60 protein-coding genes, 14 tRNA genes and 2 rRNA genes (2 of these 76 only partly in view) are annotated in these 57,502 nt (G+C 43.1%); 65 read left to right on the forward strand and 11 right to left on the reverse strand.

Translation table 11 applies throughout. From position 1 onward, the window contains the following. From ON01_RS02270 to ON01_RS02285, 4 genes are all read left to right on the forward strand, one after another. Positions 1-75 carry the end of a YegS/Rv2252/BmrU family lipid kinase gene (locus ON01_RS02270; protein WP_010529395.1) on the forward strand. Its footprint begins 813 nt before the window's first position, so only the last 75 of its 888 coding nucleotides appear in the window; its start codon lies beyond the left edge, outside the window; its stop codon occupies positions 73-75. A gap of 266 nt (positions 76-341) precedes the next feature. Then, positions 342-614: a glutaredoxin family protein gene (locus tag ON01_RS02275; RefSeq protein ID WP_010529396.1), complete on the forward strand. Its 273-nt coding sequence runs from the start codon at positions 342-344 to the stop codon at positions 612-614. A gap of 81 nt (positions 615-695) precedes the next feature. Continuing rightward, complete coding sequence (locus tag ON01_RS02280) at positions 696-1,046, forward strand: YppG family protein (protein ID WP_010529397.1); 351 nt, start codon at positions 696-698, stop codon at positions 1,044-1,046. A gap of 100 nt (positions 1,047-1,146) precedes the next feature. Then, on the forward strand, positions 1,147-1,860 hold the full coding sequence (locus tag ON01_RS02285; protein ID WP_010529398.1) for an alpha/beta hydrolase: 714 nt from the start codon (positions 1,147-1,149) through the stop codon (positions 1,858-1,860). 40 nt (positions 1,861-1,900) lie between these two features. On the opposite strand, the gene ON01_RS02290 is transcribed toward ON01_RS02285, so the two are convergent. Both ON01_RS02290 and ON01_RS02295 read right to left on the reverse strand, forming a co-directional pair. Then, positions 1,901-2,755, reverse strand: a complete 855-nt coding sequence (locus tag ON01_RS02290) for a DegV family protein (RefSeq protein ID WP_029328953.1) — start codon at positions 2,753-2,755, stop codon at positions 1,901-1,903. A 117-nt stretch (positions 2,756-2,872) separates the two neighbouring features. After that, a complete protein-coding gene (locus tag ON01_RS02295; RefSeq protein WP_010529400.1) occupies positions 2,873-3,778 on the reverse strand; it encodes a DMT family transporter in 906 nt (301 codons plus the stop codon). A gap of 340 nt (positions 3,779-4,118) precedes the next feature. Between ON01_RS02295 and cshA the strand changes: the two genes are divergently transcribed. From cshA to ON01_RS02310, 3 genes are all read left to right on the forward strand, one after another. Next, on the forward strand, positions 4,119-5,606 hold the full coding sequence (gene cshA / locus ON01_RS02300) for a degradosome RNA helicase CshA (protein ID WP_010529401.1): 1,488 nt from the start codon (positions 4,119-4,121) through the stop codon (positions 5,604-5,606). Between the two features lie 180 nt (positions 5,607-5,786). After that, a complete protein-coding gene (locus tag ON01_RS02305) occupies positions 5,787-6,266 on the forward strand; it encodes a PH domain-containing protein (RefSeq protein ID WP_010529402.1) in 480 nt (159 codons plus the stop codon). Then, entirely contained in the window at positions 6,259-7,698 is a 1,440-nt protein-coding gene (locus ON01_RS02310; protein ID WP_010529403.1) for a PH domain-containing protein, read from the forward strand. The genes ON01_RS02305 and ON01_RS02310 overlap by 8 nt, the downstream gene beginning before the upstream one ends. 54 nt (positions 7,699-7,752) lie before the next feature. Here ON01_RS02310 and ON01_RS02315 read toward each other — a convergent pair whose 3' ends face one another. Further along, complete coding sequence (locus ON01_RS02315) at positions 7,753-8,511, reverse strand: rhomboid family intramembrane serine protease (RefSeq protein ID WP_010529404.1); 759 nt, start codon at positions 8,509-8,511, stop codon at positions 7,753-7,755. 193 nt (positions 8,512-8,704) lie between these two features. Between ON01_RS02315 and acpS the strand changes: the two genes are divergently transcribed. The 15 genes from acpS to ON01_RS02390 all read left to right on the forward strand — a co-directional run bounded on the left by acpS (position 8,705) and on the right by ON01_RS02390 (position 21,524). Then, complete coding sequence (gene acpS, locus ON01_RS02320) at positions 8,705-9,067, forward strand: holo-ACP synthase (RefSeq protein WP_010529405.1); 363 nt, start codon at positions 8,705-8,707, stop codon at positions 9,065-9,067. 74 nt (positions 9,068-9,141) lie between these two features. After that, entirely contained in the window at positions 9,142-10,665 is a 1,524-nt protein-coding gene (locus tag ON01_RS02325) for a bifunctional ADP-dependent NAD(P)H-hydrate dehydratase/NAD(P)H-hydrate epimerase (protein ID WP_010529406.1), read from the forward strand. Between the two features lie 68 nt (positions 10,666-10,733). Next, a complete protein-coding gene (locus tag ON01_RS02330) occupies positions 10,734-11,750 on the forward strand; it encodes a LolA family protein (protein ID WP_010529407.1) in 1,017 nt (338 codons plus the stop codon). Positions 11,751-11,849: 99 nt separating this feature from the next. Further along, positions 11,850-12,974, forward strand: a complete 1,125-nt coding sequence (gene alr / locus ON01_RS02335) for an alanine racemase (RefSeq protein WP_010529408.1) — start codon at positions 11,850-11,852, stop codon at positions 12,972-12,974. Positions 12,975-13,279: 305 nt separating this feature from the next. Then, positions 13,280-13,567 carry a CopG family ribbon-helix-helix protein gene (locus tag ON01_RS02340; RefSeq protein ID WP_010529409.1) on the forward strand — a complete coding sequence of 96 codons (288 nt, stop codon included), beginning with the start codon at positions 13,280-13,282 and terminating at the stop codon, positions 13,565-13,567. Positions 13,568-13,572: 5 nt separating this feature from the next. Continuing rightward, positions 13,573-13,932 (forward strand): type II toxin-antitoxin system PemK/MazF family toxin, encoded by a 360-nt coding sequence (locus ON01_RS02345; RefSeq protein ID WP_010529410.1) that lies wholly within the window; start codon positions 13,573-13,575, stop codon positions 13,930-13,932. A 174-nt stretch (positions 13,933-14,106) separates the two neighbouring features. Then, on the forward strand, positions 14,107-14,976 hold the full coding sequence (locus ON01_RS02350) for an RsbT co-antagonist protein RsbRA (RefSeq protein WP_010529411.1): 870 nt from the start codon (positions 14,107-14,109) through the stop codon (positions 14,974-14,976). Positions 14,977-14,980: 4 nt separating this feature from the next. Continuing rightward, positions 14,981-15,337, forward strand: coding sequence for an STAS domain-containing protein (locus ON01_RS02355; protein WP_010529412.1), 357 nt, complete (start codon positions 14,981-14,983; stop codon positions 15,335-15,337). 2 nt (positions 15,338-15,339) lie between these two features. Further along, positions 15,340-15,741: an anti-sigma regulatory factor gene (locus ON01_RS02360; protein WP_010529413.1), complete on the forward strand. Its 402-nt coding sequence runs from the start codon at positions 15,340-15,342 to the stop codon at positions 15,739-15,741. 184 nt (positions 15,742-15,925) lie between these two features. After that, positions 15,926-16,936 carry a PP2C family protein-serine/threonine phosphatase gene (locus ON01_RS02365; RefSeq protein ID WP_010529414.1) on the forward strand — a complete coding sequence of 337 codons (1,011 nt, stop codon included), beginning with the start codon at positions 15,926-15,928 and terminating at the stop codon, positions 16,934-16,936. Positions 16,937-17,015: 79 nt separating this feature from the next. Next, complete coding sequence (locus tag ON01_RS02370) at positions 17,016-17,348, forward strand: STAS domain-containing protein (RefSeq protein ID WP_010529415.1); 333 nt, start codon at positions 17,016-17,018, stop codon at positions 17,346-17,348. Beyond that, the gene (gene rsbW, locus ON01_RS02375; protein ID WP_010529416.1) at positions 17,348-17,824 is read left to right on the forward strand and encodes an anti-sigma B factor RsbW; all 477 of its coding nucleotides are present in this window, start codon (positions 17,348-17,350) and stop codon (positions 17,822-17,824) included. Before ON01_RS02370 ends, rsbW begins: the two co-directional genes overlap by 1 nt. Beyond that, on the forward strand, positions 17,796-18,587 hold the full coding sequence (gene sigB, locus ON01_RS02380; protein ID WP_010529417.1) for an RNA polymerase sigma factor SigB: 792 nt from the start codon (positions 17,796-17,798) through the stop codon (positions 18,585-18,587). The genes rsbW and sigB overlap by 29 nt, the downstream gene beginning before the upstream one ends. After that, the gene (locus ON01_RS02385) at positions 18,584-19,183 is read left to right on the forward strand and encodes a SpoIIE family protein phosphatase (protein ID WP_010529418.1); all 600 of its coding nucleotides are present in this window, start codon (positions 18,584-18,586) and stop codon (positions 19,181-19,183) included. Before sigB ends, ON01_RS02385 begins: the two co-directional genes overlap by 4 nt. Positions 19,184-19,319: 136 nt before the next feature. Then, entirely contained in the window at positions 19,320-21,524 is a 2,205-nt protein-coding gene (locus tag ON01_RS02390) for a Tex family protein (protein ID WP_050901092.1), read from the forward strand. 38 nt (positions 21,525-21,562) lie between these two features. Here ON01_RS02390 and ON01_RS02395 read toward each other — a convergent pair whose 3' ends face one another. Continuing rightward, positions 21,563-23,005, reverse strand: coding sequence for a catalase (locus ON01_RS02395; protein ID WP_175284922.1), 1,443 nt, complete (start codon positions 23,003-23,005; stop codon positions 21,563-21,565). A gap of 197 nt (positions 23,006-23,202) precedes the next feature. Between ON01_RS02395 and ON01_RS02400 the strand changes: the two genes are divergently transcribed. From ON01_RS02400 to tsaD, 22 genes are all read left to right on the forward strand, one after another. Beyond that, positions 23,203-23,667, forward strand: a complete 465-nt coding sequence (locus tag ON01_RS02400) for a SprT family protein (RefSeq protein ID WP_010529421.1) — start codon at positions 23,203-23,205, stop codon at positions 23,665-23,667. Positions 23,668-23,980: 313 nt separating this feature from the next. Beyond that, a tRNA-Asn gene (locus ON01_RS02405) sits at positions 23,981-24,055 on the forward strand. A 6-nt stretch (positions 24,056-24,061) separates the two neighbouring features. Further along, positions 24,062-24,152, forward strand: a tRNA-Ser gene (locus ON01_RS02410). A gap of 6 nt (positions 24,153-24,158) precedes the next feature. Next, positions 24,159-24,230, forward strand: a tRNA-Glu gene (locus tag ON01_RS02415). 28 nt (positions 24,231-24,258) lie between these two features. Further along, positions 24,259-24,335 (forward strand) — tRNA-Asp (locus ON01_RS02420). A gap of 5 nt (positions 24,336-24,340) precedes the next feature. Further along, positions 24,341-24,415 (forward strand) — tRNA-Gln (locus tag ON01_RS02425). Positions 24,416-24,483: 68 nt separating this feature from the next. Further along, positions 24,484-24,559: transfer RNA gene (locus tag ON01_RS02430), tRNA-Lys, on the forward strand. 6 nt (positions 24,560-24,565) lie between these two features. Beyond that, positions 24,566-24,647 (forward strand) — tRNA-Leu (locus ON01_RS02435). 54 nt (positions 24,648-24,701) lie between these two features. Next, positions 24,702-24,785, forward strand: a tRNA-Leu gene (locus ON01_RS02440). Positions 24,786-24,841: 56 nt separating this feature from the next. Then, positions 24,842-24,918: transfer RNA gene (locus ON01_RS02445), tRNA-Arg, on the forward strand. 6 nt (positions 24,919-24,924) lie between these two features. Beyond that, a tRNA-Pro gene (locus ON01_RS02450) sits at positions 24,925-25,001 on the forward strand. Between the two features lie 33 nt (positions 25,002-25,034). After that, positions 25,035-25,108: transfer RNA gene (locus ON01_RS02455), tRNA-Gly, on the forward strand. 5 nt (positions 25,109-25,113) lie between these two features. Beyond that, positions 25,114-25,187, forward strand: a tRNA-Ile gene (locus ON01_RS02460). A gap of 165 nt (positions 25,188-25,352) precedes the next feature. Beyond that, positions 25,353-26,918: ribosomal RNA gene (locus tag ON01_RS02465) — 16S ribosomal RNA — on the forward strand. Between the two features lie 194 nt (positions 26,919-27,112). After that, positions 27,113-30,038, forward strand: a 23S ribosomal RNA gene (locus ON01_RS02470). The 16S and 23S rRNA genes sit together here with 14 tRNA genes alongside, the layout of an rRNA operon. 315 nt (positions 30,039-30,353) lie before the next feature. Next, a tRNA-Met gene (locus ON01_RS02475) sits at positions 30,354-30,430 on the forward strand. Positions 30,431-30,578: 148 nt separating this feature from the next. Next, positions 30,579-30,655, forward strand: a tRNA-Asp gene (locus tag ON01_RS02480). A 222-nt stretch (positions 30,656-30,877) separates the two neighbouring features. Next, complete coding sequence (gene thiL, locus ON01_RS02485; protein ID WP_010529422.1) at positions 30,878-31,861, forward strand: thiamine-phosphate kinase; 984 nt, start codon at positions 30,878-30,880, stop codon at positions 31,859-31,861. Continuing rightward, positions 31,858-32,319, forward strand: coding sequence for a tRNA (adenosine(37)-N6)-threonylcarbamoyltransferase complex ATPase subunit type 1 TsaE (tsaE, locus tag ON01_RS02490; RefSeq protein WP_010529423.1), 462 nt, complete (start codon positions 31,858-31,860; stop codon positions 32,317-32,319). Before thiL ends, tsaE begins: the two co-directional genes overlap by 4 nt. Positions 32,320-32,331: 12 nt before the next feature. Then, a complete protein-coding gene (tsaB, locus tag ON01_RS02495; protein ID WP_010529424.1) occupies positions 32,332-33,033 on the forward strand; it encodes a tRNA (adenosine(37)-N6)-threonylcarbamoyltransferase complex dimerization subunit type 1 TsaB in 702 nt (233 codons plus the stop codon). After that, positions 33,026-33,475 (forward strand): ribosomal protein S18-alanine N-acetyltransferase, encoded by a 450-nt coding sequence (gene rimI / locus ON01_RS02500; protein ID WP_010529425.1) that lies wholly within the window; start codon positions 33,026-33,028, stop codon positions 33,473-33,475. The genes tsaB and rimI overlap by 8 nt, the downstream gene beginning before the upstream one ends. Beyond that, positions 33,472-34,482: a tRNA (adenosine(37)-N6)-threonylcarbamoyltransferase complex transferase subunit TsaD gene (gene tsaD, locus ON01_RS02505; protein WP_010529426.1), complete on the forward strand. Its 1,011-nt coding sequence runs from the start codon at positions 33,472-33,474 to the stop codon at positions 34,480-34,482. The genes rimI and tsaD overlap by 4 nt, the downstream gene beginning before the upstream one ends. A 287-nt stretch (positions 34,483-34,769) precedes the next feature. Here the strand turns inward: tsaD and ON01_RS02510 are convergent, their stop codons facing one another. After that, a complete protein-coding gene (locus tag ON01_RS02510; RefSeq protein ID WP_010529427.1) occupies positions 34,770-35,897 on the reverse strand; it encodes a trans-sulfuration enzyme family protein in 1,128 nt (375 codons plus the stop codon). 46 nt (positions 35,898-35,943) lie between these two features. After that, a complete protein-coding gene (locus tag ON01_RS02515; protein ID WP_010529428.1) occupies positions 35,944-37,857 on the reverse strand; it encodes an ABC-F family ATP-binding cassette domain-containing protein in 1,914 nt (637 codons plus the stop codon). Positions 37,858-37,993: 136 nt separating this feature from the next. On the opposite strand from ON01_RS02515, the gene moaC reads away from it, so the two are divergent. Beyond that, entirely contained in the window at positions 37,994-38,503 is a 510-nt protein-coding gene (gene moaC / locus ON01_RS02520; RefSeq protein ID WP_010529429.1) for a cyclic pyranopterin monophosphate synthase MoaC, read from the forward strand. 85 nt (positions 38,504-38,588) lie between these two features. On the opposite strand, the gene ON01_RS02525 is transcribed toward moaC, so the two are convergent. Next, positions 38,589-38,792 (reverse strand): YdiK family protein, encoded by a 204-nt coding sequence (locus ON01_RS02525; protein ID WP_010529430.1) that lies wholly within the window; start codon positions 38,790-38,792, stop codon positions 38,589-38,591. 6 nt (positions 38,793-38,798) lie between these two features. Then, complete coding sequence (locus ON01_RS02530) at positions 38,799-39,512, reverse strand: CPBP family intramembrane glutamic endopeptidase (protein WP_010529431.1); 714 nt, start codon at positions 39,510-39,512, stop codon at positions 38,799-38,801. A gap of 274 nt (positions 39,513-39,786) precedes the next feature. Between ON01_RS02530 and groES the strand changes: the two genes are divergently transcribed. Both groES and groL read left to right on the forward strand, forming a co-directional pair. Further along, complete coding sequence (groES, locus tag ON01_RS02535; RefSeq protein ID WP_010529432.1) at positions 39,787-40,071, forward strand: co-chaperone GroES; 285 nt, start codon at positions 39,787-39,789, stop codon at positions 40,069-40,071. Between the two features lie 54 nt (positions 40,072-40,125). After that, positions 40,126-41,760, forward strand: coding sequence for a chaperonin GroEL (groL, locus tag ON01_RS02540; RefSeq protein WP_010529433.1), 1,635 nt, complete (start codon positions 40,126-40,128; stop codon positions 41,758-41,760). Between the two features lie 88 nt (positions 41,761-41,848). Here the strand turns inward: groL and ON01_RS02545 are convergent, their stop codons facing one another. The 3 genes from ON01_RS02545 to ON01_RS02555 form a co-directional block, all read right to left on the reverse strand. Next, positions 41,849-43,045 carry a site-specific integrase gene (locus ON01_RS02545; RefSeq protein ID WP_010529434.1) on the reverse strand — a complete coding sequence of 399 codons (1,197 nt, stop codon included), beginning with the start codon at positions 43,043-43,045 and terminating at the stop codon, positions 41,849-41,851. After that, positions 43,035-43,499, reverse strand: coding sequence for an ImmA/IrrE family metallo-endopeptidase (locus ON01_RS02550; protein WP_010529435.1), 465 nt, complete (start codon positions 43,497-43,499; stop codon positions 43,035-43,037). The genes ON01_RS02545 and ON01_RS02550 overlap by 11 nt, the downstream gene beginning before the upstream one ends. A gap of 123 nt (positions 43,500-43,622) precedes the next feature. Further along, the gene (locus ON01_RS02555) at positions 43,623-44,000 is read right to left on the reverse strand and encodes a helix-turn-helix domain-containing protein (RefSeq protein ID WP_010529436.1); all 378 of its coding nucleotides are present in this window, start codon (positions 43,998-44,000) and stop codon (positions 43,623-43,625) included. Between the two features lie 171 nt (positions 44,001-44,171). Between ON01_RS02555 and ON01_RS02560 the strand changes: the two genes are divergently transcribed. From ON01_RS02560 to ON01_RS02650, 18 genes are all read left to right on the forward strand, one after another. Next, entirely contained in the window at positions 44,172-44,387 is a 216-nt protein-coding gene (locus ON01_RS02560; protein WP_010529437.1) for a helix-turn-helix domain-containing protein, read from the forward strand. Between the two features lie 43 nt (positions 44,388-44,430). Further along, complete coding sequence (locus ON01_RS02565) at positions 44,431-44,742, forward strand: hypothetical protein (protein ID WP_010529438.1); 312 nt, start codon at positions 44,431-44,433, stop codon at positions 44,740-44,742. A gap of 39 nt (positions 44,743-44,781) precedes the next feature. Next, positions 44,782-45,588, forward strand: coding sequence for a phage replisome organizer N-terminal domain-containing protein (locus ON01_RS02570; RefSeq protein WP_010529439.1), 807 nt, complete (start codon positions 44,782-44,784; stop codon positions 45,586-45,588). Positions 45,589-45,600: 12 nt separating this feature from the next. Then, positions 45,601-46,380 carry an ATP-binding protein gene (locus ON01_RS02575; RefSeq protein ID WP_010529440.1) on the forward strand — a complete coding sequence of 260 codons (780 nt, stop codon included), beginning with the start codon at positions 45,601-45,603 and terminating at the stop codon, positions 46,378-46,380. Then, complete coding sequence (locus ON01_RS02580) at positions 46,381-46,563, forward strand: hypothetical protein (RefSeq protein WP_010529441.1); 183 nt, start codon at positions 46,381-46,383, stop codon at positions 46,561-46,563. A gap of 102 nt (positions 46,564-46,665) precedes the next feature. After that, positions 46,666-46,884 carry a hypothetical protein gene (locus ON01_RS02585; RefSeq protein WP_010529442.1) on the forward strand — a complete coding sequence of 73 codons (219 nt, stop codon included), beginning with the start codon at positions 46,666-46,668 and terminating at the stop codon, positions 46,882-46,884. Further along, a complete protein-coding gene (locus ON01_RS02590) occupies positions 46,884-47,141 on the forward strand; it encodes a hypothetical protein (RefSeq protein ID WP_010529443.1) in 258 nt (85 codons plus the stop codon). Before ON01_RS02585 ends, ON01_RS02590 begins: the two co-directional genes overlap by 1 nt. A 2-nt stretch (positions 47,142-47,143) precedes the next feature. Continuing rightward, positions 47,144-47,314, forward strand: a complete 171-nt coding sequence (locus ON01_RS19425) for a hypothetical protein (protein WP_175284920.1) — start codon at positions 47,144-47,146, stop codon at positions 47,312-47,314. Between the two features lie 54 nt (positions 47,315-47,368). Then, the gene (locus ON01_RS02595; RefSeq protein ID WP_010529444.1) at positions 47,369-47,851 is read left to right on the forward strand and encodes an ArpU family phage packaging/lysis transcriptional regulator; all 483 of its coding nucleotides are present in this window, start codon (positions 47,369-47,371) and stop codon (positions 47,849-47,851) included. Positions 47,852-48,324: 473 nt separating this feature from the next. Continuing rightward, the gene (locus ON01_RS18475; protein WP_010529445.1) at positions 48,325-48,660 is read left to right on the forward strand and encodes a YolD-like family protein; all 336 of its coding nucleotides are present in this window, start codon (positions 48,325-48,327) and stop codon (positions 48,658-48,660) included. Between the two features lie 277 nt (positions 48,661-48,937). Next, positions 48,938-49,204, forward strand: coding sequence for a type II toxin-antitoxin system Phd/YefM family antitoxin (locus ON01_RS02605; protein ID WP_010529324.1), 267 nt, complete (start codon positions 48,938-48,940; stop codon positions 49,202-49,204). Beyond that, entirely contained in the window at positions 49,191-49,511 is a 321-nt protein-coding gene (locus tag ON01_RS02610) for a type II toxin-antitoxin system RelE/ParE family toxin (RefSeq protein WP_010529325.1), read from the forward strand. Before ON01_RS02605 ends, ON01_RS02610 begins: the two co-directional genes overlap by 14 nt. Before the next feature lie 110 nt (positions 49,512-49,621). Next, complete coding sequence (locus tag ON01_RS02615) at positions 49,622-50,473, forward strand: ABC transporter ATP-binding protein (protein WP_010529326.1); 852 nt, start codon at positions 49,622-49,624, stop codon at positions 50,471-50,473. Then, a complete protein-coding gene (locus ON01_RS02620; RefSeq protein ID WP_010529327.1) occupies positions 50,474-51,106 on the forward strand; it encodes an ABC-2 transporter permease in 633 nt (210 codons plus the stop codon). A 218-nt stretch (positions 51,107-51,324) separates the two neighbouring features. Beyond that, positions 51,325-51,909: a nucleotidyltransferase family protein gene (locus tag ON01_RS02625; RefSeq protein ID WP_010529446.1), complete on the forward strand. Its 585-nt coding sequence runs from the start codon at positions 51,325-51,327 to the stop codon at positions 51,907-51,909. A 744-nt stretch (positions 51,910-52,653) separates the two neighbouring features. Continuing rightward, entirely contained in the window at positions 52,654-54,924 is a 2,271-nt protein-coding gene (locus ON01_RS02640; RefSeq protein ID WP_010529449.1) for a YhgE/Pip domain-containing protein, read from the forward strand. 1,129 nt (positions 54,925-56,053) lie between these two features. Next, entirely contained in the window at positions 56,054-56,350 is a 297-nt protein-coding gene (locus tag ON01_RS02645; RefSeq protein ID WP_010529450.1) for a hypothetical protein, read from the forward strand. Beyond that, positions 56,332-57,502: the 5' portion of an IS1634 family transposase gene (locus tag ON01_RS02650; RefSeq protein ID WP_010529451.1), read on the forward strand. The gene runs 548 nt beyond the window's last position; 1,171 of the gene's 1,719 nt are visible here — the first part of the coding sequence; the start codon lies at positions 56,332-56,334; the stop codon falls past the right edge of the window. The genes ON01_RS02645 and ON01_RS02650 overlap by 19 nt, the downstream gene beginning before the upstream one ends.

Below are 57,502 nucleotides of genomic sequence, written 5' to 3' on the forward strand. Positions count from 1 at the left end.
GACGGGGAAGTTGATACGGCCACTCCGGACGACATAACAATTTTGCCGAAGCATATCCCGATGATAAAAAAATAGCCTGAAATGTGATATCAATCATAGCAGGCAACGATGAAAGTGGATTATAATTGTAATATAGAGGCGGGGGACCTCTGCTTAGTGAATAGCTTTTAAGAAGTAAACCTTTTGTTATCCAGGGTTTGCTTCTTTTTTAATAACGGCAAAAATGTGAAAGAAGGCTTTTTATGTCATGATTTTGTAATAAGTATGTTTAATTTGTTACAAAGCGGGTATACATCAAAAACCGGATATTTCATGTCCATATAGAATGAGGGGGATCCTAAGTGAACGAACAAGAAGTGATTGTTTACACCAGTGAAAATAGTTCACAGTGTGAGAAGCTGCTGAATCAACTAAATCAATGGAAGATTGATTATAAAGAGCGAAATGTAACCGAGCATAAGGAATACCTGGGTGACCTTCAGGAAGAGGGGATATTCGGTACGCCTGCAACATTTGTGGATGAAAAAGTTGTACTGGGTGCACAGTTCAATAAAATTAAACATGTTCTGGGTATGTCCGATCAATATCACTCGTATACGTCATTTAAGCGTTAGCTGAGGCAAGGATGGGGCATATCACACATTTTAAGGTGTTTTTCATATAATAACGAAAGACCATTAAAAGAGGTGTGTGTTATGCGAAGAAGACCCTATCCTTATCAGCAGCCCTACTACAGCAGTCAAGCAAATTTTAACCCTCATACAGTTAATCCAATCAGTGAAAACGCACAATATTATCCAACAGCATTTGACGTGTATGCCAAACCGAAACAGCCCGCTAATTGGATGGCTAATCCTTATGGAGAAGCAATATCTCCCCATCAGCCTAAGTCAAGTAATCCCTTGTATTATTTTCAGGATCATAACGGTGAACTCGACCTTGATAAAATACTTTCAACGGCAGGACAAGTAGCAGACACAGTCCAGCAGATGTCACCTGTTATTAAGCAAGCGAGTCATATTATTAACCGATTTGATAATTCTTAACAACCGTCCGGGATGCCAGCATCTTCGGATTATTTTGGTGTGAATTAATAATTGCAGTTTAGGAAAAATGAAGATATACCGAATCTTAAGGAGAATTCTCATGACTGGATGTCTTATCATTCACGGATATACGGGAAGCCCGTATGAAGTCGGACCACTGGCAGATTACCTGAGAGAATATACAGACTGGCATATTAAAGTGCCCACACTCCCGGGGCACGGCAGCGAACTGGCATTGGATAATGTGTCACATGAGAAATGGCTGACGGCGGCCGAGGAGTCACTCAAGCAGCTAAACGAGAAAACGGACACGATATATTTGATTGGATTTTCGATGGGCGGTATGATAGCGGCTTATCTGGCGTCCAAGCATAACATTGATAAGCTGGTCCTCCTCGCGCCATCAGGAAAATATTTATCGTTTCGGCAAATTATACGGGATGTTAAAGGTGTGGTCGCTGACGGGTTTAAGGGGAAACTAAAGCAGAACAATCTTTATTTACATTATAAACGCAAATGGGGAACGGTGCCGTTTAAGGCGAATATTGAATTCCTTAAACTCATCCGGTTTACCCGACGGTATCTAAGCAAAGTCACATCACCTGTCCTGATCGCCCACGGTCAGCAGGACATGATGGTGCCGTATAAAACGGGCTATTACCTGGATAAGGAAATTACATCGGAACAGAAAGAGGTCGTCTTTTTTGAACGCTCAAGGCATCTGATTTGTCTGGGTGATGACAACATTACACTAAATAAGATGGTTTATGACTTTCTAACCAGAGGAAAAGAGGAGGGTGCAGTTACTTCATGAGCATCCTCCTCTTTTTCTGCCTCCAGTCTCCGATACTGATTTAATTTTTAAAAAACGAAATAACCAGGCCGCCTTCTCCTGCATACGTGGCAATCAATGGCCCCATGTCTGTTAGGTAGGCATCCTTGAAAGGGTATCTTTCCTGGATGTCTGCAAGTACTTTCCTGGCACGGTCTTCAGCGTTGCAATGGGTCATGGTAATAATCTTGTCCTCGACGTTTTTGGTATATTCATCGATTTGTTCAACAAACCGTCTGATCGATTTTTTATCGCCGCGCACTTTTTCTGTAACTTCGATGGTGCCCTCATCACTTCCGCGCATCAGCGGTTTAATGTTCAATGTTTTGGCAATTGTCCCCTTTACGCGGTCAAGACGCCCGCCGAGAATCAGGTTGTCCAGCGTTTTCAGAACAAACAGCGTATTCGTCTGCTCAATCCGCTCATATAAATGATTAACGAGTTGTTCAGACGTATAATTTTCGTCTATTTTTGTTTTGGCTTCATGGAGTAGCAGTGAAAGACCGCAAGAAGCGGTTTTGGAGTTGATAACTTCGATTTGTCTGTCCGGTTCTTCTTCAAGCAGCATATTTTTAGCTAGTACCGCATTTTCATATGTGATACTCAAGCCTTTTGAGATACTTAGCATAATGATTGGCGTATCGGGACTGATTTGTTTGTATGCCTCATAAAAATCATTCGGGCTTGGTGCCGATGATTGTGGCAGTTCATCTGTTTCGGCCATTTTCTGATAGAATGCTTCCAGATTCATCGTCACGCCGGCTTTATATTCCTCATCCCGGAAACGCAAATAAAGTGGTACAACCCTTATATCAAGCGTCTCATTCAAACGTTTTGGGATGTCCGATCCGCCGTCGGTCATTAATTGTATACGCATCTCTTCACCCAATCCAATTGTGTCGTGTACTCATTATATCAGTTTTAATAGCAGTAAAAAGCAAATTGACAACATTAGATGAAATCGCCGAAATTAAGAGTGAAAATGCTTTTTCAGTCAATTCCGCTGCGATATTGTGACTTTTCGCTTCTTTGTCGTGCTCATGATAAATAGGAACAACCCGAACAGGACGATTGAGCCGCCGAGCCATTGTGACCATGTAATTGTCTCGCCCAGTATGAAAAAGGCCAGGATGGATGCGCCGACCGGTTCAAACACGATTCCCATTGAGATGGTTGCCGTGCTCAGCCACTTTAATGCCCAATTAAATAATGTGTGCCCTAAGAAAGTCGGGAAAATCGCTAATGCTAAGAAAATGAACCAATGATCGGCGGAATATCCGAAAAAGGAATTGCCAGCAATCAGGTTATATAATATGAGTGTTAGTGAGCTGATGCCATATACAACGAACGTGTAGGTCATGAGCGACAGCCGTTTTCTGACCTGTTGCCCCATCAAAAAGTACGCTGTTATCAAAACCGCTCCCATTAGTGCAAGCATATCGCCGAACAAAGCGATGCCACTGATTTGGAAGTCCCCCCAGCTGATAATCACACTTCCGAGAAGTGCAATGATCATACTGATGATGGCGCCATATGAAAACCGTTCCTTGAAAAAGAAATATGTTCCCAAAAATGCAAATATCGGCTGTAGTGTTACGAGAACGACAGAACTTGCCACAGATGTATAATTCAGGGATTCGAACCAGACAATAAAATGAAATGCAAGAAAAATACCGGCCAATGCTGAGAACAGCCAGTCCCTTTTTTGGATGAATTGAAATTCGTCCCGGTTTTTCAGCAAGATGTACGGTGCCATGATCAGTACTGCCAGCACCAGGCGATAATTTGCAATAATAGCCGAGGGTGCCTGATCCGCCAGTTTAACCAGCACTGCTGAGGTTGAAACAGAGATGACACCGATAACCACCGGAATATATGGATTAATCGGAGGGAACCGCATATATAACCTCCTTTGTTGACGTCTTCGTTTATTGAACCTTTTCCGCATGTAACTAGCAGCAGATCCATGCGAGTGATTAAACTGCCAGTAAAGACCGAACCAGCGGGCCTGCAACCCCTCTTCTGGTTAAAGTGCCTCTATGTATTTTATCATGCACCAATAAAAAAATCATTATAGGAAGTAGTGGATATTACCTTAGTGACTGTGTTAATATAAAATGACTGTTATTTTGGATGAGAGTTCACGGATGAGGCCTTTTTCCATTACTGGGAAAAGCCTCTTTTTACAGCTATCATACGTTAACTGATATATTGAAATGAAAAAGGAGAAGATTTATAAAGTGACAACATTCAAGGAATTAAATATTTCACAGGCCATTATGAAAGCATTACAAAAAATGGGCTTTGAAGAAGCAACACCAATTCAGGCGGAAACGATTCCGCTTGCCATAGAAGGTTATGACGCAATTGGACAAGCACAGACAGGGACTGGAAAGACTGCCGCATTCGGTATCCCGATGATTGAAAAAATCGATCCGCAGCAACGTAAGATTCAAGGATTGGTCGTTGCCCCGACAAGGGAATTGGCAATTCAGGTTGCTGAAGAATTGAACAGACTCGGCAAAATCAAAGGTGTACGCTCTATGTCAGTATACGGCGGCCAGCATATGGAACGCCAGATACGTGCTTTGAAAGATGGACCGCACATCGTCGTCGCGACACCCGGAAGACTGCTTGATCATATGCGCCGCAAAACAATCCGGACGGAAAATATTCGGACAGCTGTTTTGGACGAAGCAGATGAAATGCTGAACATGGGCTTCATTGACGATATCCGCGATATCCTGAAAAACATCCCGGAAGAGCGGCAGACATTGCTGTTTTCTGCAACCATGCCAAAAGAGATCCGTGATATTGCAACGAACCTGATGAAAAGTCCCAAAGAAGTCAAAGTGAAAGCTAAAGAGATGACGGTTGAAAACATCGATCAGTATTTTATTGAAGTTCCTGAGAAACAGAAATTCGATACCTTAACCAACCATCTGGACTTCTATGCACCTAAACTCGCCATCGTCTTCAGCCGGACGAAAAAACGTGTGGATGAAATCACCGACGGGCTTCAGGCACGCGGGTTCCGCGCAGAAGGGATTCATGGGGATCTGACACAGGGAAAGCGGATGTCCGTTTTGAATAAATTTAAAAATAATCGGGTCGATGTACTTGTAGCCACGGATGTAGCGGCACGGGGACTGGATATTTCCGGTGTAACCCACGTTTATAACTTTGATATCCCGCAGGACCCGGAAAGCTATGTGCACCGGATTGGACGTACCGGCAGGGCAGGTCGTACAGGAGAGGCCGTGTCATTTATTACACCGCGGGAAATCGCCCATTTGAATGTAATCGAAAAAGTAACGAAAAGTAAAATGAAGCGTATGGCGCCTCCGACTTATCAGGAAGCGAAGCGCGGTCAACAGCAGGCGGCAGCAGACAAACTGCGGAAAAAGATTGACCAGCAGGATCTGCAGGATTATCAGGAAACCGCCAGTGAGCTGCTTCAGGATCATGACTCGATAACGGTTGTGGCTGCTGCCCTTAAAATGATGACGAAAGAGCGACGCAATGCTCCTGTCAATATTTCATCCGTTCAGCCGATCAGCGTGAAAAAAGCGCAGCGCGGCGGCAAGAACAATAAAGGTAGAACACAGAACAAGAAATTTTATGGAAAACGCGGACAAGGCGGACGCAAGCAAGGGGGCCGCAACCAAGGCGGGCGAAATCGAAAAGGGAACTACCAGAAGCACCGCAGCCGCAAACCGAATAATTAAAAGGACAGCAAAAGGCTCGGTCGGTATTCCGGGTCTTTTTATTTTTTTTGTTTGCAATTTCTACAAGGGAGATCCTTAAACCCGGACAGTTATTATCTATTAAAAATATCGAAACTTTGATAATATAAATTCGTATAGGATAATGGAGCTAATTTACTGTATTAGGGGGAAGTGACGATTATGCGACAGCCACCGGTTAACCGGATTGCACCCGATGCCATCAAAGCATGGAAAATTTCGGCTGCACTCGCTGAAGGGGTGATCTGGCTAGTAACGATTGCGCTCTTCGTATTGGCATTTATATTTGAATTTTCTTATTGGTATGGCGCCGGAGCAGCTCTAATCAGTATGATAACGACTGTTTTATTTGTGTTTGTGCTGCCAAAGGTACGTTGGAGAAGATGGCGCTATGAAGTGTTCGAGCAGGAGATTTATATTCAGCATGGGATATTAATTGTTTCGCGCACGCTTGTACCCATGATCCGTGTACAGCATGTTGATACAAAACAGGGACCGATTCTAAAAAAATACAATTTGGCAAGTGTGGAAATTTCCACTGCTGCCACTACCCACGAAATTCCTGCTCTGCTGGAAGAAGATGCATCGGAACTGAGGGACAGAATTTCGGCACTGGCAAGGGTGGATGAAGACGATGTTTGAAGCGAAACGATTACATCCGGCAGCTATTATTTTTAATTTGATTAGAACAGTAAGGGAATTTTTATTTGCCATTATCCTTGGCTTTATTACATTCAGGGATGAGTCACTATTATATTTTGTCCTGATTTTAGCAGGTTTAGTGGTCATCTTTATTGGGGCCAGCGTACTTACCTGGTATCGCTACACTTACCGGATAGAAGATGATGAACTGCGTATCGAATATGGGGTTTTTATCCGCAAGAAGCGCTACATATCCAAAAATCGCATCCAATCAATCGATCTGACATCAGGCATTATTCACCGGATTTTTAAACTGACAAAGGTGCAAATTGAAACAGCAGGATCCGGCATGAGCGCTGAAGCTTCACTAAGTGCGGTTAAGTTGGAAGAAGGGGAAGCTATAAGGGCTGAGTTGAAAACATCAGGTACACACCAACAAGCTGCTGATGATCCCCATGAGGAAACTGGTGAGTGGGCGGAAAAGACAAATCCATCTTCAACAATCAGCTTTAAACGGTTATTTATTGCGGGAACTACATCGGGTAGTATCGGTGTTATTTTGGCATTGGGAGCAGCCGGTTTTTCCGAACTTGAGCAATTTATTCCGGAGTCATTTTTCGATGAGACACTGGAATGGGTTATCGGGTTGGGGATCATTATTTTAATTGTAATGGCTTTTTTTGCCTTATTATTATTCTGGCTGCTGGGAATTGCCGGAACGATGATTAAATACGGCAAGTTTACCATCACAAAAAATGAAAATGAGCTGTTTATCACACGCGGTCTCCTGGAAAAAAAGCAATCGACGATACCGTTAAAACGAATCCAGGCTGTTGGTATTCAAGAAAGCATCATCAGACAGCCGCTCGGCTATGTCACAGTGTTTGCGGAAATAGCTGGTGGTTCCGCGAATAAAGGGGAAGACTTTTCATCAATTCTTTTCCCGATTATGAAGCGGGATGAAGTGGAGGCATTTCTGGAAACCTTTTTGCCTGATTATGCCGGGCTGCATGAGCTGACACCATTACCGAAGCGGTCGCGGAAATTTTATATTATGCGGTCTTCTGTGTTGTTTGTGTTGATTGTTGCAACAGTGGCTATTTTCTTTCCATCGTTTGTCTGGGCGCCGGTATTACTGCTGATTGCCGGTGTCTTCCTGGGCAGGCTCCGGCATAAGGATGGCGGTTTTAACGTACAGGGTCAAAGGTTGACAATCCGCCATCGGGTGTTCAGCAGGAATACGATCATGCTATATCATAAGCGGGTCCAGGCCTTTGAGAAAAAACAGCATAAAGTGCAGCGATTACAGAATCTGGCCAGCATGACGCTTTCTATAGTTGGGAGAATGGGAACAGGTACACACTTTACCATCAAGGACCTTGAGGAATCTCATGTTGATGAATTATCAGATTGGTATTCGCGGAGAAATTAATTGTTCAACTGACAATCAGCTGCTGGAAGCGTTCACTGATTGTCAGTTCATTTTCTAAAATATTCTGCTGAAAAGTCCGAGTACGACGAGGATTCCGAGGAAAATCCAGAGGCCGTTTTTGAAAATCTTTTTGTTCCGCTTCTTTTTTTGCCAGCGGTTTGGGTCAAACTGAACAGATCCGTCGTCAACGTATTGCCGTCTCAGCCATGGTGAATACGGACGGACATTATTCAATATAAGCGGTGCGAGCGCAAAACCGCCGATAAAGCCGAACACATGGGCATATATATTGATGCCTGAGCGTACAAATGTCATGATCAGACCAATCACCAAAATAATTGTGATGATCTGGGAACTTGATGGATCAATCAAATGCTTGCGGAAAGCGACCATGAAGGCGTAAATGCCAAACAGACCGTAAATCGCTCCCGATGCACCAACATGCGAGTAAAGTGCAGGGCCGAGCAGAAACGTAGCCAGGTTGCCGATTAGACCTGCACCTAGGTAAGCGGTGATGAACTTTACTTTGCCAAGCATCTGCTCCAGAGCGGGGCCAAATAGAACAAGAGCAAATGAATTAAACAGAACATGCATGAGGCCGGCATGGAGGAAAATCGATGTAATCAACCGCCAATATTGTCCCTGGCTAATAGCAAAGTTGATACCCATTCCCCAATCCCTGATCAAGTTGCCAAGCGGGGTGTGCAAAAATCCGGTCAGAAGCCAAAGGACGAGCTGAATAATGATCAGCCAGGCGACAACCGGATATAATTGCATAAATTCCTTAATACTGCGTTCGTTCCGTATGAACATAAATATTCCTCTCTCCCTTACCGGAAAATGCTCTCTTTTCATTTAACCATTTAAGCTTTGGTTTTATGAATGGGTGCTGCAGGGTAATATAATGATAGTATTGCATTCTATAGTATGACCATTTTAATCTTACTAGAATACGCGATTTTAGTATAATGATATACAATTTTCCGCAGAGAGGAAAGCGATTTTTATGATAAAGGGTATAGGAATTGATTTGATTGAATTAGATCGGATACAGCACAGTATACAGCGAAATAGCCGATTTGCCGGCAGGATTTTAACACAATCAGAAAAAATAGATTTTGATGCGTTGAAAAATAACCGGAGACAGATTGAATACCTTGCCGGCAGATTTGCTGCCAAGGAGGCTTTCTCAAAAGCGGCAGGCCGCGGTATTGGTAAACTGAGTTTCAAGAATATCGAAGTGACAGCGAATACATATGGTGCGCCGGTGATGAATGTTGCCGGCTACGAAAACTGGAACATTTTTATATCCATTACGCACAGCAGGGACTATGCAGTAGCGGAGGTTGTTATCGAGGAAAAGGACTGAAAACACTCGCCGGGTGATTCTGCATAATTGAAAAGGTTGTCTCATATATTCTAGTGCGGGCAGGAGGGAATTGCGTGTATATTGTCACCGCAGAAGAAATGTACGATATGGATCATGGGGCTATTCATGACATAGGTATTGATGGCAGAATGTTAATGGAAAATGCAGGAAGGGCCATGGCAGACAGGATTGAAACGCGCATCGGCAAAACGGACCGTATCCGAATTTTGGCCGGGAGCGGAAGCAATGGCGGTTATGGGTTCGTGATTGCCAGAACACTGTTGAATAAAGGTTATGAAGCAGTCGTTGTGCAGGTTGTGCCGAATGAGAAAGTTACCGGTGATGCGCTTTTGCACAAAAATTTATTCATCAGGTGCGGAGGGAATGTCCGTGTTACCCGTCAGCCTTCCGAAATCGAAGTGATTTTGAAAGAAGCAGATGTGATTATTGATGCCATACTGGGGATTGGCACAAAGGGAATGCTCCGTGAGCCGCTCGATGAAATTGTCCCCATTATGAATGAGTTGGCTGCGTATATCATTTCGGCAGATATTCCATCTGGACTGCCGGCTGATGAAGGGATGGAGGACTTTCAAGCGGTACAAGCCGATGAAACAGTCGTCGCCGAATACCCGAAGATGAGTGTATTTCTGGAATCCACGTCCGCTTATTACGGGGAGTGGTCGGCGGTTTCAATCGGGCTTCCAAAGCACATGCCAGCAAATCAGGTGCAACGGAGGATCTGGATGCCTGAAGATTTTCAGGCGACGATGCCGGAGCGTAAATGTAACGCCCATAAAGGCAACCACGGTCGCGGACTGGTCATCGGCGGCAGTGCGGAAATGCCCGGTTCGATTGCGATGACGTCTAATGCAGCACTACGAACAGGCGCCGGTCTGATGACAGTTGCTACACCTAAAAATGTGATACCGGTAGTTGCATCACATTGTATGGAAGCAACATACCTGACGCTGGAGGACACAGGGGGCTTTTTGAACGGTCAGACGGCCATCCCTTTTGACCATTTTGATGCAACCGTTCTCGGTATGGGAATGGGGCGTCATGAAGAAGCCGGTGAATTGACGGAGCAGGCAGTTGAAACACAGTGCCCGCTGATTGTGGATGCAGACGGTCTGCACCATTTGAAACCGCTGCTGGAAAGACTTAAAGATCGATCAGGTCCTGTTGTCCTGACACCGCACCCGGGGGAGATGGCGATGCTCTTGGATACTTCAGTCCCGGAACTGCTGAAGACACCGTTTGCCTATACAAAAATGTTTGCTGAAAAATATCAGGTTTACGTCGTACTCAAAGGGATGTCTACCATCATCACAACGCCTGAAGGCATGCAGACAGTCAGCACAGCTGGGAACCAGGGGCTGGCTAAAGGCGGAAGCGGTGATGTGCTTTCAGGAATCATGCTGGCAATGATCATGCAGCCCCAGACTGTTTCTGATGCGTTATGCAATGCCTGTTTCGTACATGGAAAGGCTGCTGAACTGCTTACTGAAGAGTCACATTCAGCCTATGATCTGATGGCTTCCGATGTCATTAGAGGCATTACAGATGTCTATCGTACGTTTCTGACATTACCGTGACAACAAGCCTTCCCTTCGTCGGATAAACAGCCCGCAAAATGTTTGAATGCGACAAGGGAGACATGTCCATGAAAAAAAAGTTTGGAATTTGGGTTGTGATTGTCTTTGGCCTAATCTTTGCTTTATCTGCGTGTGGTGAACAATCCCAGGAGGATGTTGTGAACAAATTGGAGTCCAACCTGGAATCCATGAACGGGTATAAAGCAAAGGCCGAAATGACAATGAACACTGGACAGGAGGACCAGAAGTATAATATAGATATCTGGCATAAGAAAAAAGATATGTATCGCGTGGAGCTTAACAATGATCAGGATGATAAGGGAAGCCAGATCATTTTGAAAAACGAAGACGGGGTTTTTGTTCTGTCACCGGCATTGAATAAAAGCTTCAAGTTTCAGAAAGAGTGGCCGGAAAATGGTAGCCAGCCGTACCTTTATCAATCACTTGTAAACGATATTCTGAAAGACAGTGAAGCGGAGTTCGAAGTAAGCGAGGATTATTATATTTTTGAAACCAAAACAAACTACCAAAGTAACAACAACCTGCCATTCCAGAAAGTTTACTTTGATAAAAATTCCTACACGCCAGAAATGGTAGAAGTGCTTGATAAAGATCGAAATACTCTGGTACAGGTCAATTTCTCTGAATTTGATACAGACCCCACTTTTGAAGACGATGATTTCGCGAGGGAGAAATACATGACAGAGGAATCTGGTGAAGAAACAGCTTCCGCTGATGGCAATACGGATACATTCAGTGTTGTTTACCCGCGGAACATGGCAGGATCTGAACTCGTTGAGGAGTCACAGGTTGAAACGGAAAATGGTGAGCGGGTTATCATGACTTTCTCCGGTGAGAAGAATTTCACATTGGTTCAGGAAAAACAGAATGTTATGCCAACCATGTCTGCTCCTAAGATGGTAGAGGGGCAAATCGTGAATTTGGGCCATGCCATAGGCGCCCTGTCCGATAACACCATTGAATGGTTCAGTAACGGAAAGAATTTTGTCCTGGCGAGTGAAGAATTAACCAGGGAACAATTAATCGAAGTGGCAAAATCCGTCAAAGGTAAAGAAGTGAAGTAATTGAAACGTAGCAAGCAGACTCTGGTAGAGAGGGGGTCTGCTTTTTATTTTTTCTTTTTTTCGGTAAAATATAGAGTAAATGATAAAGAGGGGATTTCTGTGAGTAATCAAATGTTTCGGAGTACATGGGCTGAAGTGGACCTTGAAGCGATTAGCCACAACATTAATGAAATGCGAAACAGACTGCCAGGTCGCTGTGGGATTATAGCGGTAGTTAAGGCCGATGCATACGGCCATGGTGCAGTGGAAGTTGCTAAAAAAGCACTGTCGTCGGGTGCGAAGATGCTTGCGGTAGCATTGCTGGAAGAAGCGTTGATATTGCGTGAAGCCAATATGACAGTACCGATTTTGGTATTCGGAAGGGTGTTGCCTGAGGACGTCCCGACTGCAGTAAACCATGACATTACGCTAACATGTTTTCAAAAAGAATGGATTCGTGATGTGAACAGACTGTCACTTCCGTCCCCGGTGAAAGTACATATGAAATGGGACACTGGCATGGGGCGAGTAGGTTTGCGGACAGAAGAGGAATTGAAGGATGTTACCGAAGAAATTCGCAGCTGCTCAAGGGTTCAATTGACCGGCGTTTACACACATTTTGCCACGGCTGATGCTGCTGGGTTTGATTATTTTGAAATGCAGCACACCCGATTCAAGCAATTTCTTAGTACGTTTGAATCCATCTGGCAGGAACCCGTGACAGTTCACATCGGCAATAGTGCCGCCTCGATACGCTTCCCTGAACGGATGTATCATTATATACGGTTTGGCATATCGATGTATGGTTTGTACCCCTCAGATGTCCTAAAAGATGAATATGAGGTTGATCTGGAGCCGGCCTTTTCCTTGCACAGCAGGCTTGTTCATGTAAAAAAAATGGACCCGGGCGAGTCCATCAGCTACGGTGCCACTTATACAACGACAGAAGAAGAATACATCGGTACGATACCGATTGGTTATGCTGATGGCTGGATCCGAAAACTACAGGGAATGGACGTTCTGGTGGATGGAAAAAGAATGCCGATTGTCGGTCGTATAACGATGGATCAGTCGATGATAAAACTTGATAAGGCATATCCTGTCGGAACAAAGGTAACATTAATAGGAAAACAGGGTAATGACGAAATTGAAACCGATGAAATCGCAGAAAAATTAGAGACAATCAATTATGAAATACCGTGCATGATATCTGAACGTGTTCCAAGGATTTATAAAACGGATTGAAGCGTTGCCCGCTGAAAGCGTCAAGCGATATCAAACAGCATTTTAATAAACAGCCCTGTCAAAATTTGCGGGCATAATAGCGTTCTGAAACAATATGATAATAACAGGAGCCGATTCAGCACGTTTCATGTGTACAGGATAATTCAGCAGTATATACTAGCTTGTAATCAGGTAAAATATGCCTGTAAGAAAACAGGTACTCCAAAAAATAATTCCGAGAAGCCTTTGCAAACCATTCAATACAATGATATTATTGAAAAAGAATTCAATAAGGATCGTCTTACAAGTTTCGGAGGTGTATGGTTTTGTCAGAGGGCTCACAGGAAATTTCAGTAAGATTACCACAGAACCTGCTAAACGAGGTGGATGGACTAATGAAGTATGAAAATAGTGATTTAAGTGATTTCATCTGTCAAGCAACGAGAAATTATCTGGAGCATAAAAAAGAGGAGCATGTCCAGTATTTTCGTGAATCGATGCAGCAAGGGTATATGGAGATGGCTAATATTAATCTGACAATCGCTTCAGAAGCTTTTCAGGCCGAAGAAGAAGCTGAGAAAAACAACTTGCAGCGCACAGTGATCGGGGTGTAAGGCACTTGATCGTTCAGAGAGGCGAAGTTTATTTCGCCGACTTATCCCCTGTTGTGGGGTCAGAACAAGGCGGGATACGCCCGGTACTGATTCTGCAAAATGATATCGGTAACCGCTTCAGCCCAACGGTTATTGTTGCTGCTATCACTGCTCAGATTCAGAAGGCCAAGCTCCCGACACATGTGGAGATAAACGCGAAACGGTACGGATTTGACCGTAACTCGGTTATATTGCTGGAACAGATCAGAACGTTGGATAAGCAGCGGTTGACCGATAAAATCACAAAGCTGGATAAGCATATGATGGAAAAGATTGATAAAGCATTGGAAATCAGTCTTGGACTAAAAGAAATGTATGATCAATAGGGTGTCCCTTTTTTCTAATCGAAGGAAGGGATGCTTTTTTGTGTAAACTAAATGAAGTTTCACTTCATCGATTTTTGACTTATTTTGTGGTAAAATAAAAAATTAGCATGGGAGAGTAGAATATAATTTTCGAAAAACTGTTTATGGTTCGTGGATAAATAGTGGGAGGATAATATGGATAGTAAGTTCGGAAAGATTCTATTGGATAACAGCGATGTTATCATTCAGAAATGGATCGATGAGATTGAGATGCTGAATGGTTTTAATTACTCCGATAGTGTATCTGACGAATTGTTGGAAAGCACTAACCGAGAATTTGTTAATATAATTTTCAGCAGTATTAAAGATGAAGGCGACACAAAGCGGCTGAAGGAGTTTTCCGAGAAGCTGATAAACCTTGGATGGAAAGTGAGTTACATAACGGATGGCCTGCAGGTGTTCAGACGGGTAAGCATTGACTTTATTCTGCAGCAATCTGACCAAATTGATACCAGTTATATTTCCGACCTGCTGCAGAGTGTCGATGAATGGATTGAACCGCTGATCAGACAGCTGGTCAATGAGTTCTCGGGGAACTGGGAAAACATCCTGTCCCTGCAGCGCGTGGCACTTCAGGAGTTATCCGCCCCGCTTATTCCGGTGATGGACAATATCACTGTTATGCCATTGGTGGGAACAATTGATACGGAACGTGCCAAATTAATTATGGAAAATCTGCTCGAAGGCGTTATGAACCATAATTCTGAGGTTGTTTTAATTGATATAACCGGTGTCCCGGTTGTAGACACGATGGTTGCCCATCATATTATCCAGGCAGCTGAAGCGGTCCGTCTTGTAGGGTCAACGTGTATCCTCGTAGGTATACGCCCTGAAATAGCCCAGACAATCGTTAATCTTGGCATTGATTTGAGTAAATTCCCGACCAAAAGCTCGTTGAGAAAAGGATTTATCAAAGCTCTTGAACTGACCGACCGTAAAATTATCAGTACGGAAGAGAAGGACACTTCGATTGAACAAATGATTGAATCACTTGGCAGGGAGTGATAACATGCGGATACCTATTTTAAAACTTCACGATTATTTGCTTATTTCGATTCAGACAGAGATTGATGATAACACGGCTATACAGTTTCAGGAGGACCTGTTGGGCAAAATACATCAAACAGGCTCAACAGGCGTTGTTATTGACTTGACCTCGGTGGAGATCATTGATTCTTTTATTGCAAAAGTTTTGGGTGATGTCGTAACAATGTCAGACCTGATGGGGGCTAAAGTTGTTTTGACCGGAATTCAGCCCGCAGTTGCCGTCACACTGATTGACCTGGGTGTACATTTGAAGGATGTGCCAACTGCATTAAACTTGGAACAAGGACTGATTAAATTACACCAGGAATTGGGGGACTAAGTATGGCTCCCAAATTTTGTGTAGACATTAAACAAGAGTGGGATATTGTTAAAGCGCGTCAGCTTGGAAGAGACCGGGCGCGTGAAATCGGGTTTGGCACAGTGGACCAGGCCCGTCTTGCCACTGCTATATCAGAGCTTGCCCGTAATATATATTTATATGCAGACAGCGGGAAGATATGTTTTGAGATTACGGATGAAACGGACCGTAAGGGAATATGTGTCATATCGCTCGATACCGGTCCCGGAATACAAAATATTAGCCGGGTGATGGAGGATGGGTATTCCACATCCGGTGGTCTTGGAGCAGGACTCCCGGGTGTGAAACGTCTGGTTGATCAATTTGATATTCAATCAGAAGAAGAGAAAGGGACTGAAATCAGGGTGATAAAATGGCTAAGATAAACAGAATCGGACATTGACGGGCAGTTTTCCCCCGCTCACCTTATCTTTTTCCTGACGTTTTTAAAGAAGGGGGGTTCTACTGCTCGTGAAGGCAGGATAAAATAGAAAAGAAATTGTCAGCAAAATGGGGGAACGTATGTTGGCGCTCACTTCTTTTGCTGTTTATCTTTAGGGGGCGAGTTGAATGGAAACGCTGAATACAGAGATCCACAATTACCGCAATCTACTAAAACACTACATTCAAATACGAGATGAACAATCACTCTACGGTGCTGAACAACTCAGCAAAGCGTTTATAAAAGACAATGTTCCGCCTGAAGAGATTATTAACCTTCATATCCGGGCAATGGCAGAGTTATACCCGGATTCACCGGATCATTTTCAGGATTCCATGAATTTCTTGCTGGAAGTGATGATTTCTTACGGAATTGCTCACCAGGAATACCGTTCCTTAAGGGAGGAACAATCGGAGCTGAAATCAGAAATTGCCGTAGCGGCAAACATGCAGGATACCCTTCTGACAACGACGAAACCTGAAGTCGACGGTTTGGATATAGGTGTTGTCAGTGTCCCGGCACACCAAATGAGCGGTGATTATTACCATTTTCTTAAGGGCGAAGATGATTCACTGGGAATAGCTGTGGCTGATGTCATTGGTAAGGGGATACCCGCAGCATTATGCATGTCAATGATTAAATACTCCATGGACAGCCTTCCTGAAGCAACTATGAGCCCTAAAACAATATTGAAAAACTTAAATCGGGTCGTTGAACGAAACGTCGACTCCAGTATGTTTATTACCATGTTTTATGCGCAATTTCTTCCGTATGAAAATAAATTGTGGTATGCGTCTGCCGGCCATGAGCCTGGTTTTCATTACGATGCCGCAACGAAAACATTTGAGGAAATAAAAGCAAAGGGACTGGTACTTGGTGTAACCCCTGATACTGATTATCGGGAATATGAGCGCACGATTGATAAAGGTGATATGGTCATCTTGCTGACGGACGGTGTGACGGAATGCAGACAAGGCGACCGTTTTATAGAAACAGATGAAGTATTGGGAGTCATTAAACAATACGCCGATTTACCGGCCCAGGAAATGGTAAATAAAGTGTATAAACATTTTGAACGGATGCAGAACTTTCAGTTACGTGATGACTTTACACTGATTGTTTTGCGAAAAGAGGTTTAACCGTTATTTATTTTGGGAATTGGACAATAATACGTATAGAAAATCACACGGCGGAAAAGCGCTGTATAGGAGGATATAGATGAATTTGAACATTGATGTTGCAGAAGGGAACGAGAAATCTGTTGTAAAACTTTCAGGTGAAATTGATGCCTATACCGCGCCGAAGCTGAAAGAAAATTTATTGCCGCTGACAAAAAAAGAAGGGCATCAGACAGAAATTAATATGGAAGATGTACACTATATGGACAGTACGGGCCTGGGGATATTTATCAGTGCGTTAAAGTCAACGAATGAAAACGACAGTGATATGCGTTTGGTTGATTTGCAGGATCGCGTTTTACGATTATTCCGGATCACAGGCCTTGATGAATTAATCACGATTGATACTGCAATTCGAGGTGGAAATGAATAATGGAAAAATTTGATTTTGTGGAAATGAAAGTACCTGCCCAAGCAGAGTATGTTGGTGTTGTACGGCTCAGCGTTTCCGGGATTGCGAACCGGCAGGGTTTTGCATATGAAGCAATTGAGGATTTGAAGGTAGCTATTTCCGAGGCGATTACAAATGTTGTCGATCACGCCTATTATCAAGAGGACAACGGCGAAGTAACAATCGGGTTTGGTGTGTATGATGACCGACTGGAGGTTATGGTATCCGATCACGGAGACAGTTTTGATCTCAGTGAAATAAAGGAGGGGATCGGACCTTACGAGGGTACAGAGTCTGTCGAAAATTTGTCCGAGGGCGGCTTTGGCCTTTTCCTGATTGATGCATTAATGGATAAAGTAGAAATTAATAACAATCATGGTGTTGTCGTTCTAATGACGAAGTACCTTCATAAAGCAGAGGTGGGTCTTGATGACGACCAAATCTCAACAACCCAATAAGAATCAGGACGAAATTTATCAATGCATCGAAGACCTCCAGAAAGACCCGGAAAATGAGGCACTTCAGGAAACGATTGTACTGGCTTACTCGGATCTGGTTGAATCCATCGCCAGAAAGTATTCAAAAAACAGCAGTATACATGAAGACCTGACCCAAGTGGGCATGATTGGTCTGATTGCTGCTGTAAGACGGTATGATACATCATTTGGCAAATCATTTGAGTCATTCGCCATACCGACGATTATTGGTGAAATTAAACGGTTCATCCGTGATAAGACTTGGAGTGTCCATGTACCGCGGCGGATTAAGGAATTAGGTCCAAAAATCAGGAAAGCTGCGGACGAGCTGACGACGGAAAACCAGGATTCGCCGACCGTTCCGGAAATTGCGGATTATTTAAATGTCTCTGAAGAGGAAATACTTGAAACGATGGAGATGGGTAAAAGCTATAAAGCGCTGTCCGTCGACAGAAAAATTGAAGCCGATTCTGAAGGCAGCACTGTCGCCATTTTGGATTTGGTCGGCAACAGTGACAGCGGATATGACAATGTCGATCAGCGGATGCTGCTGGAAAAAATACTTCCTGTCCTGTCCGAGCGCGAACAGGAAATTTTGCGTTGCACTTATTTTGAACACATGAGCCAAAAAGAAACTGGGGAAAGGCTCGGGATTTCGCAGATGCATGTTTCAAGATTGCAGCGCCGTTCACTTCGAAAACTCCGCGAGGCACTCCAGAATGAAAGTACGGAGATTCTCGATTGAGGGAACACAATAAAGTAGAAACAGCTGTCTTCCAGAAGGCAAAAAAGAATCGGTATTATTGCGGTGACAGCTATTTCTACACAGAAACTGAAAATGAATATATTTGTGCTCTTGCGGATGGATTGGGCAGCGGCGAATTAGCAAAAGAGTCTTCTGAGGTTGTGATCGGTGTTATAAAGGATAACATTGATGCAACTGTTGAGCAGCTGATCAAAGAATGCAATCAGAAACTGTCAGGAAAGCGCGGAGCAGTCATTGGTATTTTGAGAATCGACTTCCGGGCGCATCAATATACATTTTCGTCGATTGGAAATATCGGTGTTTTAGCCATTAATGAGAATGGACGGAAGAAGCGTAACATTCCAAATACCGGTTATCTGGCCGGTTATCACAGACCATTTAAGGTTGTGACGGACGGACTTGAGCATGCAGCGCGATTTATTTTATTTTCTGATGGCGTCACTGATAAGGATTTATCACAGTGGTTTTTATTGAACAAAGATGTGTATCAGGTTGTTCAGATGTTTGCCGATTATACAGATAGTGTAACAAGAACAGATGATACAACATTAATCGCGATAAATTATCAAGGCTAAGATCGGCTTGGAATCGGCCGGTCTTTTTTTCTTTTGCGGGCTTTTTGGACAGTTACTACTTTCTTACTGTATAAGTGCAACTTAGGCTTTCGCCATAAACGCTTGGCGAAAAGCCAAGTTTTCTAATAGAATGAAGATGTTACATAAAGGATTGTCAGCTGAACGAGGAGGAACGAATGTGACAACTGAACTGGAACAATGGGTAGCAAATGAAACAGACGTGAAGCCTGCTACGGTGAAAAAAGTAATTGCCTTAATGGATGAAGGCAACACAGTACCATTCATTGCACGTTACCGGAAAGAAGCAACAGGCGGATTGGACGAGGTTCAGATCAAACTGATTCAGGATAAGTGGCAATATGCTGTGAATCTGGCTGAGCGAAAAGAAGAAGTCATCCGTCTGATCGATGAACAGGGAAAGCTCTCCGAAGAACTGCAGCAAGCGATCACAGTGGCCACACAATTGCAGCGAGTGGAGGATTTATACAGGCCATACAAACAGAAGCGCCGAACCAGGGCTGCAAAAGCGAAGGAAAAAGGGCTGGAACCTTTGGCAATACGTGTGTGGGAGCAAGAGACGAGCGATGTTTATGGAGTAGCAAAAGATTTCTTATCAGAGGAACATGAATTGAATACAATTGAAGATGTACTTATGGGTGTTAATGATATTATTGCTGAATGGATTTCAGACGATCCGGAATATCGTGATTACATTCGCGGGGAGACATTTAAGCGAGGCATGGTGCATGCAGAAGGTAAAGACACCGACAAAGACGAAAAAGGTATCTATGAAATGTACTATGCATATGATGAAGCTGTTCGTTCAATGGTCTCGCATCGTATTTTAGCTTTAAACCGTGGCGAAAAAGAGGATGTGCTGAAAGTTTCGGTTGAGCCGCCGACCGAGCGGATACTGGCGTATTTGCACCGTAAAGTCGTTACAAATAAGGCAAATCAAGAAACGGCAGGCATACTTAAGGAAGCAATCGAAGACAGTTTCAAGCGGCTGATCCAGCCAGCTGTGGAACGGGAAATCCGAAGCAGCTTAACGGAAAAAGCAGAAGAGCAGTCGATTGAAGTGTTTTCCAGGAATCTAAAAAACCTGTTGCTCCAACCGCCGTTAAAAGGAAAAATGGTGCTTGGTGTGGATCCGGCATACCGGACAGGATGCAAACTGGCTGTCGTTGACGAAACAGGCAAAGTACACAAAGTGGATGTTATGTATCCGACACCACCAAAGAAAGATACAGCTGGTTCCGAGCGAATTGTTCTGGAGTTTATCAATCAATTCAGTGTGGAGCTTATTGCTATCGGAAATGGGACAGCTTCAAGGGAGACCGAACAATTCATTTCCGATGTGATCGGAAAGCATTCCTTGGATGTTCCATATATTATTGTCAACGAAGCTGGAGCGAGTGTGTATTCTGCATCCAAGCTGGCCCGGGAGGAGTTCCCGGATCTACAGGTAGAGGAGCGAAGTGCTGCATCGATTGCCAGAAGGGTGCAGGATCCATTGGCTGAACTTGTCAAAATTGACCCGAAATCGATCGGTGTCGGTCAGTACCAGCATGATGTCAGCCAGAAGGCACTGAACGAATCCCTGACCTTTGTGGTGGAAACCGCTGTTAACCAGGTCGGGGTCAATGTCAACACGGCCTCACCTTCATTATTGCAGTATGTTGCCGGTTTAAGCAAAACAGTTGCCAATAATATCGTTACAAAACGGAATGAAGATGGAAAGTTCATCAACCGGAAGCAGCTTAAGAAAATTCCGCGCCTGGGCGATAAAACCTATGAGCAGGGAATTGGCTTTTTGCGCGTTGTCGAGGGTGAAAATCCGCTTGACCGGACTCCGATCCACCCTGAAAACTATGATCAAGTCGAACAGCTGTTGAAAGTGGTTGGATGTGATATGGGAGATGTCGGAAGCGATCAACTTCGTGAAAAACTGGAGACAGTGAATGTGAAAGATATGGCGGATGAATTGGACATTGGTGAGCCGACTCTGAGAGATATTATTGCAGCATTGAGCCGGCCTGAACGTGATCCGCGTGACGATCTACCAAAACCGCTGCTGAAACAAAATGTTTTATCGATGCAAGATTTACAGCCCGGCATGGAAATGCAGGGAACTGTCCGCAATGTTGTTGATTTCGGCGTATTTGTTGATATTGGCGTGAAACAGGATGGACTGGTTCATATCTCCAAAATGTCCAATCAATTTGTCAAACACCCAATGGATATCTCCTCGGTCGGTGATGTCGTCACTGTATGGGTGGAAAATGTCGATATTGACAAAGGACGTATTGCCCTTTCGATGGTTGAAAGCAAAAAAAGCTGATGATCATTCAAGATCATCAGCTTTTTTATTATATTCGATTATTTAACACTTGCTGGAACGGATAAGCCTAATTCTTCGGCAACCCGCTCTCCCCATTCAGGATCAGCTTTATAGAAATGCTCGATTTGACGCAGTTTAATGTCATCACGTGTAACCTGACGCATATGATCAGCGAAGTTTTTCACAAGACGGGATTTTTCATCTTCACTCATCAGACGATAAAGATCACCTGGCTGTGTATAATGATCTTGACTGTCATAGGCTACGCTGTCTGCAACACCTTCAACTTCAAATGGACTTACTTTTGATGCCGAATCTTCAACTGGTCCATCCACACTGTTTGGTTCATAAACCGGCTTTCCACCGCCATTGCCGTTAACAGCCATATAACCATCACGCTGATAATGGTTGACTTCTACTTTTGGACGGTTAACCGGAATCTGTTGGTGATTGACGCCCAAACGGTAACGTTGCGTATCGGAATAACTGAATAGACGGCCTTGCAGCATTTTATCCGGTGATGTTTCAATTCCGGGTACCAAGTTAGCTGGTGAAAGCGCAGACTGTTCCACATCAGCAAAGTGATTCTCAGGGTTGCGATTCAATACCATTTTTCCAACTTCGATACGTGGATAATCTTTTTTGGATACTGTTTTGGTAATATCAAAAATATCCCATTTATACGTTTTATAATCCTCGTAAGGAATGATTTGAACGTATAGTGTCCAGGAAGGATAGTCACCATTCTCAATGGCGTTGTATAAATCCTCCCGATGATAATCCGGTTGTTCACCGGCAAGCTTTTCGGCCACGTCAGGATCAAGGCCTTTAACACCCTGATCACTAATGAAGCTGTATGTTATCCAGAACGCTTCACCTTGATCATTCACCCATTTATAGGTATGGCTTCCATACCCATTCATGTGACGGTAAGTTGCAGGAATCCCGCGGTCACCATGCAAATATGTGATCTGATGGAGTGACTCCGGTGATAATGACCAGAAATCCCAGACCGCATCTTTGTCTTTCAACCCTGTACGCGGATTGCGCTTTTGTGTATGGATAAAATCAGGGAACTTCATGGCATCGCGGACAAAGAAAACAGGTGTGTTATTGCCAACCAGGTCGTAGTTTCCTTCATCAGTGTAGAATTTCAAAGCGAAACCGCGCGGATCTCGTTCAGTATCAGCAGCACCCAGTTCGCCGGCAACCGTTGAAAAACGGGCAAACATTTCTGTGCGCTTTCCTTTTTCACTGAGGAAGTCAGCCTTTGTATATTTGGAAATCTCATCGTTTGTTACTTCGAAATACCCGAATGCGCCTGAGCCCTTAGCATGAACAACACGTTCAGGAATACGTTCTCTGTCAAAATGAGCCATTTTTTCTAAAAAGTGAACGTCTTGAATTAAAGTTGGACCTCTTTCGCCTGCCGTGATAGAATTCTGATTATCACCTACAGGAGCACCAGAGGCAGTAGTCATTCTTTTCTTTTCGTTACTCACTACCTGAACACCTCTCCTTATAGAATCATTTTGTACATAATCTATTATAATACAAATCTATCAAAAATCAATCTTTATTTAAAATTATTGTAAATAAGCGGTTCAGCAAAACGGTCATTTAATATCTGCTAAGGCTGTGGTAGAATATTATTGATTAGCCTGTGAGGATGATATTCATGAGTCTGCTAGATGAAAAAGATCTAAATGAAATTGTGCATGAGATATCAATGAGGTTTTTCGGCAAACCTTTTTATGATAATGCAATTTATAATCACCGGCTCAGAACAACCGGCGGACGGTATATTCCCGCTAAACGAACGATCGAAATGAATCCTAAATATACATCTGAGTTTGACGATGAGGAGCTTATTGGTATTATTAAGCATGAGCTGTGTCATTATCACCTTCATGTAGAAGGAAAAGGGTTCAGACATGGTGACAGGGATTTCAAAAACCTTCTAAAGGCGACCGGGTCGCCCAGGCATTGTTCACCGCTGCCATCAGCTGAAAAGCGCTTCAAGCATATTTACATATGCAAAAATTGCGGCCATGTATACCGGCGTGTCCGCAGAGTGAACCTGGCCAAATACCGCTGTGGAAAATGCAGAGGGGAATTGGTTAGAGACAATAAAAAAGGCTGAAAATGATTTGTTTAATAAATGGCTGTCAGAGATGTTGACGAAAGCTATCTCGCATGTTAAATTAAGTAAGCCTTAATAAATGAGGATATACAGACAGAAATTTTGATGCAACAGCTCTCAAAAAACTTTCGTGAATGATGTTGACATTGATGCTTATCTGTTGTATTATATTTTTCGTCGCAGTTAAACTGCACTTTAATGATGTGATGTGATTTAAAGAGTGCGCATCACCAGACTGATGTGGTTTAGGACAAGCATGTTGGCTTATACTTCCTTTAAAAAGCGTACTTTTAAGTTGTTCATTTCGGAATATTCCACAGTAGCTCAGTGGTAGAGCAATCGGCTGTTAACCGATCCGTCGCAGGTTCGAGTCCTGCCTGTGGAGCCATTATCTGGAGAAGTACTCAAGTGGCTGAAGAGGCGCCCCTGCTAAGGGTGTAGGTCGTGTGAACGGCGCGAGGGTTCAAATCCCTCCTTCTCCGCCATTTCATGGCCCGTTGGTCAAGCGGTTAAGACACCGCCCTTTCACGGCGGTAACACGGGTTCGAGTCCCGTACGGGTCATTCCTTGCTTTTTCAACTAAAACGGTTGGGTCCGGTAGTTCAGCTGGTTAGAATGCCTGCCTGTCACGCAGGAGGTCGCGGGTTCGAGTCCCGTCCGGACCGCCATTCGTTGGGCTATAGCCAAGCGGTAAGGCATCGGGTTTTGATCCCGTGATTCGCTGGTTCGAATCCAGCTAGCCCAGCCATTTTCTGTGCAAGATAACTTGAAAAAGAGTATCCATATATTTAGGCAAAACTCCTTATAACTGAACATGAGCCATTAGCTCAGCTGGCAGAGCATCTGACTTTTAATCAGAGGGTCGGAGGTTCGAATCCTCCATGGCTCACCACTCGTTGCGGATGTGGCGGAATTGGCAGACGCGCTAGACCCAGGATCTAGTGTCTTACGACGTGGGGGTTCGACTCCCTCCATCCGCATTTTTATCACTTATATTGCTGTGGGACTCACGGCATTTTATTTTGCTTAAATACGCGGTCGTGGCGGAATGGCAGACGCGCTAGGTTGAGGGCCTAGTGGGAGTTTATCCCGTGGAGGTTCAAGTCCTCTCGGCCGCATAAAAATTGTTGACAAATCATCATTTTCCTGATATATTGAAAGATGTCGCTTTAAAGCGCCCGTAGCTCAATTGGATAGAGCGTCTGACTACGGATCAGAAGGTTAGGGGTTCGACTCCTCTCGGGCGCGCCATATTAACGGGAAGTAGCTCAGCTTGGCAGAGCACATGGTTTGGGACCATGGGGTCGCAGGTTCAAATCCTGTCTTCCCGACCATCGAAAATTTATAAAGCTATTAACGTAATCTTTGCGGGTGTAGTTTAGTGGTAAAACCTCAGCCTTCCAAGCTGATGTCGTGGGTTCGATTCCCATCACCCGCTCCATTTGCGGGCCTGTAGCTCAGTCGGTCAGAGCGCACGCCTGATAAGCGTGAGGTCGGTGGTTCGAGTCCACCCAGGCCCATTTTGCTCCTTGAAAACTGAACAAAACAACCAGTATGACAAAGATGTCAGAGGTAAGAGGTCGGAAGCCGGAACTTGGTTTTGGCAGAAGACCAATGAAACCCTGTATCAATTTTTGAAGCAAAGCCATGAAAGAGATTGATCGGTGTCAATCTCCTAACAAACTTTATTGGAGAGTTTGATCTTGGCTCAGGACGAACGCTGGCGGCGTGCCTAATACATGCAAGTCGAGCGCGGGAAGCAGGTAATCGCCCTTCGGGGCGAGCGCCTGTGGAACGAGCGGCGGACGGGTGAGTAACACGTGGGCAACCTGCCTGTAAGACTGGGATAACTCCGGGAAACCGGGGCTAATACCGGATAATACACAGCATCGCATGGCGCCGTGTTGAAAGGCGGCTTTTAGCTGTCACTTACAGATGGGCCCGCGGCGCATTAGTTAGTTGGTAAGGTCAAAGCTTACCAAGGCGACGATGCGTAGCCGACCTGAGAGGGTGATCGGCCACACTGGGACTGAGACACGGCCCAGACTCCTACGGGAGGCAGCAGTAGGGAATCATCCGCAATGGACGAAAGTCTGACGGTGCAACGCCGCGTGAGTGATGAAGGTTTTCGGATCGTAAAGCTCTGTTGTCAGGGAAGAACACGTGCTGCTCGAAGAGGGCAGCGCCTTGACGGTACCTGACCAGAAAGCCCCGGCTAACTACGTGCCAGCAGCCGCGGTAATACGTAGGGGGCAAGCGTTGTCCGGAATTATTGGGCGTAAAGCGCACGCAGGCGGTCTTTTAAGTCTGATGTGAAATCCCGCGGCTCAACCGCGGGCGGTCATTGGAAACTGGAGGACTTGAGTGCAGAAGAGGAGAGTGGAATTCCACGTGTAGCGGTGAAATGCGTAGAGATGTGGAGGAACACCAGTGGCGAAGGCGACTCTCTGGTCTGTAACTGACGCTGAGGTGCGAAAGCATGGGTAGCGAACAGGATTAGATACCCTGGTAGTCCATGCCGTAAACGTTGAGTGCTAGGTGTTAGGGGGTTTCCACCCCTTTGTGCTGAAGTTAACGCATTAAGCACTCCGCCTGGGGATTACGGCCGCAAGGCTGAAACTCAAAAGAATTGACGGGGGCCCGCACAAGCGGTGGAGCATGTGGTTTAATTCGAAGCAACGCGAAGAACCTTACCAGGTCTTGACATCCTCTGATGGCGGTAGAGATACCGTGTTCCCTTCGGGGACAGAGTGACAGGTGGTGCATGGTTGTCGTCAGCTCGTGTCGTGAGATGTTGGGTTAAGTCCCGTAACGAGCGCAACCCTTGATCTTAGTTGCCAGCATTCAGTTGGGCACTCTAAGGTGACTGCCGGTGACAAACCGGAGGAAGGCGGGGATGACGTCAAATCATCATGCCCCTTATGACCTGGGCTACACACGTGCTACAATGGATGGAACAAAGGGCAGCGAAGCCGTGAGGTGAAGCAAATCCCATAAAACCATTCCCAGTTCGGATTGCAGGCTGCAACTCGCCTGTATGAAGCCGGAATCGCTAGTAATCGCGGATCAGAATGCCGCGGTGAATACGTTCCCGGGCCTTGTACACACCGCCCGTCACACCACGAGAGTTGGCAACACCCGAAGTCGGTGAGGTAACCTTAGGGAGCCAGCCGCCGAAGGTGGGGCCAATGATTGGGGTGAAGTCGTAACAAGGTAGCCGTATCGGAAGGTGCGGCTGGATCACCTCCTTTCTAAGGATTATGAGAAAGCGTAGGCGCCTGTTTATCAATTTGATAGGCGCCGGAGCTGGATTATACGGAACATACTGGGTTGTTTGGTTCAGTTTTGAGGGAGCAAATCTCTCAGTTGTACCTTGAAAACTAAATAAGAGCAAAGACATTCAATGCGATAAGCGAGACGCGTTCATCAGATGGACGCATGAATTAGTTAAGTGAAGAAGGGCGCACGGTGAATGCCTTGGCACCAGGAGCCGAAGAAGGACGGGACTAACACCGATATGCCCCGGGGAGTCGTAAGTAGACTGAGATCCGGGGATTTCCGAATGGGGCAACCCGCTGTCCGTAATGGGGCAGCGCCTGTGTCTGAATCAATAGGGCACAAGCGGCAGACCCGGGGAACTGAAACATCTCAGTACCCGGTGGAAAAGAAAGCAAATGCGATTTCCCGAGTAGCGGCGAGCGAAACGGAAGCAGCCCAAACCGGAAAGCTGAGCTTTCCGGGGTTGGAGGACACTCCATTGGAGTTATCAAGAAACGTCTTAGACGAATCGATCTGGAATGATCAGCCACAGAAGGTAAGAGCCCTGTAGTCGAAAAGAGGTTTCCTCCGGAGTGGATCCTGAGTACGGCGGAACACGAGGAATTCCGTCGGAATCCGGGAGGACCATCTCCCAAGGCTAAATACTCCCTGGTGACCGATAGTGAACCAGTACCGTGAGGGAAAGGTGAAAAGCACCCCGGAAGGGGAGTGAAAGAGAACCTGAAACCGTGTGCCTACAAGTAGTCGGAGCCCGTTAATGGGTGACGGCGTACCTTTTGTAGAATGGACCGGCGAGTTGCGATCATATGCAAGGTTAAGTGGCAGACACGGAGCCGCAGCGAAAGCGAGTCTGAAGAGGGCGTTAAGAGTATATGGTCGCAGACCCGAAACCGTGTGATCTACCCATGTCCAGGGTGAAGGTCAGGTAACACTGACTGGAGGCCCGAACCCACGTATGCTGAAAAATGCGGGGATGAGGTGTGGGTAGGGGTGAAATGCCAATCGAACACGGAGATAGCTGGTTCTCTCCGAAATAGCTTTAGGGCTAGCCTCAAGGTATGCGTGCTGGAGGTAGAGCACTGATTGGACTAGGGGCCCTCACCGGGTTACCGAATTCAGTCAAACTCCGAATGCCAGAGATGCAAGCCTTGGGAGTCAGACTATGGGTGATAAGGTTCATAGTCGAAAGGGAAACAGCCCAGACCGCCAGCTAAGGTCCCTAAGTATACGTTAAGTGGAAAAGGATGTGGAGTTGCCCAGACAACCAGTATGTTGGCTTAGAAGCAGCCATCATTTAAAGAGTGCGTAATAGCTCACTGGTCGAGTGACTCTGCGCCGAAAATGTACCGGGGCTAAACGTATCACCGAAGCTGCGGATTGTTCTGACGAACAATGGTAGGAGAGCGTTCCAAATGCAGCGAAGTCAGACCGTGAGGACTGGTGGAGCGTTTGGAAGTGAGAATGCCGGTATAAGTAGCGAGAAAAGAGTGAGAATCTCTTTCACCGAAAGCCTAAGGTTTCCTGAGGAAGGCTCGTCCGCTCAGGGTTAGTCGGGACCTAAGCCGAGGCCGAAAGGCGTAGGCGATGGCCAACAGGCAGATATTCCTGTACCACCTCGTGAGCGTTTGAACGATGGGGGGACGCAGCAGGATAAGGAAAGCGCACTGTCGGATAGGTGCGCCCAAGCAGTGAGGAAGTCGGACAGGCAAATCCGTCCGATGATTTCTGAGCTGTGACGGGGAGGGAAAATGAGTACCGAAGTTCCTGATTCCACACTGCCAAGAAAAGCCTCTAGTGAGTTCACAGGTGCCCGTACCGCAAACCGACACAGGCAGGCAAGGAGAGAATCCTAAGGTGATCGGGAGAACTCTCGTTAAGGAACTCGGCAAAATGACCCCGTAACCTCGGGAGAAGGGGTGCTCAGACCGAGTCTGAGCCGCAGTGAATAGGCCCAAGCGACTGTTTAGCAAAAACACAGGTCTCTGCGAAGCCGAAAGGCGAAGTATAGGGGCTGACACCTGCCCGGTGCTGGAAGGTTAAGGGGAAGCGTTAGCGCCTTCGGGCGCGAAGCGGCGAACCGAAGCCCCAGTAAACGGCGGCCGTAACTATAACGGTCCTAAGGTAGCGAAATTCCTTGTCGGGTAAGTTCCGACCCGCACGAAAGGTGCAACGACTTGGGCACTGTCTCAACGAGAGACCCGGTGAAATTATACTATGCGTGAAGATGCGCATTACCCGCGACAGGACGGAAAGACCCCGTGGAGCTTTACTGTAGCCTGATATTGAATGTTGGTACAGCTTGTACAGGATAGGTGGGAGCCGTGGAAACGTGAGCGCCAGCTTACGTGGAGGCATCCGTGGGATACCACCCTGGCTGTACGGACATTCTAACCCAGGACCGTTAGCCGGTCCGGAGACAGTGTCAGGTGGGCAGTTTGACTGGGGCGGTCGCCTCCCAAAAGGTAACGGAGGCGCCCAAAGGTTCCCTCAGAATGGTTGGAAATCATTCGCAGAGTGCAAAGGCAGAAGGGAGCTTGACTGCGAGACTCACAAGTCGAGCAGGGACGAAAGTCGGGCTTAGTGATCCGGTGGTTCCGCATGGAAGGGCCATCGCTCAACGGATAAAAGCTACCCCGGGGATAACAGGCTTATCTCCCCCAAGAGTTCACATCGACGGGGAGGTTTGGCACCTCGATGTCGGCTCATCGCATCCTGGGGCTGTAGTCGGTCCCAAGGGTTGGGCTGTTCGCCCATTAAAGCGGTACGCGAGCTGGGTTCAGAACGTCGTGAGACAGTTCGGTCCCTATCCGTCGTGGGCATTGGAAGTCTGAGAGGAGCTGTCCTTAGTACGAGAGGACCGGGATGGACACACCGCTGGTGTACCAGTTGTTCCGCCAGGAGCACAGCTGGGTAGCTACGTGTGGTCAGGATAAGTGCTGAAAGCATCTAAGCATGAAGCCCCCCTCAAGATGAAACTTCCCATCACGTCAAGTGAGTAAGATCCCTCAGAGACGATGAGGTAGATAGGTCCGAGGTGGAAGCGTGGTGACACGTGGAGCTGACGGATACTAATCGATCGAGGACTTAACTAACTTACTTGACATTGAATGGCGCTCTTATTTAGTTTTCAGGGTATAAAGCAAAAGCGTAAGCGCCCGGTTAGCGATGTACGGACTGGACTGAACCGCAGAAGATAAAGAAAACTCTTTGGGAGCGAAAGTGAATCGATGTTGCCTTATCGTACGGAGGTGAGGGAAGTCGCGCTGGACGCTGAAGCTGGATGTGGCTTGTCCTGTGAAAGTATGATACAAAGCCAATTTTATATGTCTTTCATTAAAAAAATCCTTGCATTTTTCACTAAAAATGCCTATAATAATTCTTGTGTCTAATAGCATGCTTTTTTACATCGCGGGGTGGAGCAGTCTGGTAGCTCGTCGGGCTCATAACCCGAAGGTCGCAAGTTCGAATCTTGCCCCCGCAACCAAATTATTCAATTCACTGCGTCGAATAATCATCGATGCTAATTGAAAATCAGTAGTGCTGTAAAATGCAATCAAAATACTTCAACTAGCTTTCCCAAATATACTTCTGTGTTAGTTGAGAGGCAGTAGTGTTATAAAGTTCAACTAAAAGGTCCGGTAGTTCAGCTGGTTAGAATGCCTGCCTGTCACGCAGGAGGTCGCGGGTTCGAGTCCCGTCCGGACCGCCATTTTAAGCTAATAAATCTCTGTATGAAACATAAGTTTTATCATTAAAATATATAATATTGAATGACCGTTTTCTTTACTGTGAAAACGGTCATTGTTGTATTTCAGTGAAAAATTGATTTTCAAAATGAACAACGCAATACAACGATAGGATGCCGTCAAATTTCCTTTTTAATTGGTTTTTGCTATTATAAAATATAATGACAGATGAATTTGGTGGTAAAATGGATGAGTTTGCATTTATTGACGCGATAAAACAACACACCTATAAACAACCTTCACTTATTAAAGGTGTTGGCGATGATGCGGCAGTCTTTCGACAGCCCACACATGATATTGTCACTGCTGTCGATACTTTTGTTGAAGATGTGCATTTTTCCAGATCCACAATGAACCCGTTTCATATTGGTTACCGGACACTTGCAGCCAATATCAGTGATTTGTCTGCCATGGGAGCTGTTCCGGCGTTTTATCTTGTATCAATCGTTATACCGGCATCGTGGAATGGGGAAGAGCTGAATGGCATATATCAGGGAATGGCGGAGTTAAGCAGCATTTATAAGATGGACTTAATCGGCGGAGATACGGTATCAGGTAAAGAACTGGCGTTAACCATAACGGTATTTGGCTATGTCGGCCGGAGCAAAGCCAGATATAGAAGTGTGGCCAAACCTGATGACGTTGTATTTGCGACCGGGACTTTAGGCGATTCGGCTGCTGGTTTTTTTATGCTGAATAATCCTGGTGAGTACATTGATAAGGCATTTTATTATCATAGACACTGGATGCCATCCATTAAGGCTGAATTTGCCAGTGAACTGGAATTTCTGCCAAGATTAGCTTTGAATGATATTAGTGATGGGATAGCTAATGAAGCAATTGAAATTGCTGAAGCCTCGCAAGTCCATTTGACCATTTATGAAGAAAGACTTCCCGTCAGTGCGCATTTTGATCAATTTAATGAAGACCGGCAATTAAAATGGAAATTGTTTGGCGGAGAAGACTTTGAATTGATCGGCACTGTCCCGGCCAGTAGCTGGGAAGACGTCAAGCGGGCCGCTGAGTTAACGCAAACAAGGGTCACTGAAATCGGGTATGTTGAAAGCGTTGAGCGTTCTAGTCCTGAGGTATATTTGATTGACCGCGGCCGGACGAAAAAGCGATTAGAGAAAAAAGGCTATACCCACCTAAAGCAGGTGAAAAAATGAGTGAATATCAAATCGAAACACATTCTGAATTGGAAACGAAACATGCAGCCGAGCAGCTGGGCTTATTTTTAAAACCGGGGGATGTTATCATACTGGAAGGTGACCTTGGATCCGGTAAAACTACCTTTGCCAAAGGACTTGCTGCTGGGCTTGGTGTTAAACGTGTTGTCAACAGCCCCACATTCACCATTATTAAGGAATATCAGGGGGAACTTCCTTTCTATCACATGGATGTTTATCGACTGGAAGATTCCGATGAAGATATTGGTTTTGAAGAATATTTTAATGGTGAGGGTGTATGCCTTGTTGAGTGGGCACACTTCATCAGCGAATTTCTCCCTTCTGAGTACCTAAAGATCAACATATCGTACACCGATGAACATACCCGCCTATTGGAATTTCTTCCAAAGGGTGTACATTTTGACACAGTTGCATCTGAATTACTTGGTGCACTGTAAGGAGTTTCTGTCATGAATATACTTGCAATCGATACATCGAATCAAATACTGGGTGTAGCCTTACTGAAAGACAGTCAGTTAATCGGCAATATTACGACGAATATAAAAAAGAATCATTCGGTACGGTTAATGCCGGCCATCAATCAATTAATGCATGAAGTAGCCATGACGCCGGCAGAATTGGACAAGATTGTAGTTGCCAAGGGCCCCGGTTCCTATACTGGTGTGCGAATCGGTCTGACAACGGCAAAATCGATGGCATGGTCGCTGGATATACCGGTCGTCGGGGTGTCCAGTCTTGAAGCACTTGCCTGGCAGGGGCGGTTTTACAATTCCTATGTATGCCCATTTTTTGATGCACGCCGGGGATTGGTCTTTACGGGGCTGTATCAAACGAAAAATAACAAGCTTGAATCAGTTAATGATGAACGGAATGTGTTGATGGAAGAATGGTTGAAAGAACTGGCTGAGACAACGAAGGAAGTTCTTTTTTTAAGTCCGGATATAACAAAGCATGAGGAATTGATTCTGACTTATTTAGGTGACAGGGCGATTATTCCGGAAGGTCCGTTCCACATGGCTGATCCGTCTCACTTAGCGTTTGCCGGCTTACATACTCAGCCGTACAGTACACACGGCTTAACCCCAAATTATTTGCGGCTGGCAGAGGCAGAAGCAAAATGGCTGAAAAAGGAAAACAAGAAAAATGGCTGAGGTCGTTATACGGCAGATGAAACTGTCCGACGTTGATGCGGTGCTGGAGGTCGAGAAAAATACCTTTTTGGCACCGTGGCCAAGGGACATTATTGTGCAGGAACTGACTGATAATGATTTTGCGAATTATTATGTCCTTTTAATCGATCATCAATTGGTCGGTTATGCAGGAATGTGGCATGTGATTGACGATGCGCAGGTGACCAGTATCGCGGTCACGCCTGAGTTTCGGGGACGAAAATTGGGCGAAACGCTCTTTCTACACTTATTGGAACAAGCGATACAGATGAGGGCGAAGCGACTGTCGCTTGAAGTCCGTGTTTCCAATACTGTTGCACAGCGGATGTATCGAAAATTTGGGCTTGTTCCCGGAGGCATTCGCGAAAATTATTATACGGACAACCAGGAGGATGCCATTGTGATGTGGGTGAATTTATCATGAAAAGGGACAACTATATTCTCGGAATTGAAACAAGCTGTGATGAAACAGCTGTTGCCATTGTTAAAAACGGCAGGGAGATTATCTCCAACGTGGTAGCCTCGCAAATTGACAGCCATAAGCGATTTGGCGGTGTTGTTCCAGAAGTTGCATCACGCCATCATGTCGAGCAAATCACAATTGTCTTGGAAGAAGCATTTAAAGAAGCTAATATGACATGGGAGCAAGTTGATGCGATTTCTGTCACAGAAGGGCCGGGGCTCGTCGGTGCGCTGTTAGTAGGCGTTAATGCAGGCAAGGCATTGGCATTTGCCAAACAGAAACCATTGGTAGGTGTTCATCATATTGCCGGACATATTTACGCGAACCGATTTGAACGCGAATTCGAATTTCCGCTTCTGGCCCTGATTGTCTCCGGTGGTCATACGGAACTTGTCTTGATGAACGAGCATGGATCATATGAATTAATCGGTGAGACACGTGATGATGCAGCAGGTGAGGCGTATGATAAAGTTGCCCGCATGCTGGAACTGCCATACCCCGGAGGCCCGCAGATTGACCGATTGGCTGCGGAAGGGGAAGAATCGATCGAGTTTCCGCGGGCATGGCTCGAGAACGACAGTTTTGACTTCAGTTTCAGCGGCCTGAAATCGTCAGTTATCAACACAATCCACAATGCCACGCAGCGCGGAGAGTCACTGAACAAGGAAGATATTGCAGCCAGTTTCCAAGCCAGCGTTGTGGATGTGCTGACCGCCAAAACGTACAAAGCTGCTCAAAAGTATAATGTAAGACAAGTGATTGTCGCAGGCGGTGTTGCGGCTAATCAGGGGCTGCGGAAAGCGCTGGAAACCAAATTCGGTAGCACGCATAGTCCTTTGCTGATTCCGCCGATCAATTTGTGCACAGATAATGCAGCCATGATTGCGGCAGCAGGATTTGTTGCCTACAAACAGGGAGAACGATCCGGCTGGGATTTAAATGCAAATCCATCGCTGGTGCTTAATTAATATCCACATGCTTATTCACAGCAATGTGGATATTTTTTGTGGAATCCAAACTGTCCGCTAATGATAATGTGGATGAATTCTGTGGATAACTGCGCCGTTGTTTGTGGAAAGTGTGCATAACCCTGTTGAGAATGCTGGTTAGGGCGTTGATTTGTGTGTATAATTGTGACTAAATATTAACAGAAGGAAAATGCAGTGTTGGGGGTGAATTTCGCATAAATACCCGATTCATTCAACTTACAATCAGCGGGTAAGGAGAATCCCCACTGATTGAAGTTTCATTCTATTTATTCTAGCGCTTGTGATAAATCTTCTTTGAGATCATCCACATGCTCGAGTCCGATCGATAGACGCAGGAGATTAGGCGGGGCCATCGTTGTGCTTCCTTCAACTGAAGCACGATGCTCAATGAGACTGTGCGTTCCACCGAGACTTGTAGCACGGATAAACAGCTGTACCTTTGCAGCAACAGCCATTGCCTCATCCTGACCGCCTTTTACCTGAAAGGACAGCATACCGCCAAATGAATCCATTTGCCGTTCTGCAGTCTGATGTCCCGGATGATCAACAAGACCGGGATAATGAACGGCTTCAACATTCGGATGATGCTTTAGGAAATCCGCAATGGCCGATGTATTTGAACAGTGTGTTGCCATACGCTGGGCAAGCGATTGTACACCGCGCAGAGCAAGCCAGCACTCGAATGGAGAAGGCACAGCACCTTTCGAATGTTGCCAGGCCCGGAGATTGGCAAGCATTGGGCTATCGGATTTTGCGATAGCCGCACCAATCATTAAATCACTATGGCCACCGATGTATTTCGTCACTGCATGGAGCGAGAAGTCAACCCCAAGACTGAGAGGACGCTGCAGAACAGGAGTAGCCCACGTATTGTCAACGACAGTATAAGCTCCTGCCTCTTGCGCTATCTTTGCCACTGCTTCAATATCAGTAACCTTTAGAAGTGGATTAGAAGGTGTCTCAATCCAAACCAGACCGGTTGGAGCTTTATTTATAGCTTTCTCAACATTATTGAGATCTGTCATGTCTACCATTTCAATATCGAAATTGGATCCGATATCCGTATCTGAAAGAAGGGAGCGAACCCCATAATACATATCGCTTGGCATAATCACCCGGCGCGGTTTATCGGCAGGAAGGGCTTCGATTAATGATGTGATGGCTGCCATCCCTGATGCGAAAGCAACGCAATCATGCCCATCCTCGAGCGATGTGAGGCAGTCTTCCAGAGCATGGCGATTTGGGTTACTTTCACGGCTGTATACGAATTCATTTGGATAAGACCCATCTGCAGCTCGTTCGAATGTTGTAGAGAGATGGATTGGCATGGTCACCGAGCTGGTTGATTTGTCAATCGAACGCCCGGAGTGAATGGCTTTTGTTTCAAAACGCATAAAAATTCCCCGCTTTCAAAATGATTGGTTAGCCCAACAGGTTACATTATTCCTGCAGTGACGCCCATTCTTCCATTAATTGTTCAACTTTCTGCTTTAATTCGCTCGTTTGATTCGTGAGCTCAAGTGATTTTTCGTGATCCTCATAAACTTCCGGCTTGGTCATTTTTTGTTCAAGTGCTGCCAGTTCCGCTTCCTGCCGTTCAATGGATTCTTCGAGCTCACTTATCCGGCGCTCTTTTCTTCGCCTCTCCCGCTGGAGCTGCTTATCTTCCCGGAACTTCGCCTTTCCTTGTCCTTCAGATTTTACCGTTTCTTCTTTATGGAGCAGCCTTTCAATTTCAGCTTCTTCTTGCTTCTTCTCAATGTAATAGTCATAGTCACCAAGATAGGCAGTGGCTCCGTTGCGCTGCATTTCCACCACTTTATCAGCAATTTTGTTGATGAAATAGCGGTCGTGCGACACAAATATAATCGTTCCCGGAAAGTCCATCATAGCAGCTTCAAGAACCTCTTTACTGTCGATATCCAAATGGTTGGTCGGCTCGTCCAGCACAAGTAAATTGGCATTTTGCATCATGAGCTTAGACAGCGACAGACGTGCCTTTTCGCCTCCGCTTAGTGAGTAGACAAGTTTTTTGACATCTTCTCCGGAAAATAGAAAGTTCCCTAATACGGTCCGGATATCCTTCTCATCAACGTCAGGGTAGTCATCCCAAAGTTCATCCAAAACGGTCTTGGCCGAATTCAGCAGCTGCTGTTCCTGGTCGTAATAGCCGATTTGGACATTGGTGCCGATCTTGATTGATCCTGACTCCGGTTGCAGCCGGCCCAGAATTGTCTTTAATAATGTTGTTTTTCCGACTCCGTTTGGACCAACCAGAGCAATCCGCTCACCGCGGTTCACATGCATCGTTACATTGGAGAATACTGGTTCGTTATCATATTGAAAGGCAAGCTGATCAACTTTCAGCACATCATTTCCGCTTGGCCGGTTAACACCGAATGAAAATGAAGCTGATTTTTCATCACCTTTTGGCTTGTCCAGTTTTTCCATTTTTGCGAGCTGCTTGCGCCTGCTTTGGGCACGCTTGGTTGTCGAGGCACGGGCAATGTTCTTTTGTATGAAGAATTCCATTCGCTTAATCTCAGTTTGCTGCTTCTCATATTCCTTTAATTCTTTCTCGTAATCCAGCGCCCGCTGTTTTAAATAGTAGCTATAGTTACCGTTATATTTTTTCGATTGATGCCGGCTTATTTCATAGACAGTCGATACGGTTTTATCAAGGAAATAGCGGTCGTGCGATACAATCGTAACGGCGCCGGGATAACTGATCAGGTAATTTTCGAGCCATGCCATGGTATCGATATCAAGATGGTTCGTCGGCTCATCCAAAATTAACAGTTCCGGCTTCTTCAATAACAGTTTCCCGAGCGCCAGACGGGTCTTTTGCCCGCCGCTCAACTCATTGATTGGTGTGTTGTAATCATAGTCTTGAAAATTCAACCCGGTGAGGACAGCCTTTATATCTGCCTCATACCGGTATCCTCCACCTGCGTCGAAAGCTTGCTGTTTTCGGTCATAATCCAGCAGAAGCTGTTCATAATCGGCAGCCGACAGCGATTCAGCCTGGGCCATTTTTTCTTCTAATTGGCGCAGTTCTCGCTGTTGTTTGAGCAAGTTGGCAAATACCGTGGTCATCTCATCCCAGATCGTTTTGTCAGACTCAAGACTGGTGTGCTGGGTCAGGTAACCGATGGAAAGGCCTTTTGGCTTGAAGACCTCCCCTTCATCGTAAGAAAGCTCTCCTGCCATAATTTTTAAAACCGTTGACTTTCCGGCGCCATTTCGGCCGACAATCGCGATCCGGTCGTTTGTGTTTATTTCAAGTTTAACATTGGCTAGTATTTCTTCGGCTCCGAATGACTTGGATACGTCATTGAGCTGCATTAGTATCATTGCTGTTCACTCCTCCATCCAAGTGTACCTTATTCCGATTTGGAAGGGCAATCATATTGTGAACTTTATCACGATTTATCAATTTTTTTCTGATAGAATAGGGGTAAGGCAGAAATGGTTGAATGGGGATGAGAATATGTCAGATTTCACACATTTTAATGAACAGGGCAGGGCAAGAATGGTTGATATTAGTGAAAAGGGTGAAACCGAACGTACTGCCACAGCTGCCTCGAGTATCCAGCTGACAAAAGAAATCTATGAAAAAATCGCATCCAATACCATGAAAAAAGGAGACGTTCTTGCAGTTGCACAAGTAGCAGGGATCATGGCTGCCAAAAACACATCAGACTGGATTCCCATGTGTCATCCGCTGCAATTAAAAGGAACCGATATTTCATTTAACTGGAAAATCGCTGGCGGTATATATGAACTGCAGATTGAAGTATCGGTCAAAACAAAAGGGGCGACTGGTGTGGAGATGGAGGCGTTGACAGCAGCCTCAGCAACAGCGCTGACCATATATGATATGTGTAAGGCACTTGATAAAGGCATGATTATCGGCCAGACCTATTTAGTGGCCAAAACCGGTGGTAAATCGGGTGACTACCTGCGGGATGCCAAGGAAGATGACAGTGAATCAAAATAAAATACCACAGCTGCCGCTATATCACAGGTTTTAAATAACCTGAACCACCAGATTATTAAAAAGAAGCAGTGCATCATAGCAAGCACTACTTCTTTTTGTTATGTTTCTTTATTTTGGAATGGATCATAAACATGCGTATACTGACACCAAAGTCGAGTGTGGCAAAGAAGGCGAGCAGCATGGTAAGGAAATTCCAGATTGTCTCGTCCGCACTCAAGATGGCTACATAGGTGAATAAAATGCCCAGCAGGAAGTAAATAATCCCCAATATTTTTGGTGATATTTTCATAAAAAATTAGCCTCCAATAAGTATCATCTGCATTTGTTCCAGCTGTTTCATCATCTGTTCAATCCTTTCCGGATCAAGTAATAACTGGATGATAACGGATATGGAGTTCATGACCATGTGCGCAATAATAGGCACGATAATACGCTTCGTTTTTACATAAAGAAATGCAAATACAAAACCAATGGAAGCATATATCAGGATATGTTCAGGCTCTCCGTGTATAATCCCAAAAACGAATGCGGAAATGGCAGCTGCCAGAAAAAAGCCCATTCGTTTGTAAAGTTCGCCGAAGATGATTTTGCGGAAAACAATCTCTTCTAGAATTGGTGCCACAATCGCTGTAACGATTACGAAGAAGGGCACTGTCCGGGTGATATCCATAATCATTTGCGTGTTCTCCGAGCCGGGTGTTATACCTAATACGTAGGTTTCAATCATGGTGGCTATATAGTTGGCAAAATACGCCATGAACAGACCAGCAATAGACCACAGCACGATTTCGCCGGCTGATGCAGCATTGCGATGCGGCGTTGTTTTCATATCAGGGCGCAGGAGCAATAGCACAATGGCAAGCGCGGCAATAAAACTAAAAATGGACCAGTAAATTGATGCTTGCATCTGCCCGAGAGGTGTCAACAGATACAGAAGCGGTGCAAACACAAACCCCGAAAATTGCATAATAATGTACGTTATAACCACATACCAGTAACGTTTCGCCAAAATTTAACGACTCCTTTAATGCTTGGTTTATATAGTATATGTATTACATTAGAATCTAAAAATTACAATCTACATTTTAGCATAAATAGTATATGCATTTATAATGTAACGGGCTGATAGAGGGTTACTTGTAAAATTGAAAAAATCACGGACGAAAATGCTTGCATTTTATTAATGAATTATTTATTATAATAATTGGAATTAGCACTCGATGCTTTGGAGTGCTAACAAGATCCTTCAAATACATGAAAAGGGAACTAAGGAGGTTGTCGGCATGATTAAACCACTAGGAGATCGTGTTGTAATTGAACTTGTGGAGCAAGAGGAAACAACAGCAAGCGGCATTGTTCTTCCGGATTCCGCACAGGAAAAGCCCCAGGAAGGCACTGTTGTTGCAGTAGGTTCCGGACGCGCAGCAGACAATGGTGAAAAAGTTGCGCTTGAAGTTAAAGAAGGAGATCGTGTCATTTACTCAAAATTCGCCGGAACAGAAGTGAGTTACTCCGGAAATGATTACTTAATTCTGCGTGAAAACGACATTTTGGCTGTAGTGGAATAACCTATAGCTGAATCAATGTCAGGACATAGATAAACTTTCGAGGAGGCGTTTTAAATGGCTAAAGAACTAAAATTTAGTGAAGAAGGCCGCCGTGCCATGTTGCGTGGTGTTGATACACTGGCAGATGCGGTTAAAGTAACATTGGGACCAAAAGGCCGTAATGTTGTATTGGATAAAAAATTCGGTTCACCGCTAATCACTAATGATGGTGTAACGATTGCCAAAGAAATCGAACTGGAAGATCATTTTGAAAACATGGGTGCACAGCTCGTGTCCGAAGTTGCATCCAAAACAAACGACGTTGCCGGTGACGGTACAACAACTGCGACCGTCCTTGCACAGGCTATGATCCGTGAGGGCCTTAAAAACGTTGCATCCGGTGCTAACCCAGTAGGTGTCCGTCGTGGTATCGAACAAGCCGTCGAATCAGCTGTTAACGAGTTGAAAGGTATTTCTGAGCCGATTGAAGGCAGAGAATCCATTTCCCAGGTTGCAGCTATCTCTTCCGGCGATGATGAAGTCGGTAACCTGATTGCAGAAGCGATGGAACGTGTCGGCAATGACGGTGTTATTACAATCGAAGAATCAAAAGGCTTCAATACTGAACTTGAAGTTGTTGAAGGTATGCAATTCGACCGCGGGTATGCTTCCCCGTACATGGTAACTGACCAGGATAAAATGGAAGCAGAACTTGAAGATCCGTACGTCCTGATTACTGATAAGAAGATCGGCAATATCCAGGAAGTATTGCCTGTACTGGAGCAGGTTGTTCAACAGGGCAAGCCAATTTTGATCATCGCTGAAGATGTTGAAGGCGAAGCTCTCGCAACACTGGTTGTCAACAAACTGCGCGGCACATTCAACGCAGTAGCCGTTAAAGCACCAGGATTCGGTGACCGCCGTAAAGCAATGCTTGAAGACATTGCAACATTAACAGGCGCTGAAGTTATCACAGAAGACCTTGGTCTTGAGCTGAAGAACGCTACAATGGAACAGCTTGGCCGTGCTAACAAAATCGTTGTGACAAAAGACAACACAACCATTGTTGAGGGTGCTGGCAACCCTGAAGCCATCTCCCAGCGTGTTTCACAGGTCCGTGCACAAGCTGAAGAGACAACTTCTGAATTTGACAAAGAAAAACTACAGGAACGTCTTGCAAAAATGGCAGGCGGTGTAGCGGTCATTAAAGTCGGTGCAGCAACTGAAACCGAACTGAAAGAACGTAAGCTCCGTATTGAGGATGCGTTAAACTCTACACGCGCTGCCGTTGAGGAAGGTCTTGTTTCCGGCGGTGGAACAGCATATATCAATGCTCTTTCAAAAATCGGCGAACTCAACCTGACCGATGATGAAGCAACAGGTGCCAACATTGTACTGCGTGCACTTGAAGAACCAATTCGTCAGATCGCACACAACTCTGGTCTTGAAGGCTCCATCGTCGTTGAGCGTCTGAAAGGCGAGGAAGTCGGCATCGGCTTCAACGCAGCAAACGGCGAATGGGTTAATATGGTTGACGCGGGAATCGTTGACCCGACAAAAGTTACCCGTTCAGCGCTGCAAAACGCTGCTTCCGTTGCAGCGATGTTCCTAACAACCGAAGCAGTCGTTGCTGACCATCCAGAAGAAAGTGATGGCGGCGGCGGTGCACCTGACATGGGTGGCATGGGCGGAATGGGCGGCATGATGTAATAGTCGCTCTATAAATACTGCCAAATCAACGATCGTGAGGTTTATAAAGGTGCTTGATTTCTGGAAACCTCACATCAGCCTCACATTTTTATAAATTTATGTTTGAAAGGGCGTTTTCGTATAAGTTGCTAACTTTTGCGGAAGCGTCTTTTTTCATTTTTTTGGTCACATGAGTGTAGATTTTTAATGTCGTTTGCGGGTCGTCGTGTCCTACCCGTTCCATAACAGTTGCAAGGTCAACACCAGCTTCAGCAAGCATACTTATATGTGTATGCCGAAAGATGTGTGGTGTCGCTTTTTTTTCGATATTTGTGTATTCCAACAGTCTGGACATTCTGGTCACAATGTTCTTTTGTATATATGGATATCCATTCACCCGGCAAAAAACAAAGTTGCCATCATGCTCCAATTCACTGCGATATTTCATTTTGATCTTTTTCTGACGTCTGTAATGTGATTTAATGAGTTGCATGATTTTGTTATCCATTTCAAATGAGCGTATAGACCCATTTGTCTTTGGTGGTGTCAATTCATATTTGCGCATATTGTTATCTTCATTATATAATGTTTTCGTAATGCGGATAGCGTTAGTGTCAAAGTCAATGTCAGACCATTTTAAAGCACATAACTCCCCTGAGCGCATACCAGAAAAAGCTAAAAGGTAGAAACGTTCAATATCCAATTCCTGCCCATGTTGTAAAACAGCATTTAAAAACTCATTTAATTCATCGTTTGTTAAAAACCTCTGTTCAATTGGTTCTAATTCGATTTCCTCAACTGTTTTTCGCTTCTTTGGTATAACAACGTCCCGGTTCGGACTTTCTTTAATCAGCCTGTCTTTTACGGCATGTTGAAATATCATGCCGGCTGATGTATTCACCCCTTGAACTGTTGTCCGAGCATAATCGGGCGAAATGTCATTGATGAATTTTTGGTACATGGAGTATGTGATGTTTGCAATTGGTGTTTTGGCCATATGCCGGTTTAAGATTGCAACCTCTTTTTCCCGGATTCGGACAGTGCTTCTTTTGATACCTGTCTGTTTATATACATTCATCCAAGCAGATGCAACTTGATCGAATGTGATGTGTTTTCCAGAATTTTCATCGATTTTATCTTCATCAATTGACCGTACGGCGTCTTGGACACGCTTTTTAGCTTCTCGTTGTGTCTTAGCTCGTCGCGTTATTTGTTTACGTCTACCAGTAGCAGGGTCTCTGGGACCATCAGCAACACACTCCCATTTAACTTGTCCAGATTTAGTTTTGATTTTCTTACAATACATGATTCATGCCCTCCTTGTATAGTTTATTTTGGTACATCTCTAAGCGTCTCACGGCAAAATCATGTTCCACGTTAAATAGATTCATAATATCATATACTGTTAGATTTTCTATTTTCTGCAACATGAAGGTTGGCACACAGAAATGGTAAGCAAAATGATTGGCTTGCCATTCCTGCATGTCTAAAAACAAACAATGCAAAGTTAGATGATTTCCACAATGCCTCAAATAATGACCAACTTCGTGACCAAATAACTGCCACTCTCGCTGTCTTGTCGATTTTTGGATTACTAAGTCATTTCCGAAACGGAGACTGAATTTGCCGTAATAAATATTTAAATTGAGTCTCTTAGCAATATTATCAATTGTTAATTGTTCTGGTCTATTGATACGGAGAAACTTGTACAAATTCTGTATATAGTCTTCAAGATGAGTATTAATATAACAACCCTCCATCGGAACATTTGTTCTAATAAAGTATAAAAATAAAGGTATACAATTATATGTACACCGTGTAATTTCCTATTTTCTAAATTCGCTTATCTTCAGTTACTATAGTCTCCGTATTTGGCTGTAGAATTATTTTTTTCCCCTTTTCCTTTTAAAATGGAGATATTCAATTGTATCAAGCACTTCTCTTCTTTCCTCATCAGTCATGGTTCTCCAGTTGTTGAACATTAAGTCAGTTTGTGGGTCATTTAATAATTCTTTTAGTTCCTCATCAACCCCCTTGCTAGGATCGTTTGTTCTTCCATGAAGATAGTCTGTATCAATATCAAATAAATCAGCAATTTGATTAATAATGTCCAGAGGTGGTGTTTTAGTACCACGTTCATAAGCTGTATAGGTAACTCTAGCCACACCAATTTTCTCAGCAACATATTGTTGGGTCCATTTTTTGTTGTTTTTTTTAAGTTCTTCTCTATAAGTTTTCAGACGTTCAGAGAGGAGACTCATATATTATCACTACTTTCCAGCTACTACCTACATTATAAAGGTTTCTTTCAGTAACTTCATCCTTTGTTCCTAAAAGTATAATAAATTCTCTGTTAATTGTTGACATGTTCCCTTAAGTAACATATTATAGCAAGTATAATGTTTCTTAAGGGAACGTAAAGGAGGTGCGAAATGAGATTTTGGCTCAAAGAAATTCGTGGTAAAAAAGGTTATACCCAAAATGAAGTTTCTTGTCTATCTGAGATTTCAAGAAGTCATTACACTCGTATAGAACGAGGAACAAAAAAGCCTTCTGTTGATACAGCAAAAAATATTGCTAATTCATTGAGGTTTAACTGGGTAATTTTTTTTAGTAATGACTGTTCCAAAAAGGAACGAAATGAGTAATGTTATTTGAATTAAAACTTACATTGTAAGGATGGTGATGGGAATGCCAAACACAACATTCAGCTCGGAAGAAATACAAACATTCGCAAACGAAATCAAAAAACAATTGGTGCCGATCCTCGTTGAAGAATTAAAGGAATCAGAATTGCCACCATTGCTGACAAGAAAACAATTCATGGATATTACAGGGGTTGGTCCTACTAAGTGTAACGAGTTATTCAACCGTGGAGATTTTCCAGTCACGAGGGAGTTAGGTCATCCTAAAGTGCCTACAAAGATGTTTTTCGATTGGTTATACTCATCAGCACAGAATGCACAAGAAGTGCGTATGAAGTATCCATACAGCGCCATTTAAGTAAAGAACCATGTCCCAAACAGCTAAGGAGAGATAGTAATGCAAGAACTAAAATGGATTAAGTTAGATATATCCATGTTTGAGGATGAAAAGATAAAATTAATCGAACAAATGCCAGAGGCAGATACCATTCTGGTTATTTGGGTGAAATTATTGGCGCAAGCAGGAAAAACCAATGCAAATGGCTATATTTATCTAAATGAAAATATTCCATACACGGAAGAAATGCTCGCTACAATATTCGGTAGGCCGGTTAATACTGTACGACTTGCATTAAAGACTTTACGTGAATTTGGAATGATTCACATTGACGAAGATTCCTTTATACACATTACTAATTGGGAAAACCACCAGAATGTTGAAGGAATGGAAAGGGTGAGACAGCAGAATAAATTAAGAAAACAAAAGCAAAGGGACCGTGAGAAGGCTAAGCAAATTGAGCAAAAATCAAAAAATGTGACGTCACGTGACAATCACGCAACAGAAGAAGAAGTAGAAGAAGAGAAAGAAGAAGAGAATACATCTACTACTACTAATAATGCAACCAAATTTTATGAAAAAAATTTTGGGGTTGCCAGTCCTTATGAACAAGAATCTATTCTTAAGTGGACTAATGATTTAGGTAAAGATTTAGTTATTGAAGCCATGAAACGAGCCATTAAACGTAATAAGAAGTCATGGGGATACACTGAGAGAATACTTAAGTCATGGCAAAAAAACAAGATTTTCACTGTTGAGCAAGCTAATGCTGAAGAACAGGCATATCGGAATCAATTTCAGAATAGAACTCGAAAGTCCAATAAGAAGGCGGGTTCAACTGATGATGGCTATAATTACGGATTTTAGGAGGATTTCCTGATGGAAAGTGTTAAACAGCATATAAAAAGTCCAGAACAAAAACTACTTCAAACGTTTGTGTGTGATGGTTGCAATCAACACGTATCACAAACAGAATTGATCATTCCTTCTGGACCACGTGGAGGGGAACAAATCATAGCTAATTACGGTTGTATTTGCGATGACATTAAGTTGGCAAAGGCAGCCGAACAAAAATACAGTCAGCTCAAACACAGCAAGCTGATGGACAGTTTTAATTATTATTCGCTGATAAATGACTCGCTGAAAGAAGCAACATTCGATAACTTTGATTCACTCGACAGCAACTTAAAGGGGGCTAAAGAAAAGGCATTGGCGTATAGCCATTCATTTGATCGAAAACAGAATCTCTTATTGACAGGCGATTATGGAACAGGAAAAAGTCATCTTTCGATTTCGATAACGAAAGCGTTGATGAAAAGAGACTATGAATGCTTGTTTCTCTCACTTCCAAAATTGCTTACTAAAGTCAAGGGAACCTATAATACGAAAGGCGTTACAGAAGAGGAACTGTTAAATATTATTCAACGTGTGGATTTATTAGTGCTGGATGATATTGGGGCGGAACAACAAACAGAATGGTCTACGTCTAAACTTTTCGAGATACTGGATGATCGCTCAGGTAAAGCAACCGTTTATACGACCAATTTAAGCAGTGATGAACTTAAAGAACGGGTCAATGAACGGAATTTCTCAAGAATGATGGACAATACAAACGTTATCGTTATAAATGGTTCAGATTATAGAAGGAGGGCGTTTTAAATGTGGCAAGGCATGCAAAGTGTGATGGTGTTTGACCCGAAGGATAATCAAGTGGAGACCGATAGGAAATGGCGGGAATGGATGCAAAATAAAAGCTCCGTTGGTGACAAATATGTACCAACGGCAGCTGAAACAAGAAAATATCTTAATGAACTGGAAAACAGAAAGCAACGATACGCCTAAATATCAAACTTTCTGATGTCCAAGAGGATATCTTCAATTATACCATTGTTAGCTGATATGTGAAATCGTCTGTATAGATAACTTTAATCGAGGAGGGCTAAGATGCAAGCCATTAACAAAAGTGATGAAGGAAAGATCTTGATTGAAGCTGGATATTCTGAAGCCCATCTTATTTCCGAGGCATTAACCATGTATCGTTTATGGCTGCAGACGTTACATGGCCGGAACAGCGAAGAAGAAATGTTGATAGGGCAGTTAAGGTATATAATTATGAATCCAACGGTAAACGGAACGTGTAATGACATGGAAGGAAGATCATGATGAGTGAACAGACAATCCAGCAAATAAATGTTTATGAATACCTGGGAAAAGAGTCTGATCCTTTATTTAATGCCATTTGCAATATACAGCAGGGCTATTCTGAGTATATTCCAGAAATAAAAGTAACGCTCATAAAAAATCAGCATGGCCTGTACGAAATGGCCTCTGAATTTAACCATGAATGCTATTCAAATAAAGAAGATTTATATGACTGTGTCAGTGAGATTTTAAATTATAGTTCATTAAGGGGGATTTAATCGTGTCTCAAATTGTTCAAGCATACATGAATCAAGAATGGGATTATTATGATATGAATCTAGCCAAAGCTTTAAAAGCTATCGAACAGGATGATTTGGATCATGCCTCAGTTTATTTTCAAAGGATAGCATGGGCGTTACATTCATTGGCTAAACATCATCCTGCCAATTGAAGCGAATCAAGCTTGGAATCAATATCTAGCATGTAAGAAAGGGTGAATCGCATAATGCAATTCAGCTCGGATGTTGAGAACATGTTCACGCAAGAGGAAATTGAAGACATTTTAAAGGATGAACAGTATTTCTATATAGAGCATGCGGAAAAAAACTGGTTAAACCGGTATTTTAAAATAAAAGCAATAGCAAACGAAACAAAGGTGCCAAGCATTATTTCTTCTATATCGGATATGCCGCATGGATCCAGCAACTTTAAAAAGAGTAAGACAGAAATGTATGCCATAAAAACAATACAAGCATCAGAATGGCTGGAAATATTGCATTCAACCATTTATTCATTAAGCCCGATCGAACAAGAATTGATTGAATTGAAGTATTTGCGTAAACGTAATGACGGTTCTCGATATAGTGACGAGGTCATTTATCCGCAACTATTTGTCGGAAAAACAAGGTATTATGAAATCAAGAAAGAAGCACTGGAAATACTCGGACGGCATCTATACGGTGTCTTTGCTGAAAGGGGATTTTCCTGATGATGTCCGTTGCTCATACAGTCAAAAAATCATTGCTTATCATGTTATTCGTTATGTTGTTGTGGCTTTTTCAACATTCTGTGGCATTGTATTCCTGGCTGTCTTCCAATGGTTTATGCATACCGACATTTATTTGAACATGGTTTATTCTGCCGAGTTTTGGTTATGGGTGCTGGGTATTCCATTTATCATCATTTTCCTCATCACTTGTGCAAAGCTATAGTGTTAAGTCTTATATGAGGTTAAGGTAAAATACACCGCTTACCCCTTCGGACACGATAGTCTAAAGGGGTATTCTTGAGAGTAAAATCTGTTTGGTGCATTTTCATGAAAACATTGAAAATATCCCTAAAATAGTTATGGCGTACATGTTATCACCGATAATGTACACTTGCGCTTATAAAATTCATTGCACATAGTATTAATTGTTATGTTATAATACGAACAAATGTTTGTTTTTGGGAGGTTTTAAAGTGAGTGAAGTTAACGATAGAGGGACAAAAAAGTGGACTGCTATGATGATGCCGGAACATGAAGAGATGCTGCAGCAAATGTGGCGAGAACAAGAATATAAAAAGAAGCCAATCCTAGATGAGCAAAAGCAGTTTGAACTTAATACCAAGTTACAACTTGCGTTACAAAACGATCTTACAGTCGAGGTTGAATATTATGATCAGGGTATACATGATTTTCAAAAAATAAAAGGTAAGTTATTGATGGTCGATACACTAGCTAATGCTTTGAAATTTGACAATGAGGAAAATACTTCGGTTCCTCTTGATGATGTTATGGAGGTTGTGATTGATTAATAAGCTGATAAACAATATCTAAACTGTTTTGTTCTGACCAATCATTTCGAATTTTATGTTAAAATTAATAAAGAATTTTTAAAAGAATGTTTCTTCAGCAAACGGGCCATATTGTGGAATAAGCGTCTTAAACAAATATCCTACATTGGATTTTTCTAAAGGGTGATATTTGCGGCGATCTTAATGAAATTAGGTTTGTGGGAAACGAAATTTAATTGATGAAGGGACATAATAATGATATAACTAAGGCATAATAATGAAATAAGGAGATGATGTTATGCCTGAAATCCGCCCGATAAAAGAATTAAGAAATACAACGGAAATCTCTGAACTGTGTCACCAAATAAAGGAACCATTATTCATCACAAAAAATGGTTATGGGGATATGGTTGTCATGAGCATGGAAGCCTATGAGAATTCTTTAGCTAAGCTGGAGTTATACGAAAAGTTAGCTCAAGCGGAAGGCCAAATAAAAAACGGAGATGAACTTTTAGATGGGGAAAAGGTCTTTAAGGATCTAAAGAAAAAATATGAAAGAAAATAAATATACAATTAAGATTGCACCGAAAGCATTTGAAGATTTGGATGAGATTTATAGCTACATCTCTAATGAACTTGATAATGAAGGTGCAGCCGACAACCTTTTGAAGAGGATAGAGACGAATGTCATGAGGCTAAAAGAATTCCCTTTTTCCTGTAGTTTTGTAACGGATGAAATTTTAAAAAATAAAGGTTACCGTAAGCTCGTCATCGAGAATTACATTGCCTTTTATCTAGTCAGAGAAGAAGAAAGGCAAGTTGTTGTCATGCGTGTCCTATTTGGAGCACAAAACTACCAAGATCTTATTTAGTATAGTGGTCATTGCTGGCTCATTCACCCCAATCGGGCGCTTTCGTGGAAGAAGGCGTCCATTAGAATCGGCCATATTGTGGAATAAGGTATCTCTATAGGAGTGGAATAATGACAAACCTTTTAGAGCTTGAAAATATTAGTAAATCATTTGGTAACAGCCTTGTCTTAAAAAACGTTACATTCAACGTTCCTCCTGGATCGATTGTTGGGTTCATTGGTGACAACGGGTCAGGTAAATCAACAACATTTAAATCAGTATTAGGATTAATTTCTAAAGATGGCGGTACGGCTAAAATATTTGGTGAAGAAAATATACATAAAAATGCCAAGATTAAGGAGGAGGTTGGTGTCGTATTTGATGCTATGAATTTACCAGCCCACCTTACAATCAAACAACTAAATAAAGTTTTTATAAAAATGTTTGACTCTTGGAAACAAGATGATTTTTATCGATTAGTTAATTCTTTCTCTTTACCTACAGACAAAAAAGTCAATAAATTCTCACGTGGGATGTCAATGAAACTGTCTGTAGCCGTTGCGTTGTCGCATAATGCACAACTATTACTTCTGGATGAAGCGACAGGAGGACTTGATCCCTCATCAAGAGAACAAGTGTTGGATGAGTTAAAAAGGTTTGTGAGAAAGAATAACGGTGGTGTATTACTTTCATCTCATATTATGAGTGATGTTGAGAAAATAGCTAGCCATATTGTCATAATAAAAGATGGTGAAATTTTATTAAATGAAGAAAAGGATAAGGTTTTTGCAAGTTATACAATTGTAGATGTTAATGAAGAACAACTAACCTTACTAAACAAAGAAATAGTTGTTGCGAAAAGGGACTATGGCACTTATTTCAGTGTACTTGTATCAGATAAAAAGGAATTGCCGAATGGACTTAATTCTAAAAGCATCTCAATGGAAGAACTTAGTGTCTTTTTAACGAGGGGTGAAAAATAAATGAAAGGTCTATTATTGACAAACTATTACCTCGTTTATCGAAGTATTCTTGCGTACATAGGACTTGCAATATTGGTATCTGGTGTAATTTTATATTTTGCAGGTGCTATGGTAAGCGGTATAGCTGCTTTGTTAATTATCTTGTTAATGACGTTGCCTTCACTTGAAGTTATAAAAACTGAAAGCAAGTCTGGTTATGACAAGTATGTACTTACTTTACCGGTTAGTCGAAAAAACATTGTGCAAAGTCATTATATTTTTTATTTTTCAGTTGTAATTATCGGAGCGTTTCTATCGTATGGCGTTATTTATGCATATGATCTATTTTCAGATACACCGGTTGATGGCATATTTAATACTGTATCTATTGGGTTTTTCATAGTTCTCTTTGCTGGCGCGATGATCTATCCACTTCTCTATATTTTTGGGGCAGAAAAATCTGACGCTATTGTACTTGGAGGTGGATTTGTAGGGCTCTTTGTGCATTTTGGGGTTAGGTATTTATTAAACCAATTTACACTATCTATAGATCCATCTTTATACATTTCGTTAGTATATATAATACTTGGTATTATCATATATATTCTTTCTTATTTCATTGCCGTGTTTATATATAATAGAAAAGAATTCTAAAAACATAAAAAACGTTTTGCTCTTAGTTAGTCGGTATTTATTGGTTCATTAAGGGTCTGAATTTTGTACTGACAGCTATATTTGAATTCAGGAACAGATCAATATGATTTGATTCCATCTTTCAACTAACGGGCGCGCTTCCGGAATAAAGGGCAGCGTCCAGTTTGCCATTGTAGGCCCATTTTGCGGCATAGCGAAGAAAGAAAATGGGGGCTAGCATGGAACTAAAAAACGAGCTTGATATATTAAAGTTAATTGGTGAAGATGATTGGATGACGAATATTTTGGTCATGGCAAAATCGTTAAATTTACCAGATTGGTGGGTCTGCGCTGGTTTTGTTCGGTCGAAGGTTTGGGATACTTTACACGAATTTGATAAAAAGACAACCACGCCCGATATTGATGTAATCTATTTTGATGATACAAATACAGATGAGGATAAAGAAAAGGAACTTGAGCAAAGGCTGTTAAGTTTTTGTCCTAATGAGCCTTGGTCTGTAAAGGATGAGGCTAGAATGCACCTTGCCAATAATATTTCCCCTTATTCATCCTCTGTTGATGCCATATCAAAATTTCCAGAGACAGCAACGGCTTTGGGGGTTAAGCTAGATGAACATGACAACTTGGTATTGGCTGCCCCCCATGGGGTCGATGATGTTCTAAATATGATAGTAAAGCCAACTGCATTTTTCGCAGAGACCAAGGAACGTGCAGCAGTTTATGAAAAACGGATATTGAAGAAGAATTGGACATCGAATTGGAATCAGATAAAGGTTCAGCATATTCCAACTGTATTAAGCTAACGGGAGCTTATCTCTAATAAGTATTGTACCAATGTTGCATCATAGGGCCATATTTTCGAATAAACACAATCAACAAAAGAAATGGGGGATTTTATATAATGACCGAGATTAGAGAAATAGGATCCTTATGTTCCTTGGATGACAAAGGCTACATAATAAACGAGTCTGATTCTGAAAAAATTAATCATAAATTTCAATTAGCAATCCAGCGAATAAAAGAGAGCTGCCTTTATGTTTTACCAAGGGAAATTCATAGTATTTATATAAGGGGATCTTTATATATGGGCTTTTCATTGGAGCAAATCAAGGAAAAGCTAGATGGCAACAATCGGTTGAACAGCAGTTGGAAATGGTAGGACGGCAGCAGAAACGGTTACAGGCATTAGAACAGGTCCTGCAAGGGATGCTATACTCCATTCAGTTTGAAGGTGAGATTAAGTGGCCCATCATTTTTGAGATTATACATTTACTCCAACCAACAGCAAATAGTATTACTAAAGTCTGTAGTTTGTCTAATGTTCCCATAAATAAATCTCTTTCTTTTAAAAAAGGGTTGTGAACGATTAACAGACCTTTAATTTTTGTGGAAAATATTTGCTGAAACCAAGTATACTATTAATAGGGGAATGCTAAGGTTTTCTTTTCGATTATGTTTTCAACGTGAAAAGTGCTACAATGTTTAAATGCGAAAAAGTTATTGATCCTCAAACTGTCAAAATGATAAAGAATAAAGAAGGTATATGCATGAAGAATGGCTGGAAAATTTACTCGAAAGATATGAAGAATATAACACGCAATTGGGTTGCAGCTATTTTGATTGGGGGACTTATTATATTGCCATCATTATATGCATGGTTTAACATAAAGGCCTCCTGGGACCCATATGGGCAGACCGATCAAATTCCAATCGGTGTTGTGAATGAAGATGCAGGGGGGCAGGTCAGGGACGAAAAAATCAACGTTGGTAACGACCTTGTCAATACACTTAAAAACAACGATTCAATGGATTGGCATTTTACAAACCGTGAAAAGGCAATGGAAAATCTAAAATATGGCGATTATTTTGCTGTCATTGTCATACCGGAGGATTTCTCCGATAACCTGTCAACGGTTATTACAGATAATCCAAAAAAAAGCAAAACGGAATACTACGTAAATGAAAAAATCAATGCCATATCCCCGAAAATAACAGACAAGGGTGCCAGTACGATTGTGGAGCAGGTCAGTAGCAATTTTATTTCCACAGTAAATGGCGTTATTTTTAATATGTTTGATGAAATTGGTGTAGAGCTGAACGAAAAGCTGCCTGATATCAAAAAGTTTGAGGATTATGTTTTTACGATGGAAAAAAAATTACCGGAAATTCATGATTTGATTTCAAATGGCCTGCAGGATACAAAGGATGCGCAGTCTATCATCAATAAAGCGCAAAACATGCTTCCGGAAGCTGAGCGGACAACCAATGATGGCCTTCAAACGGTTAATGAAACAGCTGACTTAATGTCAAAAGCTGAAGGCCGCTTAAATGAAATGGCACCGAAAATTGAGGAGGATTTGAAAAAAGCGCAAGGCACTGCTGAAAACATCAACAAACTGCTTAAAGATGCCCAGAATGTGAACATTGATTTTAGCAAGGGTAAAGAACTGCAGCAAAGCATTGACAGTTCATTGGGTGATGCAACCAGTCACATCGGTGAAATAGAAGCAAAGTTGAAGCAGCTGAAGGAAATGAATCAGGAGCAACAGGCCGATGGCGGTGAACATGGAAATAAGCAGAATAGTGATGAGGGTTCAAACGGTCAGGAAAACAGCGACCAGAATAATAATCAGAACAACGGTCAGAATAACAGCGCTAATCAGGATCAGGTAATTAAAGATGCCATAGAACGATTGAGCACACTGCGTGGAGCTCTTGAAGAAGCGCAGAAGAATGGTCAAAACATTACAGCATTCATTGAGGACAAAAAGCAGGAAGTCGATTCCGTTATCATCGATTTAGAAGAGTTATCTGGCAATACAGCAAACAGAATAGGAGATTTCCTGACAGATTATAAAGAAAATATTGAGCCAATAGTCAAACAGAAAATCAACAATGCGCAACAGACGTTATCTGATGCAAAAGGGATTTTATCAGAAATCAAGTCAACAATTCCGGAGGTAAAACAAGTCCTGTCAAATACCGAAAATAATATTGGTGAGGGGCAGGAAATGCTGAATACAATTCTTGGCGAATATCCGTACGTGAATAGTAAAGTCAATGAACTTGCTGATAAAATTCGTGACATCCAGGGTGAAACTGACATCAATGAAATTATTGAATTATTACAGAACGATCCTGAAGCAGAACGGAGCTTTTTTGAGGAACCGGTCAAGCTCAGCAAAAATGAACTTTTTCCAATTCCGAACTACGGTTCCGGGATGACCCCATTCTACACTGTCCTGGCTATATGGGTTGGCGGTCTGCTACTGATTTCCCTATTGGCCGCAGACGTTCATGGTGGGGAAGAACTAACGGGCAGGGAGCGTTATATTGGAAAGTTGTTCACGTTCCTTACGATAGGTTTACTGCAGACACTCATTGTAACGCTGGGTGACCGGTTTATTGTTGATGCTTACATGGCACATCCTGTCTGGTTTGTGATATTCGGCCTGCTGATCAGTTTGGTGTTTATGCTGATTATCTTCACACTTGTTTCACTTTTTGGCGATGTCGGAAAAGCAATGGTCATTGTCCTGCTTGTTCTGCAAATTGCCGGTGCGGGCGGCACATATCCGGTTGTTTTGCTTCCTGAATTTTTCCAGGCAATCAACCCGTTCCTTCCGTTCACCTATGCCATTGATTTAATGCGTGAAGCAGTCGGGGGCATTATATGGAAATCAGCAATACACGATATGGCTATTCTGGGTTTATTTGGACTCGGTTTTGTGTTATTCGGTGTCCTGTTTAAAAATGTGGTTAATAAACATACCGACAGGCTGATGAAAAAGTCCAAGGAGGCTGGTTTATTCCATTAATGTTTATCAGTATAGAAAAAGCCCGCTATAGTGCGCCGTTCAACAAGCTATGCTATAAGCACTTTGAAACGTGAAATGCAGAGGATTACTTATAGTTAATCCAAACTTTACAACGCAGGATGGGAATGACGGAACCATCCCGTCAATACTCCTGCATGCGTCATGACTGGCAGGTCATGGGGTTTTAAGAACAGGTAGATTCGGCAGAACAAAGGCTGAAGCCATTCCTTTTGGAAAAGGTATGCCGTACGGCTGAAAAACTGGATAAGGTGAGAATGTTCGGAACTGGCGAATTTCCGAATGTACGGGTCTAAAGATTAAACATAGGGAAACCTATGAGTCATCCAACGATGGTGTGAGTGGTGTAGAGTAAAATTCGCCCTTTGAAATACACTATACCGGACAACGGCGGCATCCATCAAAGGCTTATAGTAAGCGCCTACGTCCAGAATAGATAGTTACGTTGTAAGGGACTTGGAAAGCAAGGAACGTTGGAACAAGGACTGTCATCCGAAACGGTTGCTATAAGGCTTATGCCAAAAAGCACTTATCCTTGTGGAAGAAGCCATTCAAATTGGAATGGAAGCTACTTCGGTAACCCAATACTAAGCAGCTTTTGTTTTATTCATCTTACGTGAATAATTACGTCTTTGTATCATTCAATTATCCAGTTTCATTTTGAACATTATAGTTCCAGAAACTGGCCCGTTTGTTGCATAAAATTTAAACCGAAAATGTTTGATTCAATACCATTTTGTTATAATCTTTAGATTTATTTTAACATAAATATTTAGAGTACCTGGCTATTTTTTAACTGTTGGGGAAAAATCCATTTGATTAATTTTTTTAGAATGGACTCTTTTTGTTTATGTAAAATACGGTAATAAAATCTTTCTAATCAAAATTTATTTTAAGGTTTCATAAAATGTCTAATTGTAAGTGTCAACAAGTAATGAAAAGATGCGAATAAAATGCGAACAAAAAACGAACGAAAAGGCGAACGAATGACGAACAAAAATGCCTTAAAAAGCTGTTAAATTATTAGTATCAGGAAGTTTACAACTTCCCATTAACTCTTTTCTTTCACGGAAAAGGGTTTTTATTTTGGTTAGATAAGGAGGTGTAAATCTTGTCCAATAATGAATTTGGAAAAGCAATTGATAAGATTCAGGACAAAGACGTTAAGCAGGAGGAGAAGGCAGCCATTAAGGATTCTGCTGAATCATCAAGGAAAGCATCATCCCTACTTTTGCAGAAAATTTCTTCAACCACTAATTCGGAAACGTTGACGCCATTGACGTTTCCGAGTTTTTTTATTTTTATTTTTTGTCAAATAATTGTGGTCAAATATGGAGAATTATGGTATAATGTTTATAATGAAAGATTTTACGGGGAGGCTACAGGCCGATGCATCTCAAAAAAGTGAAAAATAAAAAGACTGGTCGCACGTATTTGTCCATCGTACATAGTTACCGTGATAAGGTTAGTAAAAAAACGAGGGCCAAAACGATTGAATCCCTCGGCTATCTTGATGAACTGGAAAAACAGTATGACGACCCGATCACCTTTTTTGAAGAAAAGGTCAAACAAATGAATCAACAACGGGACTCAGAAAAATTTACGATGATGTTTCGTATCAACAGTGAGGAGCGCATCGCATCAGGAGCGACTAACCGTAAAAACTTTGGCTATGCAGCATTAAGCAAGATCTATCACGAACTTGGCATACATACTTTTCTCATTCATCGACAACGCCATACGAAAAATGGTTACGACGCGAACAGCATCATGAAGCTTCTTGTATTTGCACGTTTGCTTGACCCTGCTTCCAAAAAGAAAACATACGAAAATAAGGATGTATTTTTTGAAAAAACGAACTTCTCCCTGGATGATGTCTATCGGTCTCTTTCCTTTTTTAACAAGCATAAGGAAGCACTCCAACTTTGGATCCACGAACGGATTAAAGAGCAGTATGACCGGAATACCAGCCTTGTCTATTACGATGTGACCAATTATTACTTTGAAATTGATGACCCGGATGAATTAAGAAGAAAAGGGGTATCGAAGGAACATCGTCCGGATCCAATCGTTCAGATGGGGTTATTTATGGACACGGATGGCATTCCAATTACCTACGGCCTTCATCCTGGCAATACGCTCGATAAACAAACATTAATCCCGATGCTTGGAAATATCCAGCGCTACTTTTCACTCGGGCGCACGATTGTCGTTGCAGATAAAGGGATGACCACCGGCGACAACATCTGGTACACCCTTTCCGCCAAAAATGGCTATGTCCTTAGTTACTCTGTCCGTAGCGCCAATCAGAAATTCAAAAATTACGTCCTTGATCCGAACGGGTACCGTTCCATTGGTGATGGCTTCAAAATCAAATCCAGGCTCTATCCAAGGGAGATTACCGTTACATCAAGAAATGGGAAAAAGATGAAGAAACGGGTGGATGAAAAACAAGTTATTTTCTATAGCGAGAAATATGCACAGAAAGCAAAGGCAGATCGTGCTCCTGCACTGAAAAAGGCAAAAGACCTTATCGATACTCCTTCCAGATATAACAAGG

The organism is Lentibacillus jeotgali, from assembly GCF_000224785.1.
Lineage (GTDB): Bacteria > Bacillota > Bacilli > Bacillales > Amphibacillaceae > Lentibacillus > Lentibacillus jeotgali.

Excerpts from the sequence above, each read along its gene's own strand:
- ON01_RS02280 (WP_010529397.1), top strand. The coding sequence starts at position 696 with ATGCGAAGAAGACCCTATCCTTATCAGCAGCCCTACTACAGCAGTCAA.
- ON01_RS02285 (WP_010529398.1), top strand. The coding sequence starts at position 1,147 with ATGACTGGATGTCTTATCATTCACGGATATACGGGAAGCCCGTATGAA.
- ON01_RS02290 (WP_029328953.1), bottom strand. The coding sequence starts at position 2,755 with ATGCGTATACAATTAATGACCGACGGCGGATCGGACATCCCAAAACGT.
- ON01_RS02295 (WP_010529400.1), bottom strand. The coding sequence starts at position 3,778 with ATGCGGTTCCCTCCGATTAATCCATATATTCCGGTGGTTATCGGTGTC.
- ON01_RS02305 (WP_010529402.1), top strand. The coding sequence starts at position 5,787 with ATGCGACAGCCACCGGTTAACCGGATTGCACCCGATGCCATCAAAGCA.
- ON01_RS02310 (WP_010529403.1), top strand. The coding sequence starts at position 6,259 with ATGTTTGAAGCGAAACGATTACATCCGGCAGCTATTATTTTTAATTTG.
- ON01_RS02315 (WP_010529404.1), bottom strand. The coding sequence starts at position 8,511 with ATGTTCATACGGAACGAACGCAGTATTAAGGAATTTATGCAATTATAT.
- acpS (WP_010529405.1), top strand. The coding sequence starts at position 8,705 with ATGATAAAGGGTATAGGAATTGATTTGATTGAATTAGATCGGATACAG.
- ON01_RS02330 (WP_010529407.1), top strand. The coding sequence starts at position 10,734 with ATGAAAAAAAAGTTTGGAATTTGGGTTGTGATTGTCTTTGGCCTAATC.
- ON01_RS02350 (WP_010529411.1), top strand. The coding sequence starts at position 14,107 with ATGGATAGTAAGTTCGGAAAGATTCTATTGGATAACAGCGATGTTATC.
- ON01_RS02355 (WP_010529412.1), top strand. The coding sequence starts at position 14,981 with ATGCGGATACCTATTTTAAAACTTCACGATTATTTGCTTATTTCGATT.
- ON01_RS02360 (WP_010529413.1), top strand. The coding sequence starts at position 15,340 with ATGGCTCCCAAATTTTGTGTAGACATTAAACAAGAGTGGGATATTGTT.
- ON01_RS02365 (WP_010529414.1), top strand. The coding sequence starts at position 15,926 with ATGGAAACGCTGAATACAGAGATCCACAATTACCGCAATCTACTAAAA.
- ON01_RS02370 (WP_010529415.1), top strand. The coding sequence starts at position 17,016 with ATGAATTTGAACATTGATGTTGCAGAAGGGAACGAGAAATCTGTTGTA.
- rsbW (WP_010529416.1), top strand. The coding sequence starts at position 17,348 with ATGGAAAAATTTGATTTTGTGGAAATGAAAGTACCTGCCCAAGCAGAG.
- sigB (WP_010529417.1), top strand. The coding sequence starts at position 17,796 with ATGACGACCAAATCTCAACAACCCAATAAGAATCAGGACGAAATTTAT.
- ON01_RS02390 (WP_050901092.1), top strand. The coding sequence starts at position 19,320 with ATGTTACATAAAGGATTGTCAGCTGAACGAGGAGGAACGAATGTGACA.
- ON01_RS02395 (WP_175284922.1), bottom strand. The coding sequence starts at position 23,005 with ATGACTACTGCCTCTGGTGCTCCTGTAGGTGATAATCAGAATTCTATC.
- ON01_RS02400 (WP_010529421.1), top strand. The coding sequence starts at position 23,203 with ATGAGTCTGCTAGATGAAAAAGATCTAAATGAAATTGTGCATGAGATA.
- thiL (WP_010529422.1), top strand. The coding sequence starts at position 30,878 with ATGGATGAGTTTGCATTTATTGACGCGATAAAACAACACACCTATAAA.
- tsaE (WP_010529423.1), top strand. The coding sequence starts at position 31,858 with ATGAGTGAATATCAAATCGAAACACATTCTGAATTGGAAACGAAACAT.
- tsaB (WP_010529424.1), top strand. The coding sequence starts at position 32,332 with ATGAATATACTTGCAATCGATACATCGAATCAAATACTGGGTGTAGCC.
- rimI (WP_010529425.1), top strand. The coding sequence starts at position 33,026 with ATGGCTGAGGTCGTTATACGGCAGATGAAACTGTCCGACGTTGATGCG.
- tsaD (WP_010529426.1), top strand. The coding sequence starts at position 33,472 with ATGAAAAGGGACAACTATATTCTCGGAATTGAAACAAGCTGTGATGAA.
- ON01_RS02510 (WP_010529427.1), bottom strand. The coding sequence starts at position 35,897 with ATGCGTTTTGAAACAAAAGCCATTCACTCCGGGCGTTCGATTGACAAA.
- ON01_RS02515 (WP_010529428.1), bottom strand. The coding sequence starts at position 37,857 with ATGATACTAATGCAGCTCAATGACGTATCCAAGTCATTCGGAGCCGAA.
- moaC (WP_010529429.1), top strand. The coding sequence starts at position 37,994 with ATGTCAGATTTCACACATTTTAATGAACAGGGCAGGGCAAGAATGGTT.
- ON01_RS02525 (WP_010529430.1), bottom strand. The coding sequence starts at position 38,792 with ATGAAAATATCACCAAAAATATTGGGGATTATTTACTTCCTGCTGGGC.
- groES (WP_010529432.1), top strand. The coding sequence starts at position 39,787 with ATGATTAAACCACTAGGAGATCGTGTTGTAATTGAACTTGTGGAGCAA.
- groL (WP_010529433.1), top strand. The coding sequence starts at position 40,126 with ATGGCTAAAGAACTAAAATTTAGTGAAGAAGGCCGCCGTGCCATGTTG.
- ON01_RS02545 (WP_010529434.1), bottom strand. The coding sequence starts at position 43,045 with ATGTATTGTAAGAAAATCAAAACTAAATCTGGACAAGTTAAATGGGAG.
- ON01_RS02550 (WP_010529435.1), bottom strand. The coding sequence starts at position 43,499 with ATGGAGGGTTGTTATATTAATACTCATCTTGAAGACTATATACAGAAT.
- ON01_RS02555 (WP_010529436.1), bottom strand. The coding sequence starts at position 44,000 with ATGAGTCTCCTCTCTGAACGTCTGAAAACTTATAGAGAAGAACTTAAA.
- ON01_RS02560 (WP_010529437.1), top strand. The coding sequence starts at position 44,172 with ATGAGATTTTGGCTCAAAGAAATTCGTGGTAAAAAAGGTTATACCCAA.
- ON01_RS02565 (WP_010529438.1), top strand. The coding sequence starts at position 44,431 with ATGCCAAACACAACATTCAGCTCGGAAGAAATACAAACATTCGCAAAC.
- ON01_RS02570 (WP_010529439.1), top strand. The coding sequence starts at position 44,782 with ATGCAAGAACTAAAATGGATTAAGTTAGATATATCCATGTTTGAGGAT.
- ON01_RS02575 (WP_010529440.1), top strand. The coding sequence starts at position 45,601 with ATGGAAAGTGTTAAACAGCATATAAAAAGTCCAGAACAAAAACTACTT.
- ON01_RS02580 (WP_010529441.1), top strand. The coding sequence starts at position 46,381 with ATGTGGCAAGGCATGCAAAGTGTGATGGTGTTTGACCCGAAGGATAAT.
- ON01_RS02585 (WP_010529442.1), top strand. The coding sequence starts at position 46,666 with ATGCAAGCCATTAACAAAAGTGATGAAGGAAAGATCTTGATTGAAGCT.
- ON01_RS02590 (WP_010529443.1), top strand. The coding sequence starts at position 46,884 with ATGAGTGAACAGACAATCCAGCAAATAAATGTTTATGAATACCTGGGA.
- ON01_RS02595 (WP_010529444.1), top strand. The coding sequence starts at position 47,369 with ATGCAATTCAGCTCGGATGTTGAGAACATGTTCACGCAAGAGGAAATT.
- ON01_RS02605 (WP_010529324.1), top strand. The coding sequence starts at position 48,938 with ATGCCTGAAATCCGCCCGATAAAAGAATTAAGAAATACAACGGAAATC.
- ON01_RS02610 (WP_010529325.1), top strand. The coding sequence starts at position 49,191 with ATGAAAGAAAATAAATATACAATTAAGATTGCACCGAAAGCATTTGAA.
- ON01_RS02615 (WP_010529326.1), top strand. The coding sequence starts at position 49,622 with ATGACAAACCTTTTAGAGCTTGAAAATATTAGTAAATCATTTGGTAAC.
- ON01_RS02620 (WP_010529327.1), top strand. The coding sequence starts at position 50,474 with ATGAAAGGTCTATTATTGACAAACTATTACCTCGTTTATCGAAGTATT.
- ON01_RS02625 (WP_010529446.1), top strand. The coding sequence starts at position 51,325 with ATGGAACTAAAAAACGAGCTTGATATATTAAAGTTAATTGGTGAAGAT.
- ON01_RS02640 (WP_010529449.1), top strand. The coding sequence starts at position 52,654 with ATGAAGAATGGCTGGAAAATTTACTCGAAAGATATGAAGAATATAACA.